General features: G+C 34.0%; 42 protein-coding genes (2 of these 42 cut by a window edge). 20 read left to right on the top strand and 22 right to left on the bottom strand.

Annotation, left to right across the window (positions count from 1 at the left end):
* From ABEB31_RS12195 to ABEB31_RS12210, 4 genes are all read left to right on the top strand, one after another.
* A protein-coding gene (locus tag ABEB31_RS12195; protein WP_347051899.1) for a PcfK-like family protein crosses the window boundary here: on the top strand, positions 1-336 show its 3' portion. It extends 45 nt beyond the left edge of the window; only the last 336 of its 381 coding nucleotides appear in the window; the start codon falls outside the window, past its left edge; the stop codon is at positions 334-336.
* Complete coding sequence (locus tag ABEB31_RS12200) at positions 333-1,649, top strand: PcfJ domain-containing protein (protein ID WP_347051900.1); 1,317 nt, start codon at positions 333-335, stop codon at positions 1,647-1,649. Before ABEB31_RS12195 ends, ABEB31_RS12200 begins: the two co-directional genes overlap by 4 nt.
* Before the next feature lie 237 nt (positions 1,650-1,886).
* Complete coding sequence (locus ABEB31_RS12205) at positions 1,887-2,357, top strand: JAB domain-containing protein (RefSeq protein WP_347051901.1); 471 nt, start codon at positions 1,887-1,889, stop codon at positions 2,355-2,357.
* Positions 2,358-2,684: 327 nt separating this feature from the next.
* On the top strand, positions 2,685-3,863 hold the full coding sequence (locus tag ABEB31_RS12210) for an endonuclease/exonuclease/phosphatase family protein (protein WP_347051902.1): 1,179 nt from the start codon (positions 2,685-2,687) through the stop codon (positions 3,861-3,863).
* Between the two features lie 238 nt (positions 3,864-4,101).
* On the opposite strand, the gene ABEB31_RS12215 is transcribed toward ABEB31_RS12210, so the two are convergent.
* The gene (locus ABEB31_RS12215) at positions 4,102-8,019 is read right to left on the bottom strand and encodes a P-loop NTPase (RefSeq protein ID WP_347051903.1); all 3,918 of its coding nucleotides are present in this window, start codon (positions 8,017-8,019) and stop codon (positions 4,102-4,104) included.
* Positions 8,020-8,326: 307 nt separating this feature from the next.
* Between ABEB31_RS12215 and avs2 the strand changes: the two genes are divergently transcribed.
* Positions 8,327-12,829 carry an AVAST type 2 anti-phage system protein Avs2 gene (avs2, locus tag ABEB31_RS12220; RefSeq protein WP_347051904.1) on the top strand — a complete coding sequence of 1,501 codons (4,503 nt, stop codon included), beginning with the start codon at positions 8,327-8,329 and terminating at the stop codon, positions 12,827-12,829.
* A gap of 337 nt (positions 12,830-13,166) precedes the next feature.
* On the opposite strand, the gene ABEB31_RS12225 is transcribed toward avs2, so the two are convergent.
* Positions 13,167-17,318 (bottom strand): PGAP1-like alpha/beta domain-containing protein, encoded by a 4,152-nt coding sequence (locus ABEB31_RS12225; protein ID WP_347051905.1) that lies wholly within the window; start codon positions 17,316-17,318, stop codon positions 13,167-13,169.
* Between the two features lie 810 nt (positions 17,319-18,128).
* Between ABEB31_RS12225 and corA the strand changes: the two genes are divergently transcribed.
* The 12 genes from corA (at position 18,129) to ABEB31_RS12285 (ending at position 39,077) form a co-directional block, all read left to right on the top strand.
* The gene (corA, locus tag ABEB31_RS12230) at positions 18,129-19,202 is read left to right on the top strand and encodes a magnesium/cobalt transporter CorA (RefSeq protein WP_347051906.1); all 1,074 of its coding nucleotides are present in this window, start codon (positions 18,129-18,131) and stop codon (positions 19,200-19,202) included.
* Between the two features lie 60 nt (positions 19,203-19,262).
* Positions 19,263-21,356, top strand: coding sequence for a phosphate acetyltransferase (gene pta, locus ABEB31_RS12235; RefSeq protein ID WP_347051907.1), 2,094 nt, complete (start codon positions 19,263-19,265; stop codon positions 21,354-21,356).
* A gap of 100 nt (positions 21,357-21,456) precedes the next feature.
* Positions 21,457-22,638 carry an acetate/propionate family kinase gene (locus ABEB31_RS12240; RefSeq protein ID WP_347051908.1) on the top strand — a complete coding sequence of 394 codons (1,182 nt, stop codon included), beginning with the start codon at positions 21,457-21,459 and terminating at the stop codon, positions 22,636-22,638.
* A 93-nt stretch (positions 22,639-22,731) separates the two neighbouring features.
* Complete coding sequence (locus tag ABEB31_RS12245) at positions 22,732-25,476, top strand: helix-turn-helix and ligand-binding sensor domain-containing protein (protein WP_347051909.1); 2,745 nt, start codon at positions 22,732-22,734, stop codon at positions 25,474-25,476.
* Between the two features lie 244 nt (positions 25,477-25,720).
* Entirely contained in the window at positions 25,721-28,726 is a 3,006-nt protein-coding gene (locus ABEB31_RS12250; RefSeq protein ID WP_347051910.1) for a SusC/RagA family TonB-linked outer membrane protein, read from the top strand.
* A gap of 4 nt (positions 28,727-28,730) precedes the next feature.
* Positions 28,731-30,197: a RagB/SusD family nutrient uptake outer membrane protein gene (locus ABEB31_RS12255; protein ID WP_347051911.1), complete on the top strand. Its 1,467-nt coding sequence runs from the start codon at positions 28,731-28,733 to the stop codon at positions 30,195-30,197.
* A 73-nt stretch (positions 30,198-30,270) separates the two neighbouring features.
* A complete protein-coding gene (locus ABEB31_RS12260; RefSeq protein WP_347051912.1) occupies positions 30,271-31,647 on the top strand; it encodes a glucoamylase family protein in 1,377 nt (458 codons plus the stop codon).
* Positions 31,648-31,655: 8 nt separating this feature from the next.
* Entirely contained in the window at positions 31,656-32,369 is a 714-nt protein-coding gene (locus ABEB31_RS12265; protein WP_347051913.1) for a carboxylesterase family protein, read from the top strand.
* A gap of 10 nt (positions 32,370-32,379) precedes the next feature.
* Positions 32,380-34,680 (top strand): beta-glucosidase BglX, encoded by a 2,301-nt coding sequence (gene bglX, locus ABEB31_RS12270; RefSeq protein WP_347051914.1) that lies wholly within the window; start codon positions 32,380-32,382, stop codon positions 34,678-34,680.
* A gap of 98 nt (positions 34,681-34,778) precedes the next feature.
* Positions 34,779-35,564, top strand: a complete 786-nt coding sequence (locus ABEB31_RS12275; RefSeq protein WP_347051915.1) for a glycerophosphodiester phosphodiesterase family protein — start codon at positions 34,779-34,781, stop codon at positions 35,562-35,564.
* Between the two features lie 27 nt (positions 35,565-35,591).
* Positions 35,592-37,517: a discoidin domain-containing protein gene (locus ABEB31_RS12280; protein WP_347051916.1), complete on the top strand. Its 1,926-nt coding sequence runs from the start codon at positions 35,592-35,594 to the stop codon at positions 37,515-37,517.
* 168 nt (positions 37,518-37,685) lie between these two features.
* Positions 37,686-39,077, top strand: coding sequence for a M20/M25/M40 family metallo-hydrolase (locus tag ABEB31_RS12285; RefSeq protein ID WP_347051917.1), 1,392 nt, complete (start codon positions 37,686-37,688; stop codon positions 39,075-39,077).
* 76 nt (positions 39,078-39,153) lie between these two features.
* Here the strand turns inward: ABEB31_RS12285 and ABEB31_RS12290 are convergent, their stop codons facing one another.
* The 14 genes from ABEB31_RS12290 to ABEB31_RS12355 all read right to left on the bottom strand — a co-directional run bounded on the left by ABEB31_RS12290 (position 39,154) and on the right by ABEB31_RS12355 (position 50,200).
* Positions 39,154-39,456: a hypothetical protein gene (locus tag ABEB31_RS12290; RefSeq protein WP_347051918.1), complete on the bottom strand. Its 303-nt coding sequence runs from the start codon at positions 39,454-39,456 to the stop codon at positions 39,154-39,156.
* A 3-nt stretch (positions 39,457-39,459) separates the two neighbouring features.
* Entirely contained in the window at positions 39,460-39,912 is a 453-nt protein-coding gene (locus tag ABEB31_RS12295) for a hypothetical protein (RefSeq protein WP_347051919.1), read from the bottom strand.
* Between the two features lie 86 nt (positions 39,913-39,998).
* Positions 39,999-40,685, bottom strand: a complete 687-nt coding sequence (locus tag ABEB31_RS12300) for a YiiX family permuted papain-like enzyme (protein WP_347051920.1) — start codon at positions 40,683-40,685, stop codon at positions 39,999-40,001.
* A 96-nt stretch (positions 40,686-40,781) separates the two neighbouring features.
* Entirely contained in the window at positions 40,782-41,618 is an 837-nt protein-coding gene (locus ABEB31_RS12305; protein ID WP_347051921.1) for a hypothetical protein, read from the bottom strand.
* 18 nt (positions 41,619-41,636) lie between these two features.
* A complete protein-coding gene (kdsA, locus tag ABEB31_RS12310) occupies positions 41,637-42,455 on the bottom strand; it encodes a 3-deoxy-8-phosphooctulonate synthase (RefSeq protein ID WP_347051922.1) in 819 nt (272 codons plus the stop codon).
* A 422-nt stretch (positions 42,456-42,877) separates the two neighbouring features.
* Entirely contained in the window at positions 42,878-43,327 is a 450-nt protein-coding gene (locus tag ABEB31_RS12315; RefSeq protein WP_347051923.1) for a 2-dehydro-3-deoxyphosphooctonate aldolase, read from the bottom strand.
* Between the two features lie 26 nt (positions 43,328-43,353).
* A complete protein-coding gene (locus ABEB31_RS12320) occupies positions 43,354-43,998 on the bottom strand; it encodes a lysoplasmalogenase (protein ID WP_347051924.1) in 645 nt (214 codons plus the stop codon).
* Between the two features lie 38 nt (positions 43,999-44,036).
* Positions 44,037-45,314 (bottom strand): sterol desaturase family protein, encoded by a 1,278-nt coding sequence (locus ABEB31_RS12325; RefSeq protein WP_347051925.1) that lies wholly within the window; start codon positions 45,312-45,314, stop codon positions 44,037-44,039.
* A gap of 64 nt (positions 45,315-45,378) precedes the next feature.
* On the bottom strand, positions 45,379-45,654 hold the full coding sequence (locus ABEB31_RS12330) for an ATP-dependent Clp protease adaptor ClpS (protein ID WP_347051926.1): 276 nt from the start codon (positions 45,652-45,654) through the stop codon (positions 45,379-45,381).
* A gap of 33 nt (positions 45,655-45,687) precedes the next feature.
* On the bottom strand, positions 45,688-46,521 hold the full coding sequence (gene prmA, locus ABEB31_RS12335; protein WP_347051927.1) for a 50S ribosomal protein L11 methyltransferase: 834 nt from the start codon (positions 46,519-46,521) through the stop codon (positions 45,688-45,690).
* A 144-nt stretch (positions 46,522-46,665) separates the two neighbouring features.
* Positions 46,666-47,418, bottom strand: a complete 753-nt coding sequence (gene tpiA, locus ABEB31_RS12340; RefSeq protein ID WP_347051928.1) for a triose-phosphate isomerase — start codon at positions 47,416-47,418, stop codon at positions 46,666-46,668.
* A 103-nt stretch (positions 47,419-47,521) separates the two neighbouring features.
* Positions 47,522-48,019, bottom strand: coding sequence for a TlpA family protein disulfide reductase (locus tag ABEB31_RS12345; protein ID WP_347051929.1), 498 nt, complete (start codon positions 48,017-48,019; stop codon positions 47,522-47,524).
* A 462-nt stretch (positions 48,020-48,481) separates the two neighbouring features.
* Positions 48,482-49,582, bottom strand: coding sequence for a BT_3928 family protein (locus ABEB31_RS12350; protein WP_347051930.1), 1,101 nt, complete (start codon positions 49,580-49,582; stop codon positions 48,482-48,484).
* A gap of 78 nt (positions 49,583-49,660) precedes the next feature.
* On the bottom strand, positions 49,661-50,200 hold the full coding sequence (locus ABEB31_RS12355) for a DUF1599 domain-containing protein (RefSeq protein ID WP_347051931.1): 540 nt from the start codon (positions 50,198-50,200) through the stop codon (positions 49,661-49,663).
* Positions 50,201-50,342: 142 nt separating this feature from the next.
* Here ABEB31_RS12355 and folP point away from each other — a divergent pair, with 142 nt between their 5' ends.
* From folP to ABEB31_RS12370, 3 genes are read left to right on the top strand one after another with little or no spacing between them, the layout of a single operon-like run.
* Positions 50,343-51,173 (top strand): dihydropteroate synthase, encoded by an 831-nt coding sequence (folP, locus tag ABEB31_RS12360; RefSeq protein ID WP_347052242.1) that lies wholly within the window; start codon positions 50,343-50,345, stop codon positions 51,171-51,173.
* Positions 51,170-52,006, top strand: coding sequence for a tetratricopeptide repeat protein (locus tag ABEB31_RS12365; protein WP_347051932.1), 837 nt, complete (start codon positions 51,170-51,172; stop codon positions 52,004-52,006). The genes folP and ABEB31_RS12365 overlap by 4 nt, the downstream gene beginning before the upstream one ends.
* Positions 52,007-52,024: 18 nt before the next feature.
* Positions 52,025-52,675, top strand: a complete 651-nt coding sequence (locus tag ABEB31_RS12370) for a hypothetical protein (protein WP_347051933.1) — start codon at positions 52,025-52,027, stop codon at positions 52,673-52,675.
* A gap of 49 nt (positions 52,676-52,724) precedes the next feature.
* Here ABEB31_RS12370 and rlmH read toward each other — a convergent pair whose 3' ends face one another.
* From rlmH to ABEB31_RS12400, 6 genes are all read right to left on the bottom strand, one after another.
* Positions 52,725-53,198: a 23S rRNA (pseudouridine(1915)-N(3))-methyltransferase RlmH gene (rlmH, locus tag ABEB31_RS12375; RefSeq protein ID WP_347051934.1), complete on the bottom strand. Its 474-nt coding sequence runs from the start codon at positions 53,196-53,198 to the stop codon at positions 52,725-52,727.
* Positions 53,199-53,313: 115 nt separating this feature from the next.
* Positions 53,314-54,729, bottom strand: a complete 1,416-nt coding sequence (locus ABEB31_RS12380; protein ID WP_347051935.1) for an adenosine deaminase — start codon at positions 54,727-54,729, stop codon at positions 53,314-53,316.
* Positions 54,730-55,069: 340 nt separating this feature from the next.
* On the bottom strand, positions 55,070-55,354 hold the full coding sequence (locus tag ABEB31_RS12385; RefSeq protein WP_347051936.1) for a GNAT family N-acetyltransferase: 285 nt from the start codon (positions 55,352-55,354) through the stop codon (positions 55,070-55,072).
* A 2-nt stretch (positions 55,355-55,356) separates the two neighbouring features.
* The gene (locus ABEB31_RS12390; RefSeq protein WP_347051937.1) at positions 55,357-55,752 is read right to left on the bottom strand and encodes an OsmC family protein; all 396 of its coding nucleotides are present in this window, start codon (positions 55,750-55,752) and stop codon (positions 55,357-55,359) included.
* Positions 55,753-55,757: 5 nt separating this feature from the next.
* Entirely contained in the window at positions 55,758-56,639 is an 882-nt protein-coding gene (locus ABEB31_RS12395) for a pirin family protein (RefSeq protein ID WP_347051938.1), read from the bottom strand.
* 264 nt (positions 56,640-56,903) lie between these two features.
* Positions 56,904-57,671, bottom strand: the 3' portion of a protein-coding gene (locus tag ABEB31_RS12400; RefSeq protein WP_347051939.1) for a DNA alkylation repair protein. 333 nt of this gene lie beyond the right edge of the window; 768 of the gene's 1,101 nt are visible here — the last part of the coding sequence; the start codon falls outside the window, past its right edge; it ends in the stop codon at positions 56,904-56,906.

Genomic DNA, 57,671 nt, shown 5'->3' on the forward strand with positions numbered 1-57,671 from the left:
AGTGAAACTGCGCAGGGCGATACCGCCTTTGCGCAGAACTTCAGTAAAGCATCCAAAAACTTGGAGAGCTGTTTCAATTACATTTTTGCAGAGGTGAAAAAGACCGGATTCTGCGCCTTTGACGATTCTGAAATATTTGACATGGCGGTCAAATATTATACCGATGACAGTATTACTCAGCCTGAGCCTCTGCAATGCAGGGTGGTGGTAAATCCCCCTGAAAAGGCTGATTTGTTTAGCTCCGCATCCGACGTTCCCCAAAACAGCATCGTTCCAAAAACGGAAGTGCCTGCTCTAAAACCCGCACCAAAAACCTTAACACTCTTTGACCTATGATACCTAAAACCATCATCGAAAAGCAGATTACAGCGCTGAGCGTCTCCCTTAAACCTGTAACAGAAAACATGCAGAGGAGAGCGGAAAGAGATATTTTCCTGAAATGGGCTGTGCTCTCAAGGGGAAAATTCCATTGTTTGGAATGCACCCATACTTGGAAACCTGACGCGCAGAAAGCCTCCTGCAAAAACTATATGAACTGCACAGCATGCAGGGGAAAACTCAAAATACAGCAGTACAATCAGGTGCATTTCAAAGAAATAGAGTATTGGGCTATTTTGAGTGTATGCGCAGGATTTCAGGTAGTGCGTATTATCTGCTCGCATAAAAATATGAAAAAGAATTTCATGCCGACTTACTTTCACAAAGAAGTCATACAGCACTGGATAAATCCAAAAGGGGAGGTGCGTACACTCTCGCTCGGTACCAACGTTTTTTCAAATAACTATGATGCCTGGAAATATTACTCGCCCCTTGAAATCCGTCCCCCAAATTTTGAGGATTCTCCCAAATACCGCATTAATCCTTATAAGGTTTATGCAGGAAGACAAGTGCTTGATGTCCTGAAAAGAAACGGCTTTAAAGGCAGTTTTTACACCATTGCCCCGCAGGTGCTTTTTACGGCTCTTTTGAAAGATTCATATGCCGAGACGCTCCTTAAAGCAGGACAGACAGATTTTTTGAAGCATTATCTGCTGTCGCGCGCGCAGTATATCAGAGAGAATTGGCAGGCGGTTAAAACGTGTTTAAAAAACAGTTATAAGGTGTCAGATTTTACGCTGTGGGAAGATTACATCTCACTGCTGAGATGGTTTAAAATGGATTTAAGCATTGCAGAGAATGTCTGTCCTGAAAACTTATCTGAACAGCATGATAGGCTAGTTGAGCGCAAACGCAGGATTCAGAGACGTCTTAAAATAAAGGAACTCCGCTCGGAAATACAGCAAGCGCAGATGATCTATGAAAAGCAGAAAAAACAGTTTTTCGGACTCGAGTTCACAAAGGAAAATATCAGTATAAGTGTTATGGAAAGTGTGCAGGATTTTCTCGAAGAGGGTGATATGCTCAGACACTGCTTATTTACCAACGAATATCATAAAAAGGAAAGCTCCCTTATTCTTTCTGCAAAATTTGAAAACAAGCCCGTAGAGACCATAGAGGTAGCACTTCCCTCACTGGAAATTGTGCAGTGCAGGGGAAATAAAAACAAAGTTTCACCGCATCACAAACAGATCCTAAAACTTTTGAATCAGAACCTGTATCAGATTAAAAAGCGTATAAAAAATAAAAAAACAGTCAGAGCCGAAAATTAATTTTCGGCTTTTTTTTAACAAAATGTTAAATTTTGGCGAGCAGACACTTAAAGGCGGGGGTATTGTCTCAGGGGTTCAGGCTTAATTTCAGAACAAAGTTCGGGAAGGAGAGTCGGTTCGCCGAAAAAAATTCCCCCATAAATGCAGGTGAAAAACCTGCTTTATTGCGTTGCTTTTTTCGCTCGCTTTCTCATTCCCGGCCGAGGTTCCATAATTAATCTTAAAACTTTAGAAATCATGGAAACTTCAAAAACACTTCAGAACTGGAATCAGGTAGCAGAAATTGAACTTATCTACAAAACAAAAGTAAAAGCATCCGAAAGACCTTTTATCAATTCTTCCAAGACGGTTTACCAGCTGGCGCTCCAGTCCTGGAATCCTGATACAATAGAATTTTTCGAGCAGTTTAAAATCATGCTTTTAAATCAGTCCAATAAAGTGCTTGGTATTTACGAAGTATCTTCTGGAGGTATTTCTGGCACTGTGGTTGACCTCAGACTGATTTTTGCAGCAGCACTTAAGGCCAATTCCGTATCGCTGATTATGATTCATAACCATCCTTCAGGACAGATCAGACCTTCTGAAGCTGATAAACAGATAACCAGAAAAGTCAAAGAAGCCGGCGGAATACTTGATATTGCACTGCTGGATCATTTGATCATTACTCCTGAAACTTATTATTCCTTTGCAGATGAAGGTGCTATTTAGCACCTTTATTATTATCTGTTTGAAAAACAAGTATTTATACTTGTTGTGTTTATTGGTATCTGTATTATTTTTGAGTAGTAAATTATTTATACAAACAGATTCTAAATTTTAAAGATCATTAAGTACGAAAACTGGTATATAGTTTTGATTTAGTTTTGACGACATGTGTATGAACATACTCATTAGAATGTTTCATTTTCTCGATCCCTTCTTCTAATTATCGTAGTGCGCCAGTATTTGATTTTATTAATTGCAATAGTCGGGTTGAACCCCATAAGATATACCTAATCAATAAGATGAGAATTAACATAAATAAAAAGAGCACTTATGAGATACTATGGATTAAAAACGGACTTCGATGTTTCTAAAAGGGAAAAAGTGGTTAAGCATCTTATCGATTTAAAAAAGGACATATGCAGTTATGTGCCTGAGAAACTGACTAACAGTAATTTACTGATTGCTACTTGGAATATACGGGATTTCAATTCTAACAAATTCGGACATGGTTATCGTTTAAAGGAATCTTTCTATTACATAGCTGAAATTCTATCTGCTTTTGACTTAATAGCTGTACAGGAAGTTAATAAGGACATGTCGGGGCTTTCTAAATTGATGTATATTCTTGGGCCGGATTGGGATTTTATATGCACTGATGTGACTGAAGGCTCAGGCGGTAATATGGAACGTATGGCTTTTGTTTATGACAAAAGAAGAGTAAGCTTTAAAAAAGTTGCCGGTGAAATTGTGCTCCCTAAAAATAATCCAATATTAAAAGGTGCTCAATTTGCGAGAACCCCCTTTATGGTTTCATTTCAGTCTGGCTGGTCAAAATTTAGTCTATGTACTGCTCATATTTATTTCGGCAGTGATACCGGTGAAGATCTGCAACGCAGGATTGATGAGATTGATAGTTTATCGGCTTTTCTTAGAAAGCGGGCAGACAGTGATCTTGAAAATTTGATATTACTCGGCGACTTTAATATTATAGATCGTGATCATGCTACAATGAATGCTTTGAGAAACAATGGTTTTGAAATTCCTGCTGAAATCGAGAACTTGACGCTGGGTAGTAATATGTTGCGTACCAAATTTTATGACCAGATTGCTTTTTACTCGAAATTCAGCCAGCATTTTAGGCTTGGTGAAAACAGTAAGAGTTCAGGATGTTATGACTATTATAAACAAATTTTTAGAGCAGAAGATTTTGAATATTTCAAACCCAGTATTGTCAAGATACTAGAGAAACAGAAAGCGGATACAGAATTAGGCCTTCAAAAAGAGAAGGCAAAAACTGAACCTAACACTTCGATTGTCAATAGCCTTGAGTCTTCAATTAATAAGTTTAACGGTAAACTTCAAGATGACGACAAATTACAGGAATATTACTTTAAAGAATGGAAGACATTTCAGATGTCCGACCACCTTCCGCTTTGGACTGAACTGGTTATCGACCACAGCGAATCATACCTAATGAGTATTATCGAGAATCAAAATGGAGAACTTTAAATGAAATGTAAGATCTAAAATAACAGACGCACTACTTTAGCTTTGGATTTAATTTGTTTTTCTTTTGCAGCAATAATTGTTGTTTCAATTGTTTATATGAATATATTAGAAGACATAGAATGGGAGGTAGACTTTTTAATGCGCTCCTGCATCTGGGGCGGAACAGTAATTGTATTTATATGGTGATAGGTACTTAGTCCCGAATGTTTCCTTCCACGTTTTGTGTTATTTAATAGCTCTATTGATTTGTTTCTTGCTGGGCAGCTTCAATAATCTTAGAAATAATATCCTGATCTGACCATAGCTTTTTTGAATGTTGGTTTTCTTCATACCAGTTTATAAAACTATCGTTAATGTCGCTTTCAGGAATTAATTTAATGTTTTTTTCGATTGTTTGAAGATGTTTGTCTTCAAGCTCTTCAAGCCATTCACTCTCAAATGTAGTATGGCCGGTCAATATTGATCTTGCCTGCGATAATTTCCATAATTCTAATAAAATTCTATATTTGAGATCCGCTGAAGACTCTGTAACCTGCTTTTTTATTTCGACATTTAATATCTCAGCATGCTCCTGATCTGGAATTATAGGTAAAGGGAGGTTTAAATTTAAATCTTCAAACTTAGTGTCATCAAAATCATTTAAAATTTCAAAAAGATCCTTTTTAAATCTAAATCCGTTTACAGCTATGTTGTTTTGGATAGATAGTATGGAGAAAAAGTAGGCTGGATAATCAGCTAAGACTCGAAGTGCATATGCCAGTAGAAAGATGTTGTTTTCTTTTGCGAAATCAAAATCTTTAATGCCGATTATCACTGTGGCAGCACTTTCCATTTTATTAATTCTCTTGGGTAGTATGAAATCATAGCCGATTTCCACAGTCGCTGTTTCCAGAATTTCTTTCAGCTCATTCATTTCGCTGTTCAGAAATTCCATATACCACTTCTCGATAGCCAAGCGCCCAATTTTGACAGGAACCTGGGTGCTGAATGGAAAATGATTCATTAAGTAGGTTATACTTTTGTAGAGCCGCTCATATATGATGTTTTCATCTTTATCTACTGATAAGGAATCAAAGTGAACAGCGGTAAGGTTTTCTATATCGTGAAAAGCAGTCTGCATTTCTGTAAGTTTTAGGAAAATGGACTTAAAGTTGTTTGAGGCAACATGCTGGTCATTTTCTCCTTGTGGATTAAATAAGTTTATAAATTGAGAATTAGAATTCCTAATTGTACCGAACCACGAAGTGATTGATTGTTCTGCCTTCTTTAAGTCGGCTTTATCAGGCATCGTATTGGCAAATTTTGGATATGGCTTTATGGGTGTCATTGAAGCGCTTAGTTTCTCGCTGGACAGCACATAGATTTCTGTTTCCTTGTTTCTTTTTGCCACATTTCCTTCAAAAGATGAGTCAATGATCCGCAGGACACTTTTGCACCATTCCACAGCTGTAGTTCGTATTTGCAGAATTTTTTTCTGCCATTCAAAAGCTGAGTTCTCATTATAATTTCTGCTGATTGTTTCAATCCACACATTACTATATGAAGCTTCGGAGGAATCTGGTATGTATTCAGGGCTGATGCTTTTGCTGCCATCACTTCTGGTAACCCTGATGATTTCTTCAGTTGGGAAAGGAAGTATTATAGGCTGGGTATTGTATTTTTGATAATATGGTAGAAAATTATAAACATATTCAATCCTTTTCATGCTTTGATTGACGGTTGTTTGTGATGATTCACCATCCCATATATATTGTATATCAATATGGTTGTCATTTTCTTTAATGCTTAATGATTCAGTATTTTTTCTAAGATAGTTTATAATAGTTTGTTTATTCTCCAAAACATACTTTTCATAAAGTGAAGGATTTGAAAGATAGGCATATTGAAAAAGTCCTACTGCTTCTGCAATAGTAAGATTTTTTAAGTTTTCGGATAAGAAATTTTTGTCAAATGGAATAGTTATTTTTAGATCAAGCTTTGTAAACCATTTCGCTAAATGACCAAGACCCAAATATGATGGCTTGAAAGAATTAGAGTTATTGATTTTCTCGATTAGGGCAGTTGCTAAAATATCTATATCACCTCCCTTAAAATCATATTTTGATAATTTTTTTAGAAGATCTCTCTGCTTGGTCATATTTGCAGTAAACTGACTTGGCATAATTTTTATGAGTTCATCAAAGGTATCGATTTGCTTGCCTGGTATAGTATGCATTATAAACAAATCCAATGCTCCGGTTTTAAAGGCGTCATCAAACTGCTTTTGATTCTCGAGCCAGTATTTTTGAGGTTCGGTATGAGAAACACCATTTAGGGCATACACCATATCCATATAAGTTCCATGGCTCAGGACTTCTGATATGCTATTGTAGAACTCAAAAGATTCTTCTTTTTTGACTAAAAGAGCTGCATTCTGGAAGAAATTTTGCTTGTCGGAATCGTGTAATAATTGGTAAAGATTAATAAAAGTATCCGGCAGAGCCAGCGTTTTGTGCAATAGCTGAAGCAGATGAGTAGAACGGATAGGATGCAGTCCCTCAATATTTTTGCTGTCAAAATTAATAAAATACTCGTTTTGAAGCTCGTGCAGTACTTCCCCGCGATCTTGGTTAGAAAATGTGACAGATTTATCAATGTAACTAATTAAGTCTTTTGTTCTTATCTTAAGCTGAAGACAATCAGCGGCAGATACAATTCTTAGAATTTCAGTTTTAGCTGCCGGACTTCTGTCATCTTTTAATTTTTTAATCTGCGATCCAAGACGTTCGCTGATCATTGCACCTCTTGTCAATAAATAGGTATATTCAATCAGGAGTCCTTTCTCCAACACCTGCTCCCAGACAGGCTGCCATTCTTTAATTTCTTCATGCAGCTTGCCTTTTTGTTTTAATTGATTATAGATTTCCTGAGCTTCTTCTCTCCCAATACTAATATCTACGGGTTGTAAGCTTATGGTTGAAATATCACCGCCAAATCGTGTCCAGTCTTCATGTCTTGAGGTAATGATATAGCGAACAGGCAGCAAGGATGTACGCTCAACAAGAATCTGCCAGTGATCTAGATCATTATCAAGCCCATCTATTATTACAATTGGAAATTCTCCGATTAAAACCCTTGATTGTAAGAATTCCATAGCTGAGTTTGCCTGCTCCCAGCTCTTTGAAATATGAAGCTGATAAATATTGTATTTTTCCCTTAGTGAATAGCCGGTCTGCCAGGCCAGAGTTGATTTGCCCTGTCCGCTGGAAGATCTGATTAATACAACATCATTTGTCTTTAATGTTTCAATTATCTTTTTTTCCCAGAATTTTCTTTGAACAGGTAGCCCGTTGGAAATATGGTACGGTTTAGCCGCTTTACCATCATAATAATTTAAGAGTTCAGAAGGAGAAGGAGCTTTGGTATAATCGACACGCTCGATCCAATTATTTTTTACAGCTTCATTTTGGACAGCCTTGGAATACGAATCTTTAACATCTTCAAAAAGAGCACGGACATTCTGATGATTAATAGTCTTTCGTTCCTTTGACCATTCCAGTACATTATTGACTAATGCATTTATAAATTGTCTTTCTGTTCCGGGATTAATGTTCCAATGTTTAAATAAGCATTGAATGATACTATTTGAAATTTCATCAAATGAGATTCTTTCATAGGAAATTTTACTAAAAAAATCCTGGCAATCAAACGTAATGTCACAACTGCTCTCTAACTTTGTCTGCCAGTATTCAAGAGAACTTGCTGTGTGCTTGTTTTCAAAAAGGTGACTCAAAGATCCGTCTGCTATTTTAAAATTATAAACCAGTCTGAACTTACTTGAATTTTGTGCTAGATATACCTTCAGGAAATTCTGAAGTACATTCATGGTCCAAAAATCACCTGCATTTAATTTATTATCCGAAGACTTTAATTGTATGAATTCCGAAGAGTTTGCGGTTACTGAAATATTTTTATAATCGATATCTTCAAGCCCTTCAAGCATTATGCTTTCCTTTTTTGATGAATCATTTAGATTTTTAAGGATCAGATGGCAGGAATACAGAATCTGATAATGAATACCCCTAAAGTTAACTGATCCGCCGCTTCTTTTCTTTAGAAGCGTATCCAAGTCCTCTACGATACTAATTTTTTTTGTTTTGTTATTTTGAATCTTCATAAAGGATTAATTTAAAAAGTAGCTGATTTTTATTAGGAAATTGTTAACTGTTACGAATTCCTTTCGAGTAAGTGGCTCCCGTCAATTACTATTGTTTAGTGCTTATAAAACTAATCAAAAACAGTTTAAAAATATGAATATTTCAAAAACAGGTATTTCTACTTGGTTTTTGGAAAAACGATACGGATAAATTTATCAGAAAAAATTTAAAGAGAAAACATGTATCTTTAATCTCTATACATACAAAACTTGGACACGTTTTGCATTCCTGTGGAGATTTACATAATTTAACAAAGAAAAAAAATAGATGGAACCATTATCAATTACTGTAATAGCATATGTATCTATTAAATTTGTTGATCAATTTATTAAGGAAGAAGGGTATGGAAGATTTAGGAGATTTATATTTCCAATAAAAAGCTATCAAAATAAGCTGGTTGAAATAATATATGAGACCATAAAGGAATTTGAGTTAGAAAAATCAATTGAAACTAACTCTAATAAATTTCCTTTTTATCATTCGCAAATTTTGTTTAGTGAGCTAAACAAGTATACTCTATTCACGAATTCACAGGCAGATTATAATTCGGTCATTAAATTATTAGAAACTAATTCTAATATTATAATTCCTAGTACAATTGACTTGGTTTTGTTTTATGAAATATTTATAAAAAAAATTAAAAGTGACAATAAGCTTAAGAAGCTGTTTATTGAAGAAAATTATAAGTCTAAGATTTTTGATTTAGGAGAAGGAATCAATAGAATAGAGAGTAAAATTGAAACTATAAGTTCCACGATTGAAGCCCTCCGCTCTGAATTGACTTTTCAGCCTGATGAGGAATGGTTCATCCAACAATGCAAATCATCTATCGTCGACCTTAGCAAAAGGTATACGCCTGAAATAAATGTAAAACTTGAAGTATCAGAAATCTTCGAAGGGCTGGGAAGAACCGAAGACTTTAAAAGAAAAGTGACAAAGCAGTTTGATGAGTTTCTTATAAAAGGTAAAAAAGTTTTAAAGAATCAACTTGAAATTAAGGAAAGTCTTGAGAGTTTAGAAAATACCTTTGATGACTTATATAAGTTGTTTCATAATACTGATTTCTTGGGAACTACTCCAATTCCAGTAAATGAGTTTGAAGGCTTGCATGATATAGCTTATAGCTCCGTTCAACAAATTTATAACTATTACATTTCTGAAGAACGTAAAGTACAAAAAGAAAAAAATGATTACCAATATTATCATAAGTACGCTTCTGAATTAAGAAACATTAGAGAATTTGAGCAAGAGCTCTCTTCTTTTCAACGTTTGCTTCATAGTTCTTCGATCGATCTTGCAAATAATCCTTTTTTACTACTAGATGGTGAAGCTGGTATTGGGAAATCTCATTTGATTGGAGATATAATTTCAAGAAGAATTGATAAAGGACACGAGAGTGTTTTTCTTCTCGGACAACATTTCGTTACAGAAGAAGACCCATGGACGCAAATTTTTAAAAGACTTCAAATTAATTCTAAAGCTAAAGATTTTCTAAACAAAATAAATCATCGGGCTGAAGAGTCAGGAAAGAGAATAGTTCTTTTTATTGACGCTATCAATGAAGGGAAAGGTAATTACTTCTGGAATGAGTATGTAAAAAGCTTTATTAATGAGATAAAAAAATACAATTGGCTAGGGCTTGTATTGACGGTAAGAACTTCATACAAAAAAATAATTTTTCCTGAGGAAGAAAGGTCTAATCTGGGTATACTAGAACATCAACACTATGGTTTTAGGAATAGTGAATATGAAGCAAGCAAATTATTTTTTGATAATTATAAAATTGAATTGCCTAATGTACCATTACTACATCTCGAGTTTCAAAATCCACTCTTCTTAAAACTATTTTGTGATGGAATTAACAAAGCTGGATTAACACGTATTCCTGATGGTCTTCAGGGAATTTCCTCAATTATCAACTTTTTTGTAAAAAACGTAAATATTGTTTTATCAAAGCCAAAGAGAGTTGGATACTCAGATAGCTTGAACCTTGTGCAGAAATCTATTTATGCATTAATTAAATGCAAAGTTGACAATCAGCTTAGATATATTCCATATGAATTAGCTTATCAATTGGTTAACGAGTCCATTTCAAGTTTTATTGATAAAAAAGGTTTTATAGATGAACTAATTACCGAAGGTGTACTATCAAAGAATCTTTTTTGGAAAGAAGATAATAATTATGAGGAAGGAGTTTATTTAGCATATGAGAGATTTGAAGACCACCTAACTGTTCAATATTTACTTGAACAATTTCCTGATTTAGAGAAAGAGTTCAAAGAAGACGGTAAATTCTATAATTTAGTACGAGGTGAAAATGAAATTTACAGATATAAAGGATTAATTGAAGCTTTTTCAATTCAGGTTCCTGAGAAAAACGGATATGAATTTTATACTCTTATTCCAGAGCTGAAAGATAAATATCCGGTAGTCGAATCTTTTGTTCAAAGTTTACTTTGGCGAAAGTTCGATACCATCAATGAAGAATCAGAAGAATATGTAAATAAATATGTTTTTTCTTATGATGGTACTCACGATCTTTTTTGGGAAACTATTCTTGCAGCAACGGGAATTCCAAAACATTATTTTAATGCTCATTTTCTACATAACTATTTAATTAATTTCTCTCTTGCTGAGAGAGATGCGAACTGGACACAAGCTCTTAAATACAAATATACAAATGAATCATCTGTAAAAAGACTCATTGATTGGTCATGGAATCAAACAGACAAATCGCACATTTCTGACGAATCCATATTACTCAGTTGTATCACTTTGACATGGTTTCATACTTCTACTAATAGAAAACTAAGGGATTGTTCTACTAAAGCTTTGGTCTCTTTACTAGAAGAAAGACTTGATATATTGGTGCAACTTTTAAAACTATTTGAACAAGTTAACGATCCTTTTGTCTATGAACGACTATTTGCTGTTGCTTATGGATGTGTAATAAGAACAAATCAAAAAGAAAAAATTAAAGAAGTAAGTGAGCATATTTTCGAAACTGTATTTAATGATATAAAAGGTGTAATTCCGCACATATTATTAAGAGATTATGCTAGAGGAATAATTGAATATGCCAATTATCTTGGTATAGAATTAAGTTTTGAATTATCAAAGGTTCGCCCTCCGTATTTTAGTAATTGGCCAGAATCAATTCCATCATTGGAAGATTTGAAGGAAAAATATGATAATGAAAAATATTATCATATATGGAGCTCTGTTATGGGTTTTGGTGATTTTTCAAGATATACAATTGGTACAAATAGTAATTTTTCTGATTGGTCAGGTTGCAAAATAGGGGAAGCTCCTATCGATAGAAGACAAGTCTACAAACATTTTAAAAGTAAATTAAATTCAGAGCAATTGGAGTTATTGAAGAAACTTAATCCTATAATAACTGAAGATCCTAAAGATGATTTTATGATAGGAGATGGTAAAATTAAGTTTAAAATTGCTGTTGGTCGAAAAACAGAAGAGGAATTAGAGGAATATAGAAATGACTTTAAAAAGTTAATACATGGTGAATTGTTGGCGGAATATGAGGATGAAGTAGAACCGTTTTTAGATCATAATCATAAGATTATAAATACTGCAGAATATTTTGATTTAAGGATTGCTCAAAGATTAATCCTAACAAGGGTTATAGAACTGGGCTGGAATCCTGATTTGCATCTTTCGTTTGATAAAGAAATTGGCACTGGTAGAGGAAGAAGTACAACTCCCCATGAAAGAATTGGAAAAAAATATCAATGGATTGCATATTATGAATATATGGCCTTGTTATCTGATAATTTTATAAAACGTGAAAGATGGGGAGGTAAGAAAGAAAAACCATATGAGGGACCTTGGGATCCATATGATAGAGATATTGATCCGACAATGTTAATTAGTGAAACTGGAAGCTACGATGATGAACAGTCACAAGAATTTTGGTGGGTTAACAACAAAATATTTGACTGGGATTGTACAAATGAAAACTGGGTAAATGACTCAGCTACCTTGCCTGCTATGGAAGATATCATCCAACTGAAAGACGATAACAACGAAGAATGGCTAATATTGGAAGGTTATCCCTCGTGGTCAGAACCCAAAAAAATTGGTGAAGAAAAATGGGATCAGCCTCATAAAGAGCTTTGGTGTCATATTAGAAGTTATCTAGTTAAGGAAGATGATTACACTTCATTTAAAGATTGGGCAATTCAGCAGGATTTCTCGGGAAGGTGGATGCCTGAAAGCGGCGATAGATACGAAATGTTTAGTAGGGAATACTATTGGTCACCAGCTCAGAATCATTTTATGAGTGAATATTATGGAGGATGTGAATGGAGGGAAGTGTACGACAAGGAGTCAGGAGATTATATAGCAGAGGTAAATGTTACAGCTATATCATTTTTATGGGAAGCAGAATTTGACAATTCTAAAGAGCAAGTAATTAGCTTTTTAAAACCAAACACAATAATATATAATGGTATGGAATTAAATTACAGTAAAAGAGAGGGAGAATTTATTAATGGTAATAATGAGATACAATGCTTTGCGGCAAACGTTTACAATGACTCAAAGTCGTACTTGCTTGTTCGAAAGGATTCTTTTTTGAAGTTTTTGAGGGATAATAATTTGAAAATTGTCTGGACAGTATTAGGGGAAAAACAAGTAATTGGTGGCCGTTCTTTCGAAAATGAACATCTTGGAAGATTAGAAATTAGTGGAACATATTATTTTGAAAATTCAATTTTAACAGGTAAGTTGCAAACAAGAATTAGTTAGACAATTGGGTGAATATGACTACATGGGAAAATATGGTTTATAAATAACTGAAGTTTCTTGCCCGACTTCTCTCTGTTATTTACAAGAGCAGAATCATGACTTTTGATTAATTTGTATAGGAGATTTGCATTTACAGATCTTTACAGATGTTTGAAAAACAAATTTTTAGGAGATTTGTAGCGTCTAACACTCAGTTCCTGATTATTTTGGATTATTGGTGTATTATGACAGAAACTTTGATTTTTATAAGAGTTGATTCTTTTGCTACAAAGATTGCCACAGTTATTCTTGCAATGTGTTTTAATTGTGCGTGTTACAAAAATGCTTATTCGAATCCTTATGACTCTCCGTATTCTTCCAAGTAATCAGATAACCATGTTCCCTGATTTGGAGGAACTTTGAATCCAAGAGAGAAACTTACCAATGAAAATATGGCCGCAAGCCTATGTTCTATAGGAAGATTGTTGGCTTTAGTTATATTTGACTCGAGCCTTCTAACTTCATTAAACTGCTCAGGCATTTCTTTGATTTTTTTTGTCCAGTATTCGAAATAAAATGGAATTAGAATACTGTTGTTTACGACACCCGAATACAAAGGGAAGCACTGGCTTATTTTAAAATGTATAGCTATTGCATTTTTTGGATCCATTTTCATAGTGGTGATTAGTAGACCTAATATCTCTAAATGTCCGAATGTTGGTTCTGGTATTTTGCTAATTTCATCAAAAAGGTGCATGCTTCCGGAGTTATCAACCGGAAGATTATGAACAATTTTTTGCATATAATTGAGAGTAGGTTTATTTACAAATGTGTGTTTGCATTTTAATAGTACAGCATTAAAAATAGCGTACAGTTCTTGTTTATTGATTTCATTTTTTAAAAACCTTGTTAACAAGTGAAAGAGTATTGGATTAAGAACCATAATTAGAAACTCAAAATCTGGGTCTGTAGAAGTTGAAATGTTCTCTGTTGCCTGTTTTATTCTTGAGGTAATTATTTGTTCTTCTTTATTTTGAATTTTTTCAACTTCAGTTTTTTTTAATTCCTTTTCCAATCTGTCTACCTCAAATTGCTGTTCCACAGTTTCTATGTACCTTCCATGGATTATGTAGTAGCCATATAGTTGGGTCAACATTTTTCCGAAGATTTTAAGATCGACTTTTTCTTTTAAATTAAAAATTTTCTCTGCCCATCGATAGGCTTCGGACATATTGTTTTCCAATTCATAAAAGTTTACAATTATAAAACTAACCAAAAGTAGCTTTTCATGGAAGAAATAGATCTTTAAATCTTTATCAGCTGTAAACATTGTTCTATATGGAGTGGTAAATTTATCTGCACTTGGGGCTGTTCCTTTCTCAATCAGCGCCTGAAGATATCCAATTGCGTTTCCAAATTTCAATTGTAAATTGTAATAATCATCGCTTTCTTCAAAAGTATCCAGTAGCAACTCGTAACCTTCTATAAACTTTATAAGTGCTTCTTTAGGTCTTCCAGTGGTAAATATCGAAGTAGCATATTCTCCGATATATTGAATTAGAACTATTTCAGAGATGAAAATATTTTGCTGAATAAATTCATACAACTCTTCCATGTATGCATGAGCTTTGCGCTGTTCAGTTTCAGCAGTAATTAATGCTAATATGTGAAGGCTTTCAGCTTTGGACGTTACAAATTTTTCTACTTCCTTTTGTGCTGCAAAATCCAAGTACTTTTTTGATTTTTCTATATCATTTTTAAAATAGAATTGACGGCCCAACTCATCATATATAAGGAAGATTTGCAGATCATTTTTAAAATCCGAAATGTAGTCCACAAACAGCTTTTCAGCCGCCTCGATATCATTTAACATTTCAGATTGAATTCTTATTTGATATCTGATTGAGAGTGCTTTTAAAATTTCAAAATTATGCGTTGATGCAAGGTCATAAATCGTAGCAAATTGTTGCGACAGTTTATTCCAGTCGGGAATTTTAGCAGCTGATTCGTGTTTTATAAAATTTTGAAACAGTGAATTGGAAAGCAAAAACGGCTGTTCATTTTCACTCTCGTCTAACATACCTGGCAATAGTGTAGTATTTTTAAACCATTCAATTAAAGAATGAACATTGTCTATTGTCATCAATAGTAACCAACTCATACTATTGTCATAAGTTGAGATCATATTAATGTCCGAAATGGATTTCTCGGGCAGATTTTTGTAGCTGCTGGCACTGATGTAATACGTGAAATATTTCATTGCGGTGTCACTATCCTCTTGAAGAAAACTTGAAGAAAGGGCTAGTGCCGGTAGTGAAACATCAATTTTATTCTCTAAAGCTTCGGTAACTAATTCAATTAAATCCTTCCTCAGGAAATTAATTGCATGGCTGTACTCGGACTTGCGCATAACAGCAATATTAAATTGTAATGTCCTAATAAATAGTCTTAAAATTAATGCCATTTTTTCAGGAAGAGTTTCAAAATACCAAGTCTTATAATGTAGCTTACTATCGTAATATAAATCTGGATTTTTATTACATTGCTGAAGTAAAGTTAAGACAGCATATCCGGCGTTATCATATCTTTGTGCATCTACAAAATAATCTATCAAATCTCTGAATTCGTATTGGGATAAATTCTTCTTTTTCATCAATGATTTTCCCAAATTGTAGCTTATTTGACGAAATAATTTTTGTGAAATATTGCCAACACCAAGTCTTTTGAAGAGCGGTGATAATGTATAGGTGTCAAGCTTTTTTTGAATCCACGTTCCAATTACTTTATTAATTTTCTCAATCGGTCTTTCAATCTCGGGACTACATTCAGCTACAATTTGTATTTCTTTTGCACTAATACCATTTTTAATAACATTAAGTCTATACATCAGATCGCGGGATTTGCCATCTTCGATACTTAGGGTGAACTTTGACTGTGTTTCCTCATTTATATCGTTAAAAAGATTTCCCGAAAGAAAACTTAATAATTCTTCTTTTTTAATCAGCCAATTTCTATCTTCCAGATATCGGCAGACAAATTGAATGTAGGATGGATGTCCTCCGGTAATGTGATGAATTAGATCTTTTAAATTAAATTCTGCGGCATTAGGATATGTTTCGATAACTTCTATGGTTTCTTCCTGTGTCATCGGTATGATTTCAATTTCCGCAATATTATCAGTGTGGACAGCAGTAATTGAACTTGAAATTTTATAATTAGATGTTGATATAAGATTAATGCCCTTTGATAAACAATAACTTAAAAAAGAGTTTAAGAAGTTATCTACTGACTGCGAATGCCCTAGTTTTGGAAGATCGTCTAGAATTATTGTTTTTTTTCCTTGCTCTGCGATTTGATCAATTTTAATTTTTAAAGTTTCAAAATTATCAGCAGCAAACGTTCCGTATATTTTTGTTATAATATTTTGCTCATCAAATTTAAAATTTAACCAAATGGAATCAATATTTAAAAACTTTGTAATTAGAAGAGCTAACTGGCTTTTACCGGTTTCTCGCATTCCATAAATTGCTAGCCAAGGTTTAGTGTTTTCTGAAAGTACTTTTTTGATAAAGATTTTTCTTGAACTGCAATGAGCTGCTGTAACTGGCTCGTCAATGAGATCCAGATCCCGGTCACTTATTGAAAGTGTATTTGCTCCAATTTTTTTTCCAATTTTCTCTGAAATTAATTCTAATGACTCTTCACTTAATTGCGCATTAATTAATCTTTTTTCAGTATTAACTTTTTTTTTTAATGTTCCCAGAATAGCATCTGTAATAGCAACTAGCGCAATTGACTCAGAATCAACAGGCGTTAAGATTGATGAGTGATCATCAAACGAATAAACAGTTTGCACTACTCTCGAATCGTAACCTTCAGATGATTCATTAGGAACGACCAAATCATTCTTTCCCTGGAAATAGATTGTTTCTGGAAGGTTTTCTGCGGTTTTTCCGTCAATCCAACCTCGATTTACCTGATCAATTATTGCACTTAGGGGTGCTAAATCAGTAACGTTAGGATTGCTTAAGATTAGTTTGCCAAGATCTGCGATTTTCGATCCATTATGTGGAACACACAGAGACAAAAAAAGTTCAATCTTATTTTTATCTTCAGCAATTAGTTTTAGGATTGTTGCCTTTGAAATCAATCCTCCCATGCTATGAGCAACGATAACAATTTTATTATATCTTCGTAGATTTATATTTAAATAAGAATAGAGAATATCAGTAATATCATCTATTGAGAGATTTTGAGTAAATTTCCTTTTATCTATCCATGGTAAAGGAATAAGGCCCCAAAAATATTTGGTTTTTTCTATTTTTGAACTTAGTTGAGTGTAGTATTGAAATTCCGCAAGATCAAAATTTTCAGCAATTTTTGGATTTTTGATAAGAAAATCAGGAATTTTTTCCACTCCTTCTTTTCTCCATGTATCTTTTCCTCCCATAAAACCATGTACGAAAAGAATTAGATTTTCCTTATTAGATTGATGTAAAAAATTAATCATACGTAGATTTTTTTATTAGGAGTAAAAGTAAAAAAATATATCTTCGGGAAGACGTTCCTTTGTACTTTTCGTGATTAGTTTGAAGTTGCTCTAGTTCAGCTATATTTAGAAATATATAAGCTTAAGATATATATGTTGTGGGACAATAGAAAAATAAGGTCCAGAGCATAATGAATATAATAGTAAGATTTTATAAGAGATAAAAATGGGAGGCATAGTTTCCTTTTTAATAATCAGTGATAATTTCTTTCTAATTAAAAAAAACTTAGTTTATTCAGAGATTAAGTCTGTCTCTAATAAAGTTTGAAAATGATTGGCTTTCAGAAAGAAATATGCTGTTTTGTGAAGTAAAATAATTACTTTGTTCCATATTTGTACCATTGTAATGTAATGTATTGATAATCAGGTGTTGTTATTTTTGAAGAAGTAAAATAATCTTTAGTACTAAGTAGTTAGTACAAAGTATTAAGATAGAAAACCGGGTCAGAAATGACCCGGTTTTTTTTGTTATATCTTAAGTTAAACAAACAGGTATTTAAAACTTATCACTTTATTATACATCTAGGATTTAAGAATTGGTCCACTTGTCGCATAGATTTATAGCGTAGATTCTGATATTTTTCTACATCTTTTGTTATTGGAAAATTATTCAATTTACAAGCCCAAAAGCTTTTAACACCTGTCGGATATAATTTTTTAAAGTAATAAAATAAGATTACGATTGTATGTAAAATCATTTTCACAAACTGATAAATATCATTTCCCGTTCGGATTGTTTTTCGTAATATTACTATTGGTAAATTTTTTTGAATGAGAAAGATTAAATACAAGAAAGGCAGGAAGCTACAGCATGTTACTTTAGAGTATACAGGCTCTCATAAGCATCATGAAAGTGAGATGCAGCTTTTTGTTTATAATGATCAGGATGTTATAGAATATGATAAATTTAGCGTTCAGGCCTTAAATTCTTGCTTTGATTATAGTAAAAATAACTGGCTGAATGTTCATGGTCTAAATGATATTAATCTTATTAAAACAATTGGTACGGGTTTTAAATTAGATGATTTTCTTCTTGGTGATATTTTAAATACTACTAAAAGGACAAAATTAGAAGAGCAGCAGGATGTTTTGTTCTTTAATATTAAATCTCTTTTACCTTCGGAGTATTCTGATAATCTTAGTTCAGAGCAAATTAGCTTTATCCTGAAAGATGGGATTTTAATATCCTTTCAGGAAAAAAGAAGCGACTTCTTTACACACATTCGAGAAAGATTACGTACACATGCAGGAGTTGTCAGAACCAAAAAGGTAGATTATCTATTGTATTTGCTATTGGACGCTGTAATGGAGAATTTTTACATTACACTTGAAGACGAAGAAGATAAGGTAGAAGAGTTAATTAATCTAACCAAACAGGACGCAAAGCCTGTTATCTTAGAAAAAATCGAAAATCACCGCGATAATTTAAATTTTCTAAAACGTTCCATCGTACCTCTTCGGGATTCGCTTTATTATTTGAAAACCAAAAAAGATGATGACGAAGACAATGGTTTAATTCAAAAAGAAACATTCAATTACTTCATTAGGCTGCATCAAAAAAGCTTAGAACTGCTGGAACAAATAGAATCAGATATGAGTTCTCTCGAGAGCGCTTCAAATTTTTATTTTTCTGAACAAAGTAGAAAAATGAATGAGATAATGAAGACTCTTACGATAATCTCCGCCATATTTATTCCGCTTACTTTTATAGTTGGAGTATATGGAATGAATTTTGAAAACATGCCCGAATTAAAGACCCGGAACGGTTATTTCGTGGTTATGGGTATAATGTTTTTGCTTGTAATTGCCTTAATAGTTTATTTTAAAAAAAGGCGTTGGTTTTAGGCAGCAAATTTCAAATTCAAATTTTTATATAAATAGTTTTTTAGAAGAAATATAGTAATTATGAGTAAAGCAATATATATAGCCACAAGCGATCACAACAGTGGTAAATCGATTATAACGCTCGGATTAATGAGTATTTTAATTGGTAAAACTGCAAAAGTTGGATATTTCAGACCGATAATCGAAGATTTTGTTGACGGTGAAGTTGATAATCATATCGAAACAGTTTTGTCTTATTTTAATCTCGATATTAAGTTTGAAGATGCATATGCCATCACAAAAAGCAGGCTGATAAAGAAAAAAAATAAAGGTAAAATAGGTGAAGTTCTGGATTTAATTATCGAGAAATATAAAAAACTGGAAGAGCGCTTTGATTTTGTTTTGGTTGAAGGAACTAGTTTTACCGGAGAAGGAACTTCTATTGAGCTAGATCTGAATGTTTTAATAGCCAAAAATTTAGGCATTCCCACTATAATTGTAGGTTCGGGAGTCGGGAAAACTTTAGAAGAATTGCTTGATAGTTTGTATTTGGTTTACGACTCCTTCAAAGTCAAGGAGGTAGAAGTTTTATCTGTATTTGCCAATAAGGTGCAGCCAGAAAACATTGAATTGGTTACAAATAGCTTACAGAAAAGTTTACCGTCAAATGTTTTAATCAATACCATTCCGCTTATTTCTAGTCTTAACAATCCTACAATGCAGGAAATTGTAAACGAACTAGATGCTAAAGTATTGTTTGGTGAAAATTATCTCAATAATGAAATTGGTCACTTTAGCGTTGGAGCAATGCAATTGCATAATTACTTGGTTCATTTAAATGAAAATGCATTGGTAATAACTCCCGGAGACCGCTCAGATATTATTTTAGGAGCTTTACAAGCCAATGAATCCGCTAATTATCCTACTATTTCAGGAATTATTCTAACGGGAAATATAGTGCCCGAAGAAAGCATTTTAAAACTTATTGAAGGACTTTCTGCCATTGTTCCAATTATTGCGGTTGATGGCGGAACGTATCATATTACCAATAAGATTGGCTCGATTAAATCTGAAATTTATGCCAATAACACGCATAAAATTGAAACTTCCATTACTACTTTCGAAAAATATGTTGATAATGATGCGCTTTCAGAACGATTAATCACCTTCGTAGCAGAAGGAATGACACCGAAAATGTTTCAGTACAATATGGTTAAAAGAGCCAAACAGCATCGTAAACATATTGTACTTCCGGAAGGAAATGACGACCGTATTATTACTGCAGCATCCAGATTACTGGATATGGACGTGGTCGATATCTCTATAATCGGGGATAAAAAACAAATAGAAAGTAAAGTGCTGGAATTGGGCCTGACTTTAGATTTTTCTAAAGTAAATATCATCAATCCGATCGAGTCTGAACTGTATGAGGATTATGCAAATACCTATTACGAGCTTCGTAAAAATAAAAATGTCAGTATCACAATGGCACGCGATTTAATGGAGGACGTCTCTTATTTCGGAACCATGATGGTGTATAAAGGTCACGCCGACGGAATGGTTTCAGGAGCCGCGCATACCACACAACATACAATTTTACCGGCATTGCAATTCATTAAAACAAAACCAAACTCATCTGTCGTTTCATCCGTGTTTTTTATGTGTTTAGAAGACAGGGTTTCTGTTTTTGGAGACTGTGCCATTAATCCAAATCCAACCGCTGAACAATTGGCAGAAATTGCAATTTCTTCTGCAGAATCAAGTTTGGCTTTCGGAATTGAACCTAAAATTGCCATGCTTTCGTATTCTTCCGGTTCATCGGGAAAAGGAGATGAGGTAGATAAAGTAAGAACAGCAACCGCAATTGTCAAAGAGAAACGTCCTGATTTAAAAATTGAAGGTCCGATTCAATATGACGCGGCGGTAGATTTAACTGTCGGTAAAAGTAAAATGCCCGATTCGGAAGTGGCAGGCCAGGCAAGTGTTTTAATTTTCCCTGATTTAAATACCGGAAATAATACTTATAAAGCGGTTCAGAGAGAAACCGGAGCATTGGCTATTGGTCCGATGTTGCAGGGATTAAACAAACCGGTAAACGATTTAAGCCGTGGCTGTACTGTGGATGATATTATCAATACAGTTGTAATTACGGCCATTCAGGCGCAAGGAATGTAAATTCAATTAAAAATTTATAATTAAAAATTAAAAAATAAGGATTCTTTGGGAAAACTCAGCACCTTAGAAACTTAGCATCTTAGAACCTTTTAATAAAAAAATGAAAATACTAATTATAAACTCAGGAAGTTCTTCAATTAAATATCAATTAATGGTAATGCCCGAAAACGAAGTGATTTGTTCCGGAATGATTGACCGTATAGGTTTAGAAACTTCAAATATCACATTTAAGACGGCAACAGCTTCACGTGAAGAAATGCTTTCTATTCCGAACCATAAAGTCGGTTTGCAAAAGGTAGCCAATATGCTGCTTGATGCAGAAAAAGGTGTTATTAAATCAACTTCAGAAATAACAGCTGTCGGGCATCGTGTTGTGCATGGCGGAAATGATTTTAGCGATACTGTTAAAATTGATGATAAGGTAAAAGCAAAAATAAAGCAGCTTTTCGAATTGGCGCCATTGCATAATCCTGCAAATCTGGAAGGAATTAATGTAGCAGAAGAAATTTTTAGTTCTGCAGAGCAAATTGCAGTTTTTGATACTGCTTTTCACCAGAGCATGCCGGAAGTAGCTTATAAATATGCTATTCCAAATTATCTTCTAACAGAAAATAAGGTTCGTGTTTACGGTTTTCACGGAACAAGTCATAAATATGTTTCAGAAAAAGCAATTAACTATTTAGAAAAAAACTCCAATATAATTACGATTCACTTAGGAAACGGCTGCAGTATGTCGGCTGTTAAAAATGGAAAAAGCATCGATACCACAATGGGATTTTCTCCTTCTAATGGTCTGATTATGGGAACAAGAGCCGGAGATATCGATCAGTCGGTTATTTTTTATATGATCAAGAATCTGGGATATTCTGCAGACGAAGTAAATGCTGTTTTATTAAAACAAAGCGGAATGCTGGGCTTAACAGGTTACAGTGATTTGCGCGATATTGAATCTAAAGCAGAAGAAGGCAACAGAGAATGCCAGTTGGCTTTATTGATGAATGCATATAGAATTAAAAAAACTATTGGTGCATATGCCGCAGCTTTAAACGGATTAGACGCTATAATTTTTACGGCGGGAATTGGAGAAAACTCTTCGTATATGCGAAACTTAGTTTGTACAGATATGAATTATTTTGGAATTGAAATTGATGCAGCAAAGAATCAAATTCGTTCAAAAGAGGTAAGGGAAATCAATACAGAAAAATCCCTGGTAAAAGTTTTGGTTGTTCCTACAGACGAAGAATATGAAATTGCCAATCAGGTTTTCAAATTATTAAACTAATATCTAAATACTTTATAAAAAGAAGCTTCTCTCAGAGAAGCTTTTTTGCATTTAAATATTTGTCATTACCTTTGAATATTAAAACAGAATATTTTGAAATCGATACTTTATAAAATTATTTTCTTTTTTTTCATCGCTTTACAACTTCAGGCCCAAGAATTACTTCCTTTCGTAGAAAATTACAGCAAATCTGATTATCAGGGAGATAATCAAATCTGGAATGTAGCGCAGGGAAATGATGATGCGATGTACTTTGCAAATAATCATTATCTGCTTCGATATGATGGTGTTAAGTGGGAAAAATATACGCTTCCTAATAAAACAATTATTCGTTCTATTCTAATTGAAGGCGATAAAATTTATTCTGGTTCTTACAAGGAATTTGGTTATTGGTACAGAAAAGAAGGAAAAATGCATTATGTTTCAATTACCAAAAATTTGAGATTATTTGATGAAAAGGATAATGAAGAAATCTGGAAAATATTTAGATTCAATGGTTCGTTATACTTTCAGTCTTTCAATGATGTATTTGTTTATAATGGAAAATCGATTAGAAAAATTAAATTTCCATTTCTAATTTCTTATTGTTTTGCGGTCGATAATAATTTGTACGTTGCCTCGGTGCAGGACGGAATTTTTAAAATGAACGATAAATATATTGCAACTCCCCGCGGATGGGATGTTCTTAAGAATACTGTAGTTCATGCGATCGAGAAATATCAAAACAAAACGTATATTTTTTCACAAAAAAAAGGAGTTTTCATCGTGGAAAAAAATGGTTTAAAAAGTTGGGATAATCCTATAAATGAAGTTTTAAAATCTGCAACAATCAACGTTGCCCGGTTTATTAAAGGCGATAAGCTAGTGATTGGTACAGGAAACAGAGGAATTATTATTCTGGACTTAAAAACAAATCAATACAAAAACATTGAAAGAGATAATGTTTTAATGAATAATTCTGTTCTGAGTCTTGGTTTTGATAAGGAAAATGATTTGTGGCTTGGCTTAGATAACGGCTTGGCTCATGTTGAGGTTAATTCTCCGATTACTTTCTTTTATGATAATTCAGGACTCTTAGGTTCTGTTTATTCTGTGGCGGCAATCGATAAAGGATATTTAATTGCCTCCAATCACGGTATATTTAAATACAGCTCAGGAAAATTTAATATCATTCCCAATACCCAGGGACAAGGCTGGAATATTTCATTAATAAACGGAAAATATATTATCGGTCATAATGATGGCACATTTTCCTATGAAAACAATACGTTAAGTAAAATAAACGGGGTTAGCGGTGGCTGGAATATGTCTAAAAGCAGTATCACTAATACTTATTTCCAGTCGACTTACAGTGGAATTTTAGTTTACGACAATCTTTCCAATCTTTCACAATATAAAGTGATAAAGGATCTGGCAAAACCAATCAAATATGTAGCGCAGAATAAAAAGAATGAAATTTGGGCAGCAGATAATTATCGCGGACTGTACAGAGTTTTACTAGATGATAATTACAACACTCTAAAAGTTGAAAATGTTACCCAACAAAGTAAGATTGCAAACGACTTTGGGATTAAAATTTTTGAATTTAGAAAAGAAATTCTTTTTCTGATTAATAATACATGGTATACCTATAATTCAATTACAAATAAATTAGAGGAAAATGAATTGTTTACTTCTAACTTTAAAGATGTAACAGATGTGGTTTCCATAGATGAAGATCATTTTATGGTTTTGCAGAATGGAATTTTATATCATATTTATGCGGAAGGAAATAAATTTATCTGGAATATTATTCAGGAGAAATATTATAAAGGAAAGCTAATTAATGAAAATTTAAGAATATTTAAAAAAGATAAAGATTATCTTTTTAATCTGGATGACGGGTTCATTTCCTTAAAACTCGAATATGAAAATAAACAAAAATCGAAAGTTGAGATAGAAGCCTTCAGCAATGAAGAGTTGATTGCCGATGATTCAAAAATAAAATTCAATACGGAATTAAAAATTAATGTAATCTCAGGAATCTACGGAGCCAGCAAACCAAACCTGTTTTATATATTAAATAAAAGCAAAGAATATATTCCAATTTCCGACGGGCAAATTGTTTTAAACAACTTAAGCAGTGGCTATCATCTGGTTGAAATTTACAAACATGATGGCGCAACTTATGATAAAGTTTCCGAATATAAATTTAAAGTAGCACAGCCCTGGTATTTTTCATTTTGGATGATTTTGCTTTATTTTCTAATAATTGGGGGTGTGTTGTTTTTATATTATAAATGGAATAAGCTCAGATATATGCAGAAGCTAAGATTGCAGGCTGAGGAATTAAAGCATCAGAGAGAAATTCTGGAAATGGAATTAAAAAAAGAGAATGAGATGAACATTCAGGAATACGAAAAACATATTCTTGAACTAGAATTGCAGACCAAATCTTCAGAAGTTGCCGGGAAATCGCTATCAATTGCAAAACAAAGTGAAATGATCGAGAAAATTCAGGGAATTTTAGATACAGAAAAAGATTTTAGTAAGCTTAGAAGTGAAATAAAAAAGGCAATTAAAATAAACGAAGTGAACAAACATGAATGGGAAACATTCGAAACAAATCTGAATCAAATTCATAATGAGTTTATAAATAATTTGACAAAAAAATATCCCAATTTGACCCCGAAGGATATTAAACTGTGCATATATTTAAAAATGAATCTTTCTTCAAAAGAAATAGCGCCTCTCATGAATATCTCTTTTAGAGGGGTTGAACTCCATCGTTATCGACTGCGAAAAAAGCTAAATTTAAATCAGGACGAAAATCTATCTAAATTTTTACTAAGTATTTAAGACGGACATGCGTTTTTTGATGATTAATTATTTTTTAATAACTTTTTTTATCAAATTCTAATACATCATTACTACATCATAATGGTATGTTAATGTAATATTAAAATTATCTAAACTTCTATTTTATAATACATTAGTCAGGTTTAATGATGTAGTGATGTAGCTATGTTGTAGTAAACCATGATGTACTACAACGTTGTAATTGTTTAATTTGGCTGAACTAACTTAAACGATTACGTACTGTATGAAAAATTTTATTTTTAGCTTTTTAGCACTCTTGTTGCTGCCAGCATATATGATGGGGCAGGCGCAAGCAATTAAAGGAAAAGTAGTAGACAGTAGTGGTATGGGAATTCCGGGAGCTATTATCAGCGCTCCAGAATCCAGAGCTACCGCTGATGCTGACTTTGATGGTAATTTTACAATTAATGCTAAAGTAGGAGAAACCATTAAAATCTCTATGCTTGGCTTTGATTCTGTTTCTATTCCTGCAACTGCCGGAGTAATGTCAGTTACATTAAAGGAATCCGGTGATACTGCTTTGAAAGAAGTTGTTGTTATTGGTTACGGAACCAGAAAGAAAATTGATAATACTTCTGCTGTTAGCTCATTAAAAGCAGAAGAAATTACCAAAATGAAGGTTTCAAATGCTTCTCAGGCAATTCAGGGTAAAGCCGCCGGTGTTCAGGTTACTTCTTCTAATACACCTGGGGGAACACCTTCTGTAGTTATTAGAGGGGTTGGTACGGCACTTGGAGGTAGAAATCCTTTATATGTTGTAGATGGAATGCCTACTGATAACATTAACAATATCAATACTAATGATATTACTTCTTATGAGGTTTTAAAAGATGCATCTGCACTGGCTATCTATGGTACCAGAGGTGCGAATGGGGTAATCATGATTACTACTAAAGCAGGAAAAGGAAAAATGACTGTCGATGTTGATAGTTATGCCGGATTTAAAACTGCTTTGAAAAAAGTAAAAATGGCTAATAGCGAGCAATTTGCACGTTACAGTAATGCCGCCTTTAATGACCCAAATAAGTTTTCTCTAAATCAGCCATTTAATACAAACTGGTATGATGAAATTACAAGAACGGGAACTTTTTCAGAAAATAATATTGCAATTTCAGGCTCTTCTGAAAGTGTAAAATACTTTTTAAGTGCTTCAAATTATGAGGAACAAGGTATTTTAAACGGTACAGACTACAACCGTACAACAATTAGAAATAATAATGAATATAAAATTTCTGATAAATTAAAATTAAGCCAAAATTTTAGTGTTACTTCTATAAAAAACATTCCAATGCCATTGTCTGCTTTTACAAATGCATACAGACAATCTCCAATAATTCCGGTAAGATACGCTGACGGAAAATATGGTGTGCCGTTTGTTAATAATGGTGTAGCTGCCGAAACTGGCTCGCAGTATAATTCAGTGGGTAATCCGGTAACTGCTATAGATTATAATGACGAAAAACAGCAAACTGTAATTCTTCAGGGAGGCTTAAAATTAGATTATGATATTTCTAAATCGTTAAAATTTACCTCTCAATTTAATGGTGAATTTTATACTTATAAGCAGTATAATTATGTAGATAATTTAGCGCTTTGGTTAGCAGCAGATCCTAACAGAACTGCATCTGCTTATGATACAAAAAGTTTGAATACCAATACATTGACTAGAAATAGAGATCAATATTTCAATTGGAATTTGTCAAACTATTTTACATATAATAAAATATTTGCAGAAATTCATGATGTTGAAGTTACTGCGGGTATAGAAGCGAATGTTATAGGCACCAGAGAGAAATTGACAGTTACTAGAAAAAATGTTGAGGCTAACTCTAATTACTGGGCACTAGATGGTGTACAATATGCGCCGAGTGTAGTAGGATATAACGATGTAGCTTTAAATCAGTCGAAATTATCATCTTATTTTGCCCGTTTTCAATATAAATTAATGGATAAATACCTATTTACAGGTACAGTTAGACGTGATGGATCTTCACAATTTTCTGAAGGAAATCGTTGGGGAACTTTCCCATCTTTTGGTCTTGGATGGATTGTTTCTAAAGAAAGCTTCTTAAAAGATGTTGAGGAAGTTAGTTTATTAAAATTAAGGGGTTCATGGGGTAGATTAGGTAATCAAAAAGTGCCGTTAAATAATCAGACATTTACTTCTGGTTTAAATTATGGTCCAGACTCAGATTCAGGAATAACAGTGGACTCTTCTGTAGACCCTAATTTATCATGGGAAATTGTAGAAGAACTTTCTGCAGGTTTCGATCTAGAAATGTTCAACAATAGGTTTAAAGGATCTTTTGATGTTTATGATAAAAATACAAAGAATGCTATTTTGTATGTTTTACCATATTCAACTTCGGGGCTTACACAAAGAACTGCAACACACGTTGGAGAAGTGTCTAATAAAGGATATGAGATTGCATTACGTTGGGACGATAAAATCAACGATAATTTGAGTTATTGGATTGGAGGTAATTTTTCTCATAATAAAAACAATTTGGAAAGTTTAAGTAATCCAAGAATTGCACCAATCGTTTCAGGAAATTTAGGAAATGGACAAAATACTAAGTTACTTGATGCAACTTCTGTAGGGCAGCCAATTGGTAGTTTTTATATGTATGAATATGCTGGTGTAGATCCTGCAAATGGACAAATGTTATACTTTAATGCAAATGGTGATAAAGTTGCTCAAGGTGCATTAAATGAAGTGAATGATAAAAAGTATGTAGGTTCTGTTTTACCAACTTCTAACTACGGAGTTAGCTTAGGTCTAACTTACAAAGCTATTGATTTCTCTGTTGATGGTTATGGAACAGGTGGAGCAAAAGTTTATAATGGAAAAAAAGCACAACGTTTTGGAGGAGAGAATATTGAAGCTTCTATGACAAATAATTTTTGGACTCCAACAAATACAACAGCTTCTAATCCCGCACCGTTTAATCAGGTTCCGGTTGCCTCAACTTATTACTTAGAATCTGCTGATTTCTTTAGAGTTAACAACATTACATTGGGTTATAAACTTCCTCTTAAAGAAGAAGGTTTTATTAACTATTGCAGAATTTATGTGAATGCTGTAAATCCATTTATTACTCAAAAATTCTCAGGATTTTCACCAGAAGCATTAGGCGACGGAGAATTAGTAACAGGAACTCAAGGTGTTGAGCTTGACGCATATCCTTCATTGAGATCATTTGTTATCGGAGCTAATTTAAAATTTTAATATTATGAAAAGAATATATATATCATTGTTTGTACTTACTGGACTTTTCTTTTCAGGATGTTCAGAAGATTTTTTAGATGTAGATCAAACAGACAAAATCCCGGTAGACACAGAATATCTAAATACAGATAGTAAGGCTACAGAATTAGTTACATCAATTTATAACCAATTTTTATCATGGGATATGTCATCTTTTGGATGGAATGCAGTGACAAGTATTATTTCTGATGATGCTGATAAAGGTTCAGATCCAGGTGATACGGGAACAGATAAAGATGTTATTGACGCCTTAACTTATAATGCGTCGACGCCATCATTTGAAAGTGTCTGGAAAGCAAATTATGCAGGAATTAACAGATGTAATCAAGCATTAACTTACCTTCCTCAGTTGGATAAAGTAACTCCCGCATTAAGAAACAGATTGATAGGTGAAGCGAAATTCATGAGAGCATTCATGTATTTCACTTTAGTAAAAGGATATGGAGGAGTTCCTATTGTAGATCGTTTAACAAATACTCCATTAACTGAAGATGATAAAGTAATGCAGTTAACCCGCAGAACTTCGGCTGAGGTTTATGCTTTCATATTAAAAGATTTATCCGAAGCTGCAGAAGCTTTACCAGAGAAATCAACTTACGCAGGAAATGATAAACAAAGAGTTTCAAAAGGTTCTGCTTACGCTTTATTGGCAAAAGTAAATTTATACCAAAAGAACTGGCAAAATGTAATTGACAATTGTGACAAAGTAACTGGATATTCTCTAGTTTCTGATTATTCCCTTCAATTTAAATTAGATGGCGAATTTGGTTCTGAATCTATTTTTGAAATAAACGGCGTTGGATCACCAACTTCAGATTTGAAATTAGGTATTGGTAATTATAGTGTTTCTCAGGCACCGCGTGGAGCCGGAGGATGGGGCTGGGGATTCAATACTCCTTCTCAAGGGTTAGCAAATGCGTATGAAGCTGGGGATGTAAGAAGAGCGGCAACTATCATTTTTAGAGGTTCAGTTTTATATGATGGAAGAGTTGTAGCTTCTACAGTTACAAATCCAATGTACAACTACAAGGCTTATTCATCAGATTTCTATAATGTTGAGTTTACTGATACGAATCTAAGATATTTAAGATATGCAGAAGTTTTATTAATGAAAGCAGAAGCATTAAATGAGTTAGGACAAACAGGAGCAGCACTTCCAATATTAAACCAGGTAAGACACAGAGCAAATCTTGGTGATTCTCCTGCAGTATCCCAGGCAGATGTAAGAACTGCAATATGGAAAGAAAGAAGAGTAGAATTAGCATTTGAACATGACAGATGGTTTGATCTGGTAAGAACAGGTCAGGCGCAGGCTGCAATGGCCGCTGATGGTAAAACATTTGTTGTAGGAAAACATGAGTTATGGCCAATACCAACTTTCTTTATTAGAGAGTCTGTTGGTTATTCAACGCAAAACCCTGGTGGTTATTAATTTGAATACTTTAAAATCACTTCCTTCAGAATTACTGAAGGAAGTGATTATTATTAAATCTTAAATTTTTATAATGATTAGAATTTCAGTTTTATTTTTAGCTTTTACTTTTTTTAGTTGTGGATCAAATGCCGATAAGTCGAAAGGAAATGAGGAAGAAAATACTTCTGGTGTTACTGCATTATCAGACGAACAGCTTTTAGACGCTGTTCAAAAACAAACATTCAAATATTTCTGGGATTATGCTGAACCTAATTCAGGATTAGCAAGAGAGCGTTACCATCCAGACGGAAATTATCCTGAAAACGATTCGAATATTGTAACTACAGGCGGTTCTGGTTTTGGATTAATGGCTTTGGTTGCTGGAATAGACCGAGGATATGTTACAAAAGAAGAAGGAGTAAAAAGATTAGAAAAAATAGCAGATTTCCTTGCAAAAGCAGATCGCTTTCATGGAGCATGGTCACACTGGATTGATGGAAATACAGGAAAAGTAAAACCTTTTGGAACTAAAGATAATGGAGGAGATTTAGTCGAAACATCATTTTTAGTATCAGGATTTATTACCGTTCGTGAGTATTTAAAAACAGGTAATGAAAAAGAGAAAGCTGTAGCAGCAAAATACGATGCACTTTGGAAAAGTGTTGACTGGAAATGGTATACTAATAATAAAAATGTATTGTATTGGCACTGGTCACCATCTTATGCATGGCAAATGAATTTTCCTTTGCAAGGCTATAATGAGTGTCTGATCACTTACATCTTAGCAGCATCTTCCCCAACACATGCAATTGATGCAAAAGCTTATCACGAAGGCTGGGCAAGAAGTGGCGAAATTGTTTCTTCGAAAACAAAATACAATTTACCCCTAATTTTAAAGCATAATGGGGCAGAAGAATTTGGGGGTCCTTTATTCTGGGCACATTATTCTTACGTTGGTTTAGATCCAAATCAGTTGAGCGACAAATATGCTAATTACTGGGATTTAAACGTAAATCAGACCAAAATCAATTATCAGTATTGTGTAGAAAATCCGAAGAAAATTGCAGGTTACGGACCGGAATACTGGGGACTGACGGCGTCATATTCAAGAAATCCTGATGGTTCTATTGGATATAATGCTCATATGCCAAGTAATGATCAGGGAGTGGTTTCACCAACTGCTGCGATTAGTTCAATTGTTTACACACCAAAAGAATCAATGACATTTATTCGTAATCTGTATGAGAATCACAAAGAAGAAACCTGGGGAGATGCAGGCTTTTATGATGCTCTTAGTTTAGGGAACAAATGGGTTGCAAAACGTTATTTAGCAATTGACCAGGGACCAGAAGTTGTGATGATTGAAAATTACAGAAGTGGTTTATTATGGAAATTGTTCATGAATGCGCCAGAGGTAAAACAAGGACTAACAAAACTTGAATTTAAATCAGGTAAATACGGAATCTAAAAATTGATATGAGGAATTTAGTTGCTTTTTCATTTCTGTTGTTTTCATTTTTAGGCTTTAGCCAAAGCGAAACAACCGGAAAAATAAATACGGTTGTAATGGCAAAGTATGAGTTAGGCTACGCTTTGCATAAACCGAAAAATACCAAAGAGAAAAAGCCATTAATAGTTTTTATATCAGGAGACGGAGAAAAAGGAACTGATATCGAAAAGGTAAAAATTAACGGTCCTTTTAAATATCTGAAAACACATGAGTTAGATGCCTACGTATTGGCTCCCCAATGTAAAGAAGATGAAAATTGGGATATAGAATCTATATATCAATTGATTTTAAAAATTCAGAAGGAAAATAAAATCGATTCAGACAGAATATATGTTACTGGTTTGAGCTCAGGAGGCTGGGCATCATGGAATTTGGCTTTTTCACATCCGGATCTATTTGCAGCAAACGTACCTGTCGCTGGTTTTGTAGATTTAATTCAGTTAGAACATGCTTGTGAAATAGCCAACATTCCAACCAGAATTTTCCATGGATTATTAGATGATGTGGTGAATGTAAATTACGCCATCGCCATTTATAAAGAATTGAAGAAGTGCAATGCCAAAGATGTGAAATTAACCATTTTCGACGATGCAAATCACGATAGCTGGACAAGAGTCTATGAGAACAGAGAAATCTATGACTGGATGTTGCAGCAGAAGAAAACGAATACAAACAAATAAATAGAATAGAATGAAAAACAAATTAGTCTTGCTTTTTTTAGGATGCGCGGTTTTGAGCTATGCTCAAAAGAAGAGTCCTAAAAATACAGTAAAAATTAAACCAAAGTCTGAATTTGTGGCGGAGTTAATGTCAAAAATGACTTTAGACGAGAAATTGGGTCAGTTAAACTTGCCGACATCCGGTGATATTACTACGGGACAGGCAAACAGCTCAAATGTGGCAAAAAATATCGCTGAAGGTAAAGTAGGAGGTTTGTTCAACATTAAATCAGTTCAAAAAATTAAAGAAGTACAGAAAATCGCGGTTGAAAAGAGCCGCCTAAAAATTCCGTTGCTTTTTGGTATGGACGTTATTCATGGTTATGAAACTACTTTTCCAATTCCGTTAGGATTGTCTTGTACCTGGGATATGAATCTAATCGAAAGAAGTGCACAAATTGCTGCGAAAGAAGCAAGTGCAGACGGAATCAACTGGACATTCTCTCCGATGGTTGACGTTTCCCGTGATCCTCGTTGGGGAAGAGTTTCTGAAGGTTCAGGAGAAGATCCTTATTTAGGAAGCCAAATTGCAAAAGCTATGGTAAATGGTTATCAGCAACATGATCTTTCAAAAAACAATTCTATTCTGGCCTGTGTGAAGCACTTTGCACTTTATGGTGCTCCTGAGGGCGGACGTGATTATAACACAGTCGATATGAGCCATATCAGAATGTTTAATGACTATTTTCCTCCTTACAAAGCTGCAGTAGCTGCAGGTGTTGGTTCGGTAATGGCTTCTTTTAATGAAATTGATGGAATTCCGGCGACTGGAAATAAATGGTTAATGACAGATATCTTAAGAAAGCAATGGGGGTTCAAAGGATTTGTAGTGACAGATTTTACAGGTATTCCGGAAATGATCGAACACGGAATGGGTGATTTACAACAAGTGTCTGCTTTAGCAATGAATGCAGGTGTTGAAATGGACATGGTTGGAGAAGGTTTCTTAGGAACATTGAAAAAATCTCTGGACGAAGGAAAAGTAAAAATCGAAACCATAGATAATGCAGTTAAACTTATTTTAGAAGCAAAATATGATTTAGGATTATTTGAAGATCCTTATAAATATTGCGATGAAAAAAGAGCTAAAACTGAAATTTTTACAACAGACAGCAGAAAAGAAGCGCGCCAGATTGCAGCCCAATCTTTAGTATTGTTGAAGAACCAAAAGCAGCTTTTGCCTCTTAAAAAATCCGGAACAATTGGTTTAATCGGACCATTGGCAGATGCAAAAGAAAACATGCCGGGAACCTGGAGTGTTGCTACCAAGATGGAAAATGCAGTTTCACTTATGGCAGGAATTAAAGAGGTAGCAGGAAAAAACACTAAAATTCTTTATGCAAAAGGAAGTAACTTAGATTATGATGAAACGTTTGAAACGAATGCAACAATGTTTGGAAAAACATTACACCGTGATGCTCGTTCAAAAGAAGACTTATTGGCAGAAGCTTTAAAAGTGGCTGAGCAATCTGATGTAATTGTTGCAGCTTTAGGGGAATCTGCAGAAATGAGCGGAGAATCTAGCAGCCGTACAAATTTAGAAATTCCTCAGGCACAGAAAGATTTATTAAACGCTTTATTAAAAACAGGAAAACCTGTTGTTTTAGTATTGTTTGATGGTCGTCCGTTAGTTATTACAGACGAAGAAAAAAATGTACCAGCAATTTTAAATGTTTGGTTTGCCGGAACAGAAGCTGGTTATGCTATTGCAGATGTTTTATTTGGAGATGTAAATCCTTCAGGAAAATTAACATCAACTTTCCCTAGAAGTGTTGGGCAATTGCCAATTTATTATGCACACAAAAATACCGGAAGACCTCTTTCTAACACAGAAGGAAAATTCGAAAAATTCAGATCGAATTATATTGACGAAAGAAACGAACCTTTATTCCCATTCGGATTTGGTTTAAGTTACACCACTTTTGATTATTCGAATTTGAAAATTTCATCTGATAAAATGAATGCATCAGGAAAATTAAAAGTAACGGTAGATGTTGCCAATACAGGAAATTTTGATGGAAAAGAAACGGTTCAGTTGTATATCAGAGATTTAGTTGGTTCTGTAACAAGACCGGTTAGAGAATTAAAAGGTTTTCAAAAAATAACACTTAAAAAAGGAGAAAAACAAACAGTAAGTTTTGATATTACTGCTGAAGATTTAAAATTTTATAACTCTGATTTACAATTCGTAGCAGAGCCGGGGCAGTTTGATATTTTCGTTGGCGGAAATTCAAATGCCGATAAGAAAGTTAGTTTTGAGTTAACTAAATAGTTGGTTTATTGATTAGTAATTAGCCCTTCGCGTTTGGTTAGCGAAGGGCTTTTTTTTAAACTGAAATTTTATTTGTAAATTTTTAACTACGTTTTATTATGAATAATTCTAATATTTTAAAACAAATCTCTGTTTTCGCTGTACTTATTGTTTTTTCTTCCTGTACTGCACAAAAGAATGCAATAATAGCGCATCGCGGTGCATGGAAAAAAAATAATCTTCCCGAAAACTCTATTGCAGCATTGAGACATGCAATCGATTTAAAACTTCCGGGCTCGGAATTTGATGTCTGGAGAACTGCCGATGACTCCTTAGTCATTAATCATGATGCACATTACAACAAGTTTCTCATCGAAGAAACGAATTATGCTGACTTATTAAAGTTTAAGCTTTCTAATGGCGAAAAACTCCCTACTTTATATGAATATATTTCAGAAGGAATTAAAAATAACCGACATACACTTTTGGTCTGCGAAATAAAACCTTCAGAAATTAGTAAGGAACGAGGCAAAAAGACAGCTGAATTAGCGGTCGAAGCCATCAAAAAACTGCGGGCAGATAAAAATACCTGCTACATTAGCTTTGATTATGACATCCTAAAACAAATAAGGGCAATTGATGCTAAAACTTCTTTGCAATATCTGGAAGGAAATAAATCTCCAAAAGAAATTAAAGCAGATAATATTAACGGTGTAGATTATCATTACTCAGTCTTTAAAAAGCATCCTGAATGGATACAGGAAGCAAAAGACAACGAAATTATACTAAATGCATGGACAGTAAATGAAACTGCCGATATGGATTGGATTATTGCTCAAAAATTCGATTACATAACAACAAATGAACCTGAACTTTTAAAGGAAAGATTAAAGATTAAAAGGTAATCCGGACTTTATACAAAAATCCAAATCATGAAAAAAACAGTAAAAATCCTGAATGTTCCGACTTTATTGTTTGTGATGCTTTTCACAAATAGTATTTTGGCACAAAATGCAATTGGCAAAACAGAATGGTTTGACCCAACTAAACCTGCTACAACGTATTGTAATCCGATCAATATTGGCTACAATTACACCACGTTCAATCATAACAGAATTCCGGAATCCCGTCGTTCTAGCGCCGATCCGGTCATTGTAACTTACAAAGGCGAATATTACTTATTTGCGACCAATCAGGCTGGTTTCTTTTGGAGTAAAGATATGTCAGACTGGAATTTTGTTTACGGAAGTTTTCAAAGAGAACCAGGAGATGATGATCAATGTGCACCTTCGGCCTGGGTAGTTAATGATACTTTATTTTACGTAGGATCAACCTGGAAGAGAGATCATCCTATTTGGAAAACCGCTGATCCAAAATCTGGCAGATGGACACGTCACGTAGATAAGGCAATGCTTCCGACCTGGGATCCGGCCATATTTCAGGATGATGATAAAAAAGTTTATATGTACTACGGTTCAAGCGGAAAGTTGCCTCTTGTGGGAGTTGAAGTAGACTATAAAACATGGCTTCCGAAAGGAAATCAGGCAGATTATGCAAAATTATACAAAGCGACAGAAGTAGAAGATATTCAGCGTCCGTACGGTGAAATTAAAGAAGTGGTGGGATTAGATCCTGTTGCACATGGATGGGAGCGTTTTGGGCCTAATAATGATATGGAACCTGCGCCTTGGGGAAATTTTATTGAAGGAGCATGGATGACAAAGCACAATGGCAAATATTATATGCAGTACGGAGCGCCTGCAACAGAATTTAAGGGATATGCAAATGGTGTGCATGTAGGAGATAATCCACTGGGACCTTTTACTTATCAAAAGCACAATCCGATGTCTTATAAGCCCGGAGGATTTGTAATTGGTGCCGGACACGGAAATACTTTTGCAGATAATTATGGGAATTACTGGAATACCGGAACCTGTAAAATATCCATAAAAGATCGTTTTGAACGCAGAATTGACATGTTTCCTGCCGGATTTGATAAAGACGACGTAATGTATTCTGTTACTTCCTACGGAGACTTCCCAATTGTGCTTCCGACAAATCAACGTGACCAGACAAAAGGAGCTTCGTCCGGCTGGATGCTGCTTTCTTACAAAAAGCCGGTAACAGTTTCATCTTCGGAGGAATGTATGGAAGTTGAAACGCACAGAATGGACCACGGAGGTAAAAAAGTATACGAGAAATTCTGCTATAATGCTGAAAATCTGACTGATGAAAACATTCAGACCTATTGGTCGGCTAAAACAAGCAATCCGGGCGAATGGCTTCAAATGGATTTAGGACGAAAAATGGAAATAAACGCTTTGCAGATTAATTATGCAGATCATAAAGCGACTCAGTACAATAAAGCAATGGATATCTATTATCAATATAAAATTTACATGTCTGATGATGCAGTGAACTGGACTTTGGTAGTAGATAAATCTAAAAATGATAAAGATGTACCTCATGACTATGTAGAACTTACAAAATCGATTAAGGCGCGTTATATTAAAATGGAAAACATTCACAATGCATCCGGATTATTTGCGATTTCAGATTTCCGCGTATTTGGAAACGGATTAGCGGCAAAACCCAAAACGGTTTCTTCTTTTAAAGTGGATCGAAATAAAGCAGACTCGAGAAACGCAATGATTTCATGGAAAAAACAAAATGATGCAATAGGTTATCATATCTATTACGGAATTGCTCCTGATAAATTGTACAACAGCATAATGGTTTATGGAGAAAGCTCATACGATTTTAGAGGATTAGATAAAGGCACAAAATATTATTTTACTATTGAACCGTTTAATGAAAACGGAATTGGAACAAAAAATAAAATTATTGAAGTAAAATAATCTTTATTTATTGATAATATAAAAGCTCCGATTACAAATTGCAGAATTTGTAATTGGAGCTTTTTTTTGACAAATGTTAGAGAAAAAAGCTTCTGAAATGTTAATAATTTTGTTCCTTTGCTAAAACTGCCAATAGCAGAAATAACTCCCAAAAACCACAAAATAACTATGAAAAAAACGATTCTTTTAACTGCTTTGGTTTTAAACGGATTGACATCTTTTGCTCAGTCAAATGATGAAAAAAATATTAAATTATTTTATAAAAAGGCTTTGACAGAAGCAAAATGTTACACATGGCTGGAATATTTATCTAACGATATTGGAGCTCGTCTATCAGGTTCTAAAGGAGCAGAGCAAGCCGTACAGTACACCAAACGTCAACTGGAAACATTAGGTCTTGATAAAGTTTATTTGCAGGAAGTTATGGTCCCTCACTGGGTTCGCGGAGAAAAAGAAACGGCTTATATTCTGGATGGAAAAGTAAAAACTGTTGTTCCAATCTGTGCATTAGGAGGTTCTGTTGGCACGCCAAAAACCGGACTTACCGCAGAGATTATAGAAGTGCAGGGAATTGCGGAACTGGCAGAGTTAGGAACGGATAAGGTAAAAGGGAAAATTGTTTTTTACAACAGACCAATGAATCCTGAGAATATTGAAACTTTTATTTCTTACGGAGCCTGTGTAGACCAGAGATTTGCCGGTGCCAAAGAAGCTGCAAAACTGGGCGCTGTTGGAACAATTGTTCGTTCTATGAATTTACGATTAGACGATTTTCCGCATACGGGAGCTCAGAGTTATGGAGATCTTCCAAAAGAACAATATATTCCGACTGCTGCAATTAGTACAAATGGTGCAGAACTGTTGAGTAAATCATTAAAAGTAAATCCTGCATTAAAATTTTATTTCAAGCAATCCTGCGAAACTTTGCCAGATGCGTTGTCTTATAATGTAATTGGAGAATTAACAGGATCGGTAAGTCCGGAGAACATCATGGTTGTTGGCGGACATCTGGATTCCTGGGATCTTGCAGATGGTTCTCACGATGATGGAGCAGGAGTCGTACAAAGTATGGAGGTAATAAGAATTCTTAAAAACTTAAACTACAAACCAAAAAACACCATTCGTGTAGTTTTATTTATGAATGAAGAGAACGGCGGAAAAGGCGGTGCTAAGTATGAAGAAGTTTCAAAACAAAAGAAGGAAAATCACATTTTTGCTTTAGAAAGCGATTCTGGCGGATTCTCCCCACGCGGATTCTCAATTGAAGCCGATGATGCTAATCTAAAAAAAATACAGACTTACAAAGATCTTTTTGAACCTTATCTTGTTCACAGTTTTACAATTGGTCACGCAGGCTCAGACATCAGTCATTTAACATCACAAGCAATTGTAAAAGCAGGTTTAAAACCAGATTCTCAACGTTATTTTGATTATCATCATGCAGCAAACGATACATTTGATGCTATCAACAAAAGAGAATTAGAGCTGGGTGCCGCGACAATGACTACATTAATGTATTTGTTGGATCAAAATGGAATTGAGATTAAAAAAGCAAATTAAAAGACTAAAAAAAAGTAATTAAACAAAAGCTATAAGTCCCCCGACTTATAGCTTTTTTTTATAAGTTCAATGACAATTACGGTTTTATAGCGATTAGATAATACATAAAAGTGACCGGAATATTAGAAAGTAAGATCAGGATTTTAAAACCAATTTCTTTTCGTTGCTGAGGCAAGTGAATAAATTTATCTCCTAAATGAAAAAACATAATTGCATTTACCATTATTGCAAATAAGGCAAAAGGCCAGGCCATAACCAAAACAGTAGAATTTTCATCTGAGATAATATAAAAAATAAATAAAATTGTAATAATAATAAAGGTTCCAACAGTTAATTCTATAGACTGTTTCTCTTTAAAAGGATGATGAATTGTTTCCATATTTTAAATTTTAAAAGTTCGCTGAATAGTTTTAACAGGTAAAAAAAGCATTTTAGAAAAATCCAGATAATGAAAAGGAAGCGCTTGTTTCCCTTCCCTATATTGCTGCATGAAATAAGAAATACGTTTGGGATAAAAAATCGATCCTGATACTATAACCATATACAAATACAGACTTCTTTTTCCGTTTCCAAACAAATAATATTGCATTCCAATTTCTTCAAAAACTGAAACTCCTGTATTTGTCAGCACATGTATGACGTCGTGATCTTCCAGTTTTTCCTGAATATCAAAATGATTGGTTCGCAGAAAATTCCCCAGACCAAATCCTAAACTTTCTTTTGGATAATCTAGCAACACGGTTTTATTAATTTCCCAGGGTTTATTTTTCTTGAAATATTTCTGATACGGTTTTTTAGAACATTCGTATAGTTTTTCAATCAGATAATCTCTCATAATCTATTTTTTAAAAGTTCTTTGAATTTCAAAGTAAATTGGTAAATAAAAAAGCTGGAAATAAAATAACTAGCTTTTTTGAAATATTAATAGGTGTCTGCTACAGTTTTCAATAAATTAGAGTCGGCAAGATCAGAAGGAGCAACGACTTTCTCGTGCAAAGGAATATCATTTCCATAACGCTCTTTTAATATTTTTTGAACCATTGGGTTTTTTAAATTAAAGTCCTTCAATTCACGAAGTTGAGATAATTCAATTCCAACATGCTGGTAAATTTTCCAAACGAGTTCAGAACAGTAAATTCTGTTGTCTGTCCATTCAAAATAGGCATCATATTCCTTGCCTTCAAACTGCTGACTGTAAGCTTTCATTTTTTCTAAAACATCCGGTTTTAATACCCTGTCGTTTTTTAATCGCTTTATAACATATTGGCTTCCTTTTCCATGTTTGATCCAGTCTTCAATAGGCGTCAGCTTTACAGGCTGAACGGCTTCAAAAACAAACCATTTTCCATTTAAATCATAAATTATTCCACAGTGTGAAAATTTGGAATTGGTGGCTATTCTAACTGCTTCGCATTGTTTCGATTCTGAAGTCTGGAAAATAATATCGCCATCTCTATATGGAGTCTCAGTTGCTTTTTTGGTAACTGCTTTTTCCTGTTGGCCTCCGGTGAAAGGGTTATTGGGAAAAACTTTTATGGCAATAAAAAGAGCACATCCAAAACTTAGGACAAATGTTATTATCGAAAAAAGATATTTTTTAGATTTCATAGCAGTATTTAAAGTACTTTGAGATACAAAGTAAATGATAAAAAAAATAGCTGCCAAATAAAATGACAGCTATTTTTAAATATTTTGAGAAAATGATCAGACTTTAAAAATTCCGCCGACAGCGATAATTCTTTGAAAATAATAAAAGTGCTGTGAAGCTTTATCTTCATTGCTTGTAGTTGTTCTAATATCTTTCATATCAATATAACCACCTTTTAATTCTCCCTGAATATAAAAATGCTTGAAAAAAGTAACATTGATACCCGCTTTTGCAGAAATACCATATCCGGAAACGTGAAAATCGTCATGACGTTCTTTTCCTAAAAGCATTGTATTGGTTTTTGGATATAAGACTCCCGCACCAAGACCTTCAGTCAGATTAATTTGAACCTTGTCAATGTTCGGAAGGTTGAAAATTTTAGAAATATCATCAAATCTGGAAACTTCTGTGTTAATATAGTTCAAACCGTCTGTATGCTCGTAAGTCAAAAAGGTTTCGTCTGTAAAATTAACCGGAGTATTATTGTATACACCATTGTGAACAGGACCGTCGATATAACCTGTAACATTTGCAGTTTGATCTTGCGTCATAACATATTTCATGTGATCAACCCCAATTGCAACGCTGTAATGATCGCTGAAAAAATAACCAAGTCTCAGGTTTGTCTGCGGAATGGTCATATTTGCCGGATTGATATAATCAATATGCCAGCCTTTTGGTTTATCATGAGCAGTCATATTATCGACTGTAAAGTTATAATCCTTACCTCTGAAATTTACATCAGATTTAGAATAACTTTCCCGGTTTCCGCCCCACATAACAAAGAATTTACCTTTATTGTGAGCGGTATATTTCTGTACCGGAATTTCTTCTTGTGCAAAAGTGCTTAGTGAAAATCCCAGTAAAACGAAAAATAAAAATTTTGTTTTCAAAGAACTTAAGTATTATATTTAAAATGAGTTAACCGTTTTTCTGATAGCTACTAATTTGTTCATCAGACCTTCAAAATAATCTAAATGAAGCATATTTGCGCCATCACTTTTTGCATTAGCAGGATCAAAATGTGTTTCAATAAAAATACCGTCAACACCAACAGCAATACCAGCTTTTGCCACCGTCTCAATCATGTCCGGTCTTCCGCCCGTAACACCGGCAGTTTGGTTAGGCTGTTGTAAAGAATGAGTAACGTCAAGAACCGTAGAAGCATATTGCTGCATTGTCGGGATACCTCTAAAATCAACAATCATGTCCTGGTAACCAAACATAGTACCACGATCTGTAACCATAACACTCTCATTATGACAATCTAAAACTTTTTGAACAGCGTGTTTCATGCTTTCCGGACTCATAAATTGTCCTTTTTTCAGGTTCACTACTTTTCCTGTATTTGCCGCCGCAACCACAAGATCTGTCTGTCGAACCAGAAAAGCAGGAATTTGAAGTACGTCAACATATTGTGCTGCCATATCGGCATCTTCATTGGTATGAATATCTGTAACAGTCGGAACATGAAAAGTTTCCGAAACTTTTCTTAAGATTTTTAATGCTTTTTCGTCTCCAATTCCAGAGAAACTGTCAATTCTGGAACGGTTTGCTTTTTTAAAAGATCCTTTAAATACATAAGGAATCTGAAGTGTGTCGGTAATGCCAACTAATTTTTCAGCAATTCTCATCGCCATTTCTTCTCCTTCGATTGCACAAGGCCCAGCCAATAAAAAGAAATTCCCGCTGTCAGTATGCTTAATTTGTGGAATATTTTGTATGTTCATTGTATAAATTTTTGGTAGTGCAAAGGTAGTCATGATTTATGAATACCAGATGAAGATTTAAGATTATTTTATGAACCCCGAAAGCTTTCGGGGCTGCTATTCGCTACAGTCTTTTTCTGCAAATCTTTTTTTCTTGGTTACTTGCAGGAGCTTCCGTTGGTCGCTATGCAGTAACCAGAAAAAATAGATTTTCTCAAAAAAGGATTTCTCCTGAAATTTCAGGACTATCAGGGTTGCAAGTGTAGTGGAATTATGAAAAATTAAGTTAATTTCTATTTCCTATTTGCATCAGGATTTGGATATAAGAACATCCATTTATGTGATGTAAAAAAGGTCTTTTTTACTGAAATCTTGTTCACTTCTAATCATATCTCATTCTAAGATGATATCTTAAATTGTTTGGGTAAGATTCTTTAATCCTGTTATTGCTTCAGCCTCAATCCCAGCGGGACCATTAAAATTCCTTTTTCATAAATGTTTAAATAAAGTTTAACCGGCTTTTTTTGACCTTCCCACTTTAGTTCATAAACATTTAAAAATCCGGCTCCCATATTACTTCTTTTAGTTGGAAACGGACAACAGGTTTCCAGTCTTTCATATGTGATTTTTTCGCCGTTTGGTCCTGCCAGAGCGTTTAGAAAACGGGATTCATTTAAGGTCTCGCTGTTCGTATTTTGAAAAAATAAATTAACAGGGTAGTCAGGATCGTAACCGTATTTTTTGTCCTTTGCAAATTGAGTAATTGCAAAAGTATTATCCTTCTTTAAAATTAAATCGGGCGCATTGTCATCCACATTTTTCAAAGTCGATTTTGTACTTACGCAGGAAGAAGCCGTTACTAATAAAACAATAAAAAGAGCTAGTTTTTTCATGAGTTGAGGTTATTGCAGCAATTAAATTATTCCTGTATTTCTTTTGGGTTTAGTTTTAAAATACCGACTACAATCAGATATTGTGCCAGAAGATAAGTTAACATAATAAAAAATGAGCTTTTAGGAACCGGAGCATAAAATTTGTTAACTGCTAAAATACTATCAGAAATAATGAATAAAAATGCTCCTGAAAAAACAATAAAATTACCTGGTTTTTTCCAAACGAGCAAACCGTTAAGAGCAAATAAAATCATGATGGAAATTACCGAGGCGTATAGAATTACCGGGACCTCAAGATCTCCTAGAAAGGGCATTAAAATGCTAACCATCCCGATCAGGTAAAATGCAATCAAAATACTTCCAATTACAAATAGCGGTTTATTTTGTTTTTTTCTGATATTATGCTGCCTGTTAAACAAAATGCAATAAATAATATGCGAGATCAGAAAACAGACAAGTCCGATAATGAAATAAAGTTCTCCAAGGTCTGTAAAAAGCAGTATCACATCTCCGAACCAGGAAAAGATAAGTGCCGTTATTAAAGTATTCTGAGTTGGAAATTTTCTGTAAAAATAAGCTCCAAATCCAATTATAGGAATTAACAGAGGTTTTAGAAAAAGATCGAAATATTCATAACCTGCAAACAGAATGATGAGGTAGGCGACGCTCAATACGAGGTAGATTTTAAAAAAATAAGAGTTTCTCATCATTAGGGGTTGTGAATTAATATATTGGTTTGTCTGGTCTTAAATTCAAAATTTACAAAATAAACGGTTGTTACAAAAGATACTGCCAGGTAAGTAAGTATAATATAATTACCTATAGGAACTGTATTATTTAAGCCGAACCAATCTCCGTAATAAGTAATTATACCAATAACAACCATCATTCTAATACCTTCCCAAACAACTGCAAATCTATTTTTGTCCATTAGTACGGTATAGCTGTAAATCGTCAGGAAAATAAAAAATCCATAGACAAATATATTCGGCAGACCAATTCGGGCTATATTATCAAATAAATAGCTGACAAATAACAAGGTAATTAAAACCTGGATAACAGACCACAATATAAGTCTCTGAGAATTTTGGATACCATATTTTTCAAAATTAAAAACATTTTCAATTTTGTGTACCGGATATTTTTCTTCGAAATTTTCGGGTCTCCAGCCCGTTGGTTTGAACCAAATAGTTAGTTTATCTTTCCATTTTGGAGCACGCCATGCATCTTTAATTAATAAAGTCAAATGCTGAAAATTGATTTTAATAGGATTCCATGTATTGGCAGGTCTTGTAATTCCGAAAACCGGCGGTACATCGTCAAGTTCTTCCTGGAAAGTTCCAAAAAGCTTGTCCCAGAAAATAAAAATCTGAGCATGATTTTTATCCAAATATTCCGGATTAATAGCATGATGTACACGATGATGTGATGGCGTTACTAAGATATGTTCCACAAAACCCATTTTTTTAATGTGTTTTGTATGGTACCAAAACTGCAAAAACAAATGCAGCGGAAGGGTTATTGCAATTACCGAAGCGGGAACGCCCAACAATGCTGCAGGGATTAATAAAAACGTAAATAAATTGACCAGACCTGCAATAGGCTGACGCAGTGCACAAGCAAGATTAAACTCTTCACTACTGTGATGAATGGCATGTTTATTCCAGAGAAAATTTATTTGATGTGCCAGCCTGTGACTCCAGTATCCGTAAAAGTCAATGGCAAAAAAGGCGATGAAGTAGGAGAGAACAGTAACTTCCAGATGTTGCAGAGCAATTTTAGAAACCAGCCATTCGTAAGAAAGAAAAGTGATACTGAGGCCTAAAACATCTTTTACAGAATTGGTTATCCCGGAACTTATGCTCGAAACACTGTCGATAAGCGGCGAAGTGTCGTTCTTTTTATAGATGCCGTATATTTTTTCAATGATAATTAAGGTCAAAAAAACAGGCATTGCAATGATCAATATCTTTCCATATTCCTCCATAAAAAAAGCATTCTATTTCATTCAAATATAGAATAAAATAGAATGCTTTTTAAATTATTTTAAACTAAACAATTTCGGCGCTAAGACCAGCTTCCAGAAGTTGCGTGCATTGTGGTTTAAGTTTTTCAATCGGACCTGTTTTTACAGTGCATTTTCCGTTGTAATGAACAATCAAAGAACATTGCTCAGCTTGTTCGGCCGTGTGGCTGCAAACGCGCATAAGAGTATCAATTACGTGATCAAAAGTATTTACATCATCATTGTAAACGATAATCTCGTTATTAAAAGCAATTGTTTCTTTCTCGCGAACCTTTTCTCTTACTTTTTCTTTAGTACTCATATCTTAAAAGTTTTTGTACTGAATTTCCAGTATCTAATTTACGTATTTTAGGGATACCCAGTTGTTTCTTTGAAGTTTTTTAACATACGTCAGACCTTTTTCAACGCATGAGGCATCGATAAACGGAATGTCCTCTTCGTAAAAACCGCTAAAAAGTATAATGCCTTTTGGGTTCAAAGCGTCGACGTACGACTGCATGTCATTCAACAAGATATTTCTGTTGATATTGGCAATAATCAAATCGTAGTTTTTTCCTGCCAGTAAAGCCGCATCGCCCTCATATACGCTGATGTGTTTGCAATTATTGCGTTCGGCATTTTCAATAGAATTTAAATAACACCAATTGTCAATATCAATAGCATCGATAGGTTCTGCACCTTTCATTTCTGCTAAAATGGCTAAAATTGCAGTTCCGCAGCCCATGTCCAAAGTTTTCAAACCTTTTACATCCATTTCTAATAAATGCTGAATCATCATGTGAGTTGTTTCGTGATGTCCGGTTCCAAAACTCATTTTTGGCTCAATTAAAATATCAAATTCAGCGTCTGTTTTTGGGTGAAAAGGTGCACGAACGTGGCATTTTCCATCAACATCAATCGGTTCGAAGTTTTTTTCCCATTCTTCGTTCCAGTTTACCTGCTCGATTTCTTCAATAGTATATGTAATTTTAAACTCTTCAGATTGTAAAATGTAAATGTCATCCAGAATATTCTCGTCCCATAAATCTTTCTTCACAAAAGCCGAAATCCCGTTCTCTGATTCTGTAAAACTTTCAAACGCTTTTTCTCCTAATTCTGCAACTAAAATTTCAGAACCTAATTCTTTTGGTTCAATAGTAAAGTGATATCCTAAATATATATTTGACATAAAAAAAATTTTTGCAAAGGTAATTGTTAAATTATAAAATTCAATTTAAAAATTCCAAATTCCAATTTTAAAACGAAAAACCATTCGCAACGCGAATGGTTTTTTGTAAAATCTATCCCGAGGAATCGGGACTAAAATCTTAAATTAAATAGCGGTAACAATAGCTAGGAAATCATCTGCTTTTAAAGCAGCTCCTCCAATAAGACCACCGTCTACGTCTGGTTTCGAGAAAATTTCTTTAGCGTTTTCCGGTTTTACAGAACCACCGTATAAGATAGAAACTTCATCTGCAATTTCAGCTCCAAAAGCTTTGCGGATTGTTTCTCTGATAAATTCGTGCATTTCCTGTGCCTGTTCCGGCGAAGCTGTTTCTCCCGTTCCGATTGCCCAAACTGGTTCGTAAGCCAAAACTACTTTAGACCATGATTCTTTTGCAATATGAAAAACACCGTCACGTAATTGGTTTTCAACAATGTTGAAATGACTATCTGACTGACGGTCTTTTAATTCTTCGCCAAAACAGAAGATAACAGTCATATCATGTTTTAAAGCTGTGTCCACTTTATTAGCAATCAAAGCGTCAGTTTCGTTAAAGATCGCTCTTCTTTCAGAATGACCTAAAATAACTGTGTTTACTCCGATGCTTGTTAACATATCTGCAGAAATTTCTCCTGTAAAAGCACCGCCTTCAGCCTGGTGAACGTTTTGAGCAGAAACTCCGATAGTTGTATTTTTTAATTTTGCAGCTGCCGCTTGTAAATTTACAAAAGTTGGTGCTACGATAACTTGTGCATTTGTTTTTGCTGGAATTTTAGCAATTAACTCATTCAATAATTCTTCAGTTTGAGCTGCATTTTTATGCATTTTCCAGTTTCCTGCAACAATCGATTTTCTCATTTTGGTAGTTTTATATTATTTTTTGTTTTTTGTTTTTTGAAAGTAAGTCAAAGTTCAATTTAAAATTGCGATGAATTTTAACATTGCAATTGTCATTGAATATTTATTTCAGTGTTTGTAAAGTAGAATTGATTTTATCAAAATCGGTTTCGATTGCACGGTATAAGACAATTTTTCCTGCTTTGTCTACCACAATATATCTCGGAATCCAATCCAGATCAATCGCTTTACCAAAAAGCCCCTTCATACCATCATTCATCATATAATGATCCCCTTTATTTAATTCGTGTTTTTCTATTCCAGCTTTCCATTTCTCAGCCGTTTTATCAGCAGAAATAAATAAATAAGAAACATCAGGATTGTTGGCTTGCAGTTCTTTTAATTTTGGCATTGCTTTTACACAGTCACCACACCAGGAAGCCCAAACTTCGATTACTAAAGTTTTTCCTTTGTATTTTTTTAAAATGTTTTTGAATGTAACCTGACTTCCGTCGGCGGCTAATAATTTTTCGGATAATGCCTCTTTAGAAAAACTTGTTTTCTGAGCTTGTGAACATGAAAATGTAATAAATGCGATTAAGGCTAAAGCAATTTGTTTCATATTAAAATATAATAATTTTTAAAGTCGTGAATTCACAAAGTTAAAGAAACAATTTGAAAGCCAAATACAGATTAACAAAATTTGAAGAGTCACTTATTTTGTAACAAAAATGAAGTTTCAGGTTAGAATAAGCCGAATGAAATCGTAATAGTAGAGAAGAATAATAGTATGTTTTTTGAACTCTTATTTTTCAGAAGGAAAAAAAGAAAAATTTTTTGAGATTCAGGTTAAAATTTTAATCAAAAAAACGTCAGGTTATAATCAAAAAGCCGTTCATAAAAATAAAATTATGAAAGACTTTCTTTTGGTTATTTTTTGAGTAAAAAAAAAAGAAGTCCTGAAAAGGACTTCTTTTAATTATAATAGATTTAATTTGAAAGTAACTTTAATCGCTTCTTTCTGCTTATCGGATTTCAAATTTAAACCATCTAGCTTTTTAAGGTAATTTTTATATAGTAAATATTAGAATCTCAAATCATCAACATCATTATAATGTACTTTCTGAACAACTACGCCTTTACTGAGAACAACGATACTAGGATTTGCTCTTTCAATTGTTTTTAAGGTTGTTGCGTCGCAGAAATAAAAATCTGTATTTAAGTTATATTGTTTTTTTGCTTTTGCGATTTCATCTGCTCCAGAAGCGGTCATTGCAATTACTTTGTATCCTTTTGCTTTTGCATCGGCACTAACTTTTGCTAATTTCTGCATTCCTTCCGGATTTGATTTGGCTAAATCATAAGTAACAAAAATAACCAGTTTTGGTTCCTGAAGCAATTCTTCCTTATAATCAGAATCGTCTTTTGTCATAGTGAAATCGTGAATAGGAGGAACGTATCCTTCTGAAATCACTTTGTCCTTTCTGTCTACAAAGACGGCGCCTTCTGGTATGTTCATTAAATCTTTTTCGGTAAATTCTTTATCTACACCATTTACTTTGTAAATGAAAATCATTTCTACAACCGATTTTGGAGCGCCTTCCGGAATTTCCATTCCTTTTTGAATGCTGGATCCCACTTTGAACGGACGGAAATCTTTTATCGGATTGTGATTTAAAACCCAAACCGCCATAAATACACATAAAACTATACTTAGTAAGGTGATTAAGTTGGTAACCAATTTTGAAAATAAAGGTTTGACTAATTTTTTATTAATGAATAAAATCAAAATAAAGAAAAGCAAAACCACATCTTTTGTAAAGGATTGCCAAGGAGTTAAGTGTAAAGCGTCTCCGAAACATCCGCAATCTTTTACCACATCAAAATAAGCAGAGTAGAAGGTAAGGAAAGTAAAGAAAACGATTAAAAGCAACAGCGCCCAAATGGTCAATTTAGATTTATATCCAACTAACAGCATCACACCCAAGACAACTTCCAGAATAACTAAAAAAATCGCTAAACCTAACGCTAAAGGTTCTAAAAACGGCATATTAAAAACCGGTTCGCTAAAATATTCTGCCAGTTTATAAGAGAAACCAACAGGATCATTTAGTTTTATTAGTCCGGAAATGATAAATAGTACACCGACAAATAATCGGGAGAATTGAGTAATGATGTTTTTCATATTATTATGTATTTTGCAACGAATTCACGAATAAGCAAGAATTCATTTGTTGGGAATGCGTGAATTTGTAGCTAATATTTATTTGATTGGATTTAAAATTAGAGCAAAAACAGAATAATTAATCATATCCTGATAATTGGCGTCAATACCTTCAGATACAATTGTTTTGCCTTTATTGTCTTCAATTTGTTTTACACGAAGCAGTTTTTGCAGAATCAGATCTGTTAGAGAACTAACGCGCATATCGCGCCACGCCTCACCGTAATCGTGGTTTTTGGCTTCCATTAATTCTTTAGTTATTTTAACCTGTTGATCGTATAATTCGGTTGCTTTTTCTACGTCTAAATCGGGTTGGTCTACAACGCCTAATTCTAATTGAATCAATGCCATAATCGAATAATTTATAATTCCTATAAATTCCCCTTTTTCATCTTCGTCCACTTTGCGGATTTCATTTTCCTGTAAACTTCTGATTCTTTGTGCTTTTATAAAAATCTGATCGGTAAGTGACGGCAATCTTAAAATTCTCCACGCACTGCCATAGTCGGTCATTTTATTAATAAACAAGGTTCGGCAAACCGTGATTACATTATCAAATTCTAAGGAAGTATTCTTCATTTATATGCTGTATATTTGCTAAAATTTCTTCAAAAATAAGGAAAAAATTTTAAGTTTCAGGTTTCAGGTTTTCTTTGTTTCAGGTTAAAATCTGATGAAAACGTTTGCCAACCTGAAACCTGAAATTAAAAAACTTGAAACTATGTTGATTAACTGTAAAGGCCGGCTTATAGATTTGACAATTCCGAAAGTGATGGGAATTCTCAATATTACTCCAAATTCTTTCTTTGACGGCGGAAAATATAAAAACGAAACAGAGATTCTTTCGCAAGTACAAAAAATGCTTGCTGAAGGCGCTGATTTTATTGATATTGGGGCCTATTCCAGTAAACCAAGCGCTGAATTTGTTTCAGAAAAAGAAGAAATTGGCAGAATTGTTCCGGCTATTGAGTTAATTTTGAAGCGCTTTCCAGAGACATTATTATCAATCGACACTTTCAGGGCTGAGGTTGCCAAAGCCAGTATAGAAAATGGCGCTGCAATTATAAACGATATTGCAGCGGGAGAATTAGACGATAAAATGTTTGACATGATTGCTAAATACAATGTTCCTTACATTATGATGCACATGCGTGGAAACCCGCAAAACATGCAGAGTTTAACGGAATATGATGATATTATAAAAGAAATGCTTTTTTATTTTTCTGAAAAAGTAGCAAAAGCCAGACGTTTAGGAATTAATGATTTAATTTTGGATCCGGGTTTTGGTTTTGCTAAAACAACCGATCAGAATTATGAAGTAATGCAGAAAATGGAACTTTTCAATGGGTTGGAATTGCCTGTTTTAGCGGGGATTTCGAGAAAATCGATGATTTATAAAACCCTTGATATTTCACCACAGGAAGCTTTAAACGGAACCACTTTCTTAAATACAATTGCATTGACAAAGGGAGCGAAAATTCTTCGTGTTCATGATGTAAAAGAAGCGGTAGAATGTGTTACTTTGTTTAATAAACTGAGTTTTGAAATATGAAAAGGAAAAATTTTTTAATCTGTCTGATTTATTTTTTGGCGTATATTGGTTATGGACAAATCCCGCCTTTACCGCCACCACCGCCAAAACAAACAAAATCATCAAAAGATAAAATTTACGGTGATTATTCTTCAGATAATAATAAAAAGGATAAAAGCAAACAAAAGACCAAAATAGTTGAAGTTACGACCTATAATGAACCTGTCGTTGACAAAAAAATCTTTGTTTCTGATTTTAAAGTTTCATTAGAAGAGTTTTATAATGTAAACTCCAATTTTTATTATAAAAAAGTGGAAGACCTATTATCTAAATTGGATACAACATTGATCTCTGATGAACAAATAATAAGTTTAACCAAATATAAAATTCATGCAAATGCAATAAATCCAAGTAATTTAGATAGTTTGGCACGTAAAGCATATAAATTGAATGAAGAGAAAAAGTATGATGAAGCCCTTATTATAACCAAACAAATTCTTTATCAAAGTCCAAATAATATTACTGGGCACAAAGAAAGTTCTTATGCTTACAAACATCTCGGCAATACTGAGTTGTCGAATGCTCATTTTAAGATGATGGTAAAATTAATTAATTCTGTTATGAAATATGGAGAAGGAATTCGTTCTTCACCTTATATTTTGAATAATTTTTTTGAAGGAGTATCGATATATGAAGCTAAATTTGGCTTATATCCACAAAGGACCCGATTAATTCTAACAAAAGAAAAAGTGCTCTTAGCAGGTTATGACAGCTATCATATTATGCGTTTTGCCAATTTAACACATTGGTTTCCGATGCTAAAAGAAGAAGATTATAAAGTTGAATTAGATTAGATTAATAAAATAATAAATATGAAATATTTTGCTGTACTTATTTGTTTGTTTCTTTTCTCCTGCGGAAAAAAAGAAGATGTTCTGCTGCCGAAATCAAACATTACGATAGTTAAAAATGTCGAGGATCACTCGCCAATTTACATCTTTTTCAAAACAGAAGGAAAAGATACAATCGCCGATGTAAACCGTAAAAGCAGTATTATTTCAACGAATTGGATTTTTAACATCGACAAACGTTTGCCTTTAAAATTGGTAATTCCCCAAGTGATGAAGCTGCAGGAAAAGAAAAGAGCCGACAGTGCCCATAAAAATAAAAATGCTGAAAACTACTATTCCTACGCAGATTCTGTAGGGAAAAATTTAGCTTTTCTACCATTCACCAAATTGTTTTACACAACGGGAATAGCTAATAACAGAAGTCAATTGTATTTTAAGAAAAACGGAAAGATTCTCTTTACCAGCTATAGAAATACGTACGATTTTCCTAGAAATGATCTAAGAGCATTTATAGATAGTTTAAATATAAATCCAAAGGCTGAAATTAAATTTTCTTATGATAAAAATATGACGTACGGAGATTATATCCAATGTAAAATTCTTGTCGAAAAAGTGATGCAGACAAAAAAGGACTATGTTTTTATAAATAAAAATGAAGAATTTATTTTCTAAAGTTTAGATAAATCAGCGTTTTAAAACTAAACAACCTGAAACAAAATCGCTACTGATGATGATAAGGTTCATTCCTTAATATTGTAAAACCTCTATACAATTGTTCGATAAAAAATAGACGCACCATCTGATGTGAAAACGTCATCAGCGAAAGCGAAATTTTTCCCTGCGCTTTGCTGTAAACCGTATCCGAAAATCCGTAAGGGCCACCAATTACAAAGACAAGCGTTTTAATTCCGGAGTTCATTTTCTTTTGTAATTCTTCAGAGAAACCAACGCTGGAAAAGTTTTTGCCATTTTCATCTAATAAAATTAACTGATCTGTCGGTGTTAATTTAGCTAAGATTAATTCGCCTTCTTTTTCCTTTTGCTGACTTTCGGATAAGTTTTTTACGTTTTTGATATCGGGAATAATTTCCAGTTCAAATTTTATATAAAAAGACAGGCGTTTAGTATAATCGTCGATTAAAGTCTGCAGTGATTTATTGTCGGTTTTGCCAATGGCGATAAGCTTGATGTTCATTGTTTTGTAGTTTGCCAAGAATTTCACGAATTAGCACGAATTTACATTTAATTTTTTTCAAATCTGCTTTAATCTTTTTTAAATCTGCGTGCAATTTTCTGTTTGATTAAACAATTTAGTTCTTAGAAAACTTAGCTTCAAAAGTTTTAAAACGATTATCTAAATCTTTCAGTAATTGTTTTTTGACGGATTCATCCTGAATAAAACTATAATTGATACTGTTGTAAACATATTTCTTAATTGTCTCATACGTAACATCAGGATATCTTTTTGCAAGCAAAACATATTGTTCGGTCATATTGCTTCTCAAAATACCGGCATCGTCTGTACTGATTACGATTGGCACATTAAACTCTTTGTAAAGCGTAAACGGATGTCGGTTTTCTTTCACTTTTAGAATAAATTCGTTACTCACTAAATTAATTTCGATCGGAATATTGTTTTTAGACATATATTTCAACAAATCATACGAATTTGATTCGTAGGCAATGTCAACTCCATGGCCAATTCTGTTAGCGCCTGCAATATAAATGGCGTCGTTAATATGCCATGTCAGTTCTTCGGGCTGAACGAGACCTAAAGTCAGTTCGCCCGCATGAAGCGTATATTTTACATCCGAAAATTTAGAATGGCAGTATTTAAACATCACCATGTGAAGCCAGTAATCTTTCATCGAATTTTCGCCATGTTCTGGAGAGACAATATTGACTCCTGCAGTTAGTTTACTTTCGCTTGACGAAATAAAAGCAATAGCCAGATTTTTGAACAAATCTACCGGTTCCATAAAGCGAAGCACAAAATTCTGATAACGCATGGTAAAACGTTCGTCATCAATTTTTAAATCTTTATGAAGTTTGGCCAGGAAATTAATGTTGAAATCCTCAGCATATTTCTTTGCGTCTTTTTTCTGAAAAGATTTATACAATTCGTCTAAAAGTTTTAAAACAGCTTTTTCGTCTCTTTGCGCAGCAGCTTTTCGAAGTTTAGAATTAAAATCTGCCAAATCAGCAACATCCATATCACACGGAATTGTACTTAGCTGCGTCTCAATGTAACTTACATTTTCAGCAATTGCACGTTTTTTTAATTCCAGCATTCCTTCTGCAAAATGACCCTGAATAGTGGGTTCGAATTTCATAAAGGAATCAAAAAACAAATCATCAGAAGGAACCGAGCCGTTATAATCTTTAACCGACCAGGTTTGCATGATTTGCTGTTGATAAAAATCCAGTTTTCCGATATTTTTTAGCGAAGAAAAAGTTTGCCAGTTTCCAGTTGCAGGTTTGGTTTTAGAAACTGCCATAGTTTCGATATTCAAATAAAAATCTTCTGCGATCGCTCTTTCTAAAAGCGGCTCTGCGTAAACTGATCCTGAAAAGTGATGATGTAGATCGCCTCCTTTGGGCATTTGTTGAAAAAAAGCAGTTAAGAGCGCTTCATTATTTCTGTTTTTTTCTAAATAACTCTCAGCCGATTGAGAAAAGCCGATTTGTGTTATAAAAATACAGAAAAGTGTAATTATCCTTGTCATACTCTAAGTTTAAATTACATGCAAATATAGGAATTTCTGCGAAAATTTGAAAATGGTTTTTTTTTGAGGGGCAAAGGTTCAAAGGTTCACAGCGACATAGGATAAACTTTTTAAACAATTTATCTTTTCGGTGAAAGACACATCACTGTACGTCTCTACTTTTAAAGCTTTGAACCTCTGTCCCTCTGAACCTTTGTACCTTGTTGGAGGACAAAGGTTCAGAGGGACAGAGTAAAAGGTTCTAAACAATTTATTACTTATGGGAAACAAAAAAAGACGCACTCTGTACGTCTCTACTTTTAAAATCTTTGAACCTCTGTCTCTTTGAGCCTTTGTACCCTTAAGAAGAAAGCACATCTCTAATGTCCTCAACCTTATCAAAAACACTTTTTGCAAAAGGGCAAAGCGGAATAATTTGCACATTATTTTCTCTCGCAAATTCTACAGTTGCCATAAGGAGTTTTTTGCCCACGCCCTGACCGGCAAAATCTTCGCTCACTTCTGTGTGGTCTATAATAAATTTAGAATCTCCCGCCCAGGTATAGGTCATTTCGCCTGCTTGTTTGCCATCTTGTATTGCTTCAAAAGAGCCTTTTCTTTTATCGTCTGTTTGTTTTATTTCCATGATTATACTAAATGAGTTTCTATCTTAATTGTGTTTACTAATGTTTTATGCACCGGACAGCTGTTTGCGATTTTTAAAATTCGCTGTTTCTGTGCATCGTCTACATTTCCTGTTATCTGAATTTTAGTTTTGAATAAAGAAACAGTATGTTCCTCATCCTTTTCAAAATCTACCCAAATAGTTAGTTCTGAAACGTCCCAGGCTTTGCGGTCTATGTACATTCGTAAAGTGATGAGAGTGCAGGACGCAAGGGAAGAAGCCAGAAGTTCAAACGGACTAAAGCCTAAGTTTTTACCTCCCATTTCCTGAGGCTCGTCAGAAATCAGAATGTTGCCGGTTGCAGATGTTATTTCTGTGCGATATTTTCGGGTGTCGATTTTTGCTGTAATTGTATTCATAGAAATTATTTAATTCTTGGTTCAGGAAGTGGTACAAAATCAGTTTCGCCCGGCACTTTTGGAAAAGTCTGTGCTGTCCAGTCTTGTTTGGCTTTTTCAATTAATTGCTTGTCTGAAGATACAAAATTCCAAAAGATAAAATGTTCTTCAGGAAAAGGTTGTCCTCCAAAAATATAAACTGTCGTATTTGCTGCAATTTCAAATTCACAAAGTGTGCTGTCATTGGTAATTAGAATCTGTTTTGGATCGTAGATGTGTTCGCCACTTTTCATACTTCCTTCAAGAATGTACAATCCGCTTTCGCCGAATAAGTCTTTACCAATATTAATTTTAGCAGCTTCTGTACTTTTAATTTCTATAAAGTATAACGGACTGTAAACGGGAACCGGAGATTTTTTGCCGAAAGCTTCCCCGGCAATTAATTTATAAGAAACGCCTTTTTCTTCCCAGGCCGGAATATCCTGTGCTTCTACATGTGTAAAATTCGGGTCCATTTGTTCTAATTCTTTCGGCAGCGCAACCCAAATCTGAAGTCCGTGAAGCATTTTGTCTGAATGTCGAAGGTATTCCGGAGTCCTTTCAGAATGTACAATTCCTTTTCCTGCTGTCATCCAGTTTACAGCACCTGGCTTAATTTCGAGTTCTGTTCCTAAACTATCGCGGTGCATAATGCTTCCTTCAAACAAAAAAGTAAGTGTCGAAAGTCCGATATGCGGGTGCGGCGGAACATCCATATTTTCGTGGTCACTTAAATGTGCAGGTCCCATGTGATCGATGAATACAAATGGTCCAACGGCTCTTTTTTCGCGGAAAGGCAATAATCTTCCCACCATAAAATTGCCAATGTTGGCAGCGCGTTCTTCGATGATTAAACTGATATTTGACATGTGGTATTTTTTAGTTGAAAACAAAATTACAGTTATTGGGTTTGTCTGTAACTTAATTTAGATTAAGAAAGTATTTTTGGATTTTTAGATTATAAAAATAAGGAAAATAGATGAGTAATCAATTCATTATTGTTATTGAAAAAAGCGTATTTTTTGTCAGACTGAGCGTAGTCGAAGCCCGCAAAGTGATTCAGCATACGTGGCTTCGACTTCGCTCAGCCTGACAATACTTTGTTCAAATAGATAAAAATGAAATTCGTATTTTTAATTAATCAATTCAAATTCCAAAACTTCACTTTCAGTGCCATTAATAATAATCGACAATTGATGCATTCCGGTATGAAAAACACGCGTCGTAATCAATTTAAAAGACTGATTTCGTTCTACTTTAATTAGCTGATTTGGCTGATAGATTTTCTCACTGATTTTGAAGACTTTTTTCGCCAGATGCCCTTTTGCTTTTTTGTAATGAATGGCGTATTCTAAACGAATTGTTTTAGGTTCTTCGTTTTTATTATTCAAGTGAAAATGAAATTGAAGATAATCTCCAATATTTACTTTTGGCGTTTTAATTTCGAATGAGGAAAGTTCAATATTTGTACTTTCCAGACCGTAATGATTGAGGATTTCGGGATGACCTTGTTTTAATAAAGTCCGGCATCCGTGTTTTATAATGGCATCTGTTTCTTTGGTTTGTCCTTTCCATTTTGAAGCAATTTCTAAAACAATCTGCGGATTATCTTTTGCAATATCATTTAAATTATTGGCCACACTTCTGCGCACATATTCTGAAGGATCATTCTTTAGATTTTCTAAAATCGGAAGAATGGAAACCGGATCTTTTTTAAGAAACGGAATCGCCATTGCCCACGGTAATCGCGGGCGTGAACCTTCGCTTGCTAATCTTCGAACGTGATGATTTTCGTGCAGAGACCATTTTACCATTTCGTCGATCATTTTTTCTTTATATTTTAAAATAAAAAGACGAACGGCAAATTCGCAGCTTATAAATTGTGTTATTGTAACAAAAGC

This window comes from Flavobacterium olei, assembly GCF_039749035.1.
GTDB classification, from domain to species: Bacteria; Bacteroidota; Bacteroidia; order Flavobacteriales; family Flavobacteriaceae; genus Flavobacterium; species Flavobacterium olei.

What these genes read in the sequence shown, in the direction of transcription:
- ABEB31_RS12200 (WP_347051900.1), top strand. Translation starts at nt 333, where the DNA reads ATGATACCTAAAACCATCATCGAAAAGCAGATTACAGCGCTGAGCGTC.
- ABEB31_RS12205 (WP_347051901.1), top strand. Translation starts at nt 1,887, where the DNA reads ATGGAAACTTCAAAAACACTTCAGAACTGGAATCAGGTAGCAGAAATT.
- ABEB31_RS12210 (WP_347051902.1), top strand. Translation starts at nt 2,685, where the DNA reads ATGAGATACTATGGATTAAAAACGGACTTCGATGTTTCTAAAAGGGAA.
- ABEB31_RS12215 (WP_347051903.1), bottom strand. Translation starts at nt 8,019, where the DNA reads ATGAAGATTCAAAATAACAAAACAAAAAAAATTAGTATCGTAGAGGAC.
- avs2 (WP_347051904.1), top strand. Translation starts at nt 8,327, where the DNA reads ATGGAACCATTATCAATTACTGTAATAGCATATGTATCTATTAAATTT.
- ABEB31_RS12225 (WP_347051905.1), bottom strand. Translation starts at nt 17,318, where the DNA reads ATGATTAATTTTTTACATCAATCTAATAAGGAAAATCTAATTCTTTTC.
- corA (WP_347051906.1), top strand. Translation starts at nt 18,129, where the DNA reads ATGAGAAAGATTAAATACAAGAAAGGCAGGAAGCTACAGCATGTTACT.
- pta (WP_347051907.1), top strand. Translation starts at nt 19,263, where the DNA reads ATGAGTAAAGCAATATATATAGCCACAAGCGATCACAACAGTGGTAAA.
- ABEB31_RS12240 (WP_347051908.1), top strand. Translation starts at nt 21,457, where the DNA reads ATGAAAATACTAATTATAAACTCAGGAAGTTCTTCAATTAAATATCAA.
- ABEB31_RS12250 (WP_347051910.1), top strand. Translation starts at nt 25,721, where the DNA reads ATGAAAAATTTTATTTTTAGCTTTTTAGCACTCTTGTTGCTGCCAGCA.
- ABEB31_RS12255 (WP_347051911.1), top strand. Translation starts at nt 28,731, where the DNA reads ATGAAAAGAATATATATATCATTGTTTGTACTTACTGGACTTTTCTTT.
- ABEB31_RS12260 (WP_347051912.1), top strand. Translation starts at nt 30,271, where the DNA reads ATGATTAGAATTTCAGTTTTATTTTTAGCTTTTACTTTTTTTAGTTGT.
- ABEB31_RS12265 (WP_347051913.1), top strand. Translation starts at nt 31,656, where the DNA reads ATGAGGAATTTAGTTGCTTTTTCATTTCTGTTGTTTTCATTTTTAGGC.
- bglX (WP_347051914.1), top strand. Translation starts at nt 32,380, where the DNA reads ATGAAAAACAAATTAGTCTTGCTTTTTTTAGGATGCGCGGTTTTGAGC.
- ABEB31_RS12275 (WP_347051915.1), top strand. Translation starts at nt 34,779, where the DNA reads ATGAATAATTCTAATATTTTAAAACAAATCTCTGTTTTCGCTGTACTT.
- ABEB31_RS12280 (WP_347051916.1), top strand. Translation starts at nt 35,592, where the DNA reads ATGAAAAAAACAGTAAAAATCCTGAATGTTCCGACTTTATTGTTTGTG.
- ABEB31_RS12285 (WP_347051917.1), top strand. Translation starts at nt 37,686, where the DNA reads ATGAAAAAAACGATTCTTTTAACTGCTTTGGTTTTAAACGGATTGACA.
- ABEB31_RS12290 (WP_347051918.1), bottom strand. Translation starts at nt 39,456, where the DNA reads ATGGAAACAATTCATCATCCTTTTAAAGAGAAACAGTCTATAGAATTA.
- ABEB31_RS12295 (WP_347051919.1), bottom strand. Translation starts at nt 39,912, where the DNA reads ATGAGAGATTATCTGATTGAAAAACTATACGAATGTTCTAAAAAACCG.
- ABEB31_RS12300 (WP_347051920.1), bottom strand. Translation starts at nt 40,685, where the DNA reads ATGAAATCTAAAAAATATCTTTTTTCGATAATAACATTTGTCCTAAGT.
- kdsA (WP_347051922.1), bottom strand. Translation starts at nt 42,455, where the DNA reads ATGAACATACAAAATATTCCACAAATTAAGCATACTGACAGCGGGAAT.
- ABEB31_RS12315 (WP_347051923.1), bottom strand. Translation starts at nt 43,327, where the DNA reads ATGAAAAAACTAGCTCTTTTTATTGTTTTATTAGTAACGGCTTCTTCC.
- ABEB31_RS12325 (WP_347051925.1), bottom strand. Translation starts at nt 45,314, where the DNA reads ATGGAGGAATATGGAAAGATATTGATCATTGCAATGCCTGTTTTTTTG.
- ABEB31_RS12330 (WP_347051926.1), bottom strand. Translation starts at nt 45,654, where the DNA reads ATGAGTACTAAAGAAAAAGTAAGAGAAAAGGTTCGCGAGAAAGAAACA.
- prmA (WP_347051927.1), bottom strand. Translation starts at nt 46,521, where the DNA reads ATGTCAAATATATATTTAGGATATCACTTTACTATTGAACCAAAAGAA.
- tpiA (WP_347051928.1), bottom strand. Translation starts at nt 47,418, where the DNA reads ATGAGAAAATCGATTGTTGCAGGAAACTGGAAAATGCATAAAAATGCA.
- ABEB31_RS12345 (WP_347051929.1), bottom strand. Translation starts at nt 48,019, where the DNA reads ATGAAACAAATTGCTTTAGCCTTAATCGCATTTATTACATTTTCATGT.
- ABEB31_RS12350 (WP_347051930.1), bottom strand. Translation starts at nt 49,582, where the DNA reads ATGAAAAACATCATTACTCAATTCTCCCGATTATTTGTCGGTGTACTA.
- ABEB31_RS12355 (WP_347051931.1), bottom strand. Translation starts at nt 50,200, where the DNA reads ATGAAGAATACTTCCTTAGAATTTGATAATGTAATCACGGTTTGCCGA.
- folP (WP_347052242.1), top strand. Translation starts at nt 50,343, where the DNA reads ATGTTGATTAACTGTAAAGGCCGGCTTATAGATTTGACAATTCCGAAA.
- ABEB31_RS12365 (WP_347051932.1), top strand. Translation starts at nt 51,170, where the DNA reads ATGAAAAGGAAAAATTTTTTAATCTGTCTGATTTATTTTTTGGCGTAT.
- ABEB31_RS12370 (WP_347051933.1), top strand. Translation starts at nt 52,025, where the DNA reads ATGAAATATTTTGCTGTACTTATTTGTTTGTTTCTTTTCTCCTGCGGA.
- rlmH (WP_347051934.1), bottom strand. Translation starts at nt 53,198, where the DNA reads ATGAACATCAAGCTTATCGCCATTGGCAAAACCGACAATAAATCACTG.
- ABEB31_RS12380 (WP_347051935.1), bottom strand. Translation starts at nt 54,729, where the DNA reads ATGACAAGGATAATTACACTTTTCTGTATTTTTATAACACAAATCGGC.
- ABEB31_RS12385 (WP_347051936.1), bottom strand. Translation starts at nt 55,354, where the DNA reads ATGGAAATAAAACAAACAGACGATAAAAGAAAAGGCTCTTTTGAAGCA.
- ABEB31_RS12390 (WP_347051937.1), bottom strand. Translation starts at nt 55,752, where the DNA reads ATGAATACAATTACAGCAAAAATCGACACCCGAAAATATCGCACAGAA.
- ABEB31_RS12395 (WP_347051938.1), bottom strand. Translation starts at nt 56,639, where the DNA reads ATGTCAAATATCAGTTTAATCATCGAAGAACGCGCTGCCAACATTGGC.